At 71.1% G+C, this 46,683-nt stretch carries 40 protein-coding genes and 1 pseudogene; 25 read left to right on the top strand and 16 right to left on the bottom strand.

Annotated features, from left to right (window positions below; genetic code table 11):
* Positions 1–794 (top strand): hypothetical protein (locus HNP84_RS49730; RefSeq protein ID WP_221337744.1); only part of this gene is annotated, 794 nt, incomplete at its 5' end.
* 73 nt (positions 795–867) lie between these two features.
* Here HNP84_RS49730 and HNP84_RS49735 read toward each other — a convergent pair.
* The 3 genes from HNP84_RS49735 to HNP84_RS49745 all read right to left on the bottom strand — a co-directional run bounded on the left by HNP84_RS49735 (position 868) and on the right by HNP84_RS49745 (position 3,922).
* Positions 868–1,737, bottom strand: a complete 870-nt coding sequence (locus HNP84_RS49735) for a radical SAM protein (RefSeq protein ID WP_185057170.1) — start codon at positions 1,735–1,737, stop codon at positions 868–870.
* Between the two features lie 897 nt (positions 1,738–2,634).
* Positions 2,635–3,084, bottom strand: a complete 450-nt coding sequence (locus HNP84_RS49740) for a nucleoside deaminase (RefSeq protein ID WP_185057171.1) — start codon at positions 3,082–3,084, stop codon at positions 2,635–2,637.
* Positions 3,085–3,106: 22 nt separating this feature from the next.
* Entirely contained in the window at positions 3,107–3,922 is an 816-nt protein-coding gene (locus tag HNP84_RS49745) for a hypothetical protein (protein ID WP_185057172.1), read from the bottom strand.
* Between the two features lie 520 nt (positions 3,923–4,442).
* Here HNP84_RS49745 and HNP84_RS49750 point away from each other — a divergent pair.
* Positions 4,443–4,793, top strand: coding sequence for a hypothetical protein (locus HNP84_RS49750; RefSeq protein WP_185057173.1), 351 nt, complete (start codon positions 4,443–4,445; stop codon positions 4,791–4,793).
* Between the two features lie 202 nt (positions 4,794–4,995).
* On the opposite strand, the gene HNP84_RS49755 is transcribed toward HNP84_RS49750, so the two are convergent.
* The gene (locus HNP84_RS49755; protein ID WP_185057174.1) at positions 4,996–6,267 is read right to left on the bottom strand and encodes an FAD-binding oxidoreductase; all 1,272 of its coding nucleotides are present in this window, start codon (positions 6,265–6,267) and stop codon (positions 4,996–4,998) included.
* Complete coding sequence (locus HNP84_RS49760) at positions 6,264–7,163, bottom strand: LLM class flavin-dependent oxidoreductase (protein WP_185057175.1); 900 nt, start codon at positions 7,161–7,163, stop codon at positions 6,264–6,266. The genes HNP84_RS49755 and HNP84_RS49760 overlap by 4 nt, the downstream gene beginning before the upstream one ends.
* 64 nt (positions 7,164–7,227) lie before the next feature.
* On the opposite strand from HNP84_RS49760, the gene HNP84_RS49765 reads away from it, so the two are divergent.
* Positions 7,228–7,608, top strand: coding sequence for a winged helix-turn-helix transcriptional regulator (locus tag HNP84_RS49765; RefSeq protein ID WP_312927448.1), 381 nt, complete (start codon positions 7,228–7,230; stop codon positions 7,606–7,608).
* 57 nt (positions 7,609–7,665) lie between these two features.
* Complete coding sequence (locus HNP84_RS49770) at positions 7,666–9,069, top strand: hypothetical protein (RefSeq protein WP_185057176.1); 1,404 nt, start codon at positions 7,666–7,668, stop codon at positions 9,067–9,069.
* Here the strand turns inward: HNP84_RS49770 and HNP84_RS49775 are convergent.
* Positions 9,031–11,028, bottom strand: a complete 1,998-nt coding sequence (locus HNP84_RS49775; protein WP_246519629.1) for an amino acid adenylation domain-containing protein — start codon at positions 11,026–11,028, stop codon at positions 9,031–9,033. The two genes, HNP84_RS49770 and HNP84_RS49775, sit on opposite strands and share 39 nt — an antisense overlap.
* A gap of 221 nt (positions 11,029–11,249) precedes the next feature.
* Here HNP84_RS49775 and HNP84_RS49780 point away from each other — a divergent pair, with 221 nt between their 5' ends.
* From HNP84_RS49780 to HNP84_RS49790, 3 genes are read left to right on the top strand one after another with little or no spacing between them, the layout of a single operon-like run.
* Positions 11,250–11,714 carry a hypothetical protein gene (locus HNP84_RS49780; protein WP_185057177.1) on the top strand — a complete coding sequence of 155 codons (465 nt, stop codon included), beginning with the start codon at positions 11,250–11,252 and terminating at the stop codon, positions 11,712–11,714.
* A 17-nt stretch (positions 11,715–11,731) separates the two neighbouring features.
* Positions 11,732–13,804: a serine/threonine protein kinase gene (locus HNP84_RS49785; protein ID WP_185057178.1), complete on the top strand. Its 2,073-nt coding sequence runs from the start codon at positions 11,732–11,734 to the stop codon at positions 13,802–13,804.
* A gap of 15 nt (positions 13,805–13,819) precedes the next feature.
* Entirely contained in the window at positions 13,820–14,230 is a 411-nt protein-coding gene (locus tag HNP84_RS49790; protein WP_185057179.1) for a RidA family protein, read from the top strand.
* A 206-nt stretch (positions 14,231–14,436) separates the two neighbouring features.
* On the opposite strand, the gene HNP84_RS49795 is transcribed toward HNP84_RS49790, so the two are convergent.
* The 4 genes from HNP84_RS49795 to HNP84_RS49810 are packed head-to-tail and all read right to left on the bottom strand — an operon-like array spanning position 14,437 to position 18,009.
* Positions 14,437–15,654: an ABC transporter permease gene (locus HNP84_RS49795; protein ID WP_246519630.1), complete on the bottom strand. Its 1,218-nt coding sequence runs from the start codon at positions 15,652–15,654 to the stop codon at positions 14,437–14,439.
* A complete protein-coding gene (locus HNP84_RS49800) occupies positions 15,651–16,358 on the bottom strand; it encodes an ABC transporter ATP-binding protein (protein ID WP_281396533.1) in 708 nt (235 codons plus the stop codon). The genes HNP84_RS49795 and HNP84_RS49800 overlap by 4 nt, the downstream gene beginning before the upstream one ends.
* Positions 16,355–17,482: a peptidoglycan-binding protein gene (locus HNP84_RS49805; RefSeq protein WP_185057180.1), complete on the bottom strand. Its 1,128-nt coding sequence runs from the start codon at positions 17,480–17,482 to the stop codon at positions 16,355–16,357. Before HNP84_RS49805 ends, HNP84_RS49800 begins: the two co-directional genes overlap by 4 nt.
* Positions 17,482–18,009, bottom strand: coding sequence for a hypothetical protein (locus HNP84_RS49810; RefSeq protein WP_185057181.1), 528 nt, complete (start codon positions 18,007–18,009; stop codon positions 17,482–17,484). Before HNP84_RS49810 ends, HNP84_RS49805 begins: the two co-directional genes overlap by 1 nt.
* Before the next feature lie 189 nt (positions 18,010–18,198).
* On the opposite strand from HNP84_RS49810, the gene HNP84_RS49815 reads away from it, so the two are divergent.
* The 11 genes from HNP84_RS49815 (at position 18,199) to HNP84_RS49865 (ending at position 30,288) form a co-directional block, all read left to right on the top strand.
* Complete coding sequence (locus HNP84_RS49815) at positions 18,199–18,855, top strand: response regulator transcription factor (protein WP_185057182.1); 657 nt, start codon at positions 18,199–18,201, stop codon at positions 18,853–18,855.
* Complete coding sequence (locus tag HNP84_RS49820) at positions 18,852–20,030, top strand: sensor histidine kinase (RefSeq protein WP_185057183.1); 1,179 nt, start codon at positions 18,852–18,854, stop codon at positions 20,028–20,030. The genes HNP84_RS49815 and HNP84_RS49820 overlap by 4 nt, the downstream gene beginning before the upstream one ends.
* A gap of 115 nt (positions 20,031–20,145) precedes the next feature.
* A complete protein-coding gene (locus HNP84_RS49825) occupies positions 20,146–21,345 on the top strand; it encodes an ROK family transcriptional regulator (RefSeq protein ID WP_185057184.1) in 1,200 nt (399 codons plus the stop codon).
* Positions 21,342–22,154, top strand: coding sequence for an ABC transporter permease (locus HNP84_RS49830; protein WP_185057185.1), 813 nt, complete (start codon positions 21,342–21,344; stop codon positions 22,152–22,154). The genes HNP84_RS49825 and HNP84_RS49830 overlap by 4 nt, the downstream gene beginning before the upstream one ends.
* Positions 22,151–22,924: an ABC transporter ATP-binding protein gene (locus HNP84_RS49835; protein ID WP_185057186.1), complete on the top strand. Its 774-nt coding sequence runs from the start codon at positions 22,151–22,153 to the stop codon at positions 22,922–22,924. Before HNP84_RS49830 ends, HNP84_RS49835 begins: the two co-directional genes overlap by 4 nt.
* Before the next feature lie 29 nt (positions 22,925–22,953).
* Entirely contained in the window at positions 22,954–23,925 is a 972-nt protein-coding gene (locus tag HNP84_RS49840; protein WP_185057187.1) for an aliphatic sulfonate ABC transporter substrate-binding protein, read from the top strand.
* Positions 23,922–25,388, top strand: coding sequence for a sulfatase family protein (locus HNP84_RS49845; protein WP_185057188.1), 1,467 nt, complete (start codon positions 23,922–23,924; stop codon positions 25,386–25,388). Before HNP84_RS49840 ends, HNP84_RS49845 begins: the two co-directional genes overlap by 4 nt.
* Positions 25,389–25,420: 32 nt before the next feature.
* The gene (locus HNP84_RS49850) at positions 25,421–27,715 is read left to right on the top strand and encodes a glycoside hydrolase family 43 protein (protein ID WP_221337745.1); all 2,295 of its coding nucleotides are present in this window, start codon (positions 25,421–25,423) and stop codon (positions 27,713–27,715) included.
* A 134-nt stretch (positions 27,716–27,849) separates the two neighbouring features.
* Positions 27,850–28,434, top strand: a complete 585-nt coding sequence (locus tag HNP84_RS49855) for an NADPH-dependent FMN reductase (protein WP_312927453.1) — start codon at positions 27,850–27,852, stop codon at positions 28,432–28,434.
* A 19-nt stretch (positions 28,435–28,453) separates the two neighbouring features.
* Positions 28,454–29,446 (top strand): ATP-binding cassette domain-containing protein, encoded by a 993-nt coding sequence (locus tag HNP84_RS49860; RefSeq protein WP_185057190.1) that lies wholly within the window; start codon positions 28,454–28,456, stop codon positions 29,444–29,446.
* Positions 29,443–30,288, top strand: coding sequence for an ABC transporter permease (locus HNP84_RS49865; protein ID WP_185057191.1), 846 nt, complete (start codon positions 29,443–29,445; stop codon positions 30,286–30,288). Before HNP84_RS49860 ends, HNP84_RS49865 begins: the two co-directional genes overlap by 4 nt.
* A 206-nt stretch (positions 30,289–30,494) precedes the next feature.
* Here HNP84_RS49865 and HNP84_RS49870 read toward each other — a convergent pair whose 3' ends face one another.
* From HNP84_RS49870 to HNP84_RS55750, 3 genes and pseudogenes are all read right to left on the bottom strand, one after another.
* Positions 30,495–33,404 carry an ATP-binding protein gene (locus HNP84_RS49870; RefSeq protein ID WP_345600098.1) on the bottom strand — a complete coding sequence of 970 codons (2,910 nt, stop codon included), beginning with the start codon at positions 33,402–33,404 and terminating at the stop codon, positions 30,495–30,497.
* An 804-nt stretch (positions 33,405–34,208) separates the two neighbouring features.
* Positions 34,209–34,556 (bottom strand): annotated as a pseudogene (locus tag HNP84_RS57015) (AAA family ATPase); the annotation flags it as partial.
* A gap of 298 nt (positions 34,557–34,854) precedes the next feature.
* Complete coding sequence (locus HNP84_RS55750; RefSeq protein WP_185057192.1) at positions 34,855–35,412, bottom strand: pyridoxamine 5'-phosphate oxidase family protein; 558 nt, start codon at positions 35,410–35,412, stop codon at positions 34,855–34,857.
* Positions 35,413–35,533: 121 nt separating this feature from the next.
* On the opposite strand from HNP84_RS55750, the gene HNP84_RS49885 reads away from it, so the two are divergent.
* The 5 genes from HNP84_RS49885 (at position 35,534) to HNP84_RS49905 (ending at position 40,049) form a co-directional block, all read left to right on the top strand.
* Positions 35,534–36,157 carry an ArsR/SmtB family transcription factor gene (locus HNP84_RS49885; protein WP_185057193.1) on the top strand — a complete coding sequence of 208 codons (624 nt, stop codon included), beginning with the start codon at positions 35,534–35,536 and terminating at the stop codon, positions 36,155–36,157.
* A gap of 1 nt (position 36,158) precedes the next feature.
* Positions 36,159–36,908: an SRPBCC family protein gene (locus HNP84_RS49890; RefSeq protein WP_185057194.1), complete on the top strand. Its 750-nt coding sequence runs from the start codon at positions 36,159–36,161 to the stop codon at positions 36,906–36,908.
* Positions 36,909–37,156: 248 nt separating this feature from the next.
* On the top strand, positions 37,157–39,343 hold the full coding sequence (locus tag HNP84_RS49895; RefSeq protein WP_185057195.1) for an NACHT domain-containing protein: 2,187 nt from the start codon (positions 37,157–37,159) through the stop codon (positions 39,341–39,343).
* 41 nt (positions 39,344–39,384) lie between these two features.
* A complete protein-coding gene (locus tag HNP84_RS49900) occupies positions 39,385–39,777 on the top strand; it encodes an ArsR/SmtB family transcription factor (RefSeq protein ID WP_185057196.1) in 393 nt (130 codons plus the stop codon).
* A gap of 5 nt (positions 39,778–39,782) precedes the next feature.
* A complete protein-coding gene (locus tag HNP84_RS49905) occupies positions 39,783–40,049 on the top strand; it encodes a hypothetical protein (RefSeq protein WP_185057197.1) in 267 nt (88 codons plus the stop codon).
* 21 nt (positions 40,050–40,070) lie between these two features.
* Here the strand turns inward: HNP84_RS49905 and paaI are convergent, their stop codons facing one another.
* Entirely contained in the window at positions 40,071–40,439 is a 369-nt protein-coding gene (paaI, locus tag HNP84_RS49910; RefSeq protein WP_221337750.1) for a hydroxyphenylacetyl-CoA thioesterase PaaI, read from the bottom strand.
* Between the two features lie 124 nt (positions 40,440–40,563).
* Between paaI and paaZ the strand changes: the two genes are divergently transcribed.
* A complete protein-coding gene (gene paaZ / locus HNP84_RS49915) occupies positions 40,564–42,606 on the top strand; it encodes a phenylacetic acid degradation bifunctional protein PaaZ (protein WP_185057199.1) in 2,043 nt (680 codons plus the stop codon).
* On the opposite strand, the gene HNP84_RS49920 is transcribed toward paaZ, so the two are convergent.
* A complete protein-coding gene (locus tag HNP84_RS49920) occupies positions 42,607–44,028 on the bottom strand; it encodes a dihydrolipoyl dehydrogenase family protein (RefSeq protein WP_185057200.1) in 1,422 nt (473 codons plus the stop codon).
* A gap of 96 nt (positions 44,029–44,124) precedes the next feature.
* Positions 44,125–45,027, bottom strand: a complete 903-nt coding sequence (locus HNP84_RS49925) for an amidohydrolase family protein (protein ID WP_185057208.1) — start codon at positions 45,025–45,027, stop codon at positions 44,125–44,127.
* A gap of 129 nt (positions 45,028–45,156) precedes the next feature.
* Between HNP84_RS49925 and HNP84_RS49930 the strand changes: the two genes are divergently transcribed.
* A complete protein-coding gene (locus HNP84_RS49930; protein WP_185057201.1) occupies positions 45,157–45,999 on the top strand; it encodes an SRPBCC family protein in 843 nt (280 codons plus the stop codon).
* Positions 46,000–46,683: the final 684 nt, after the last annotated feature.

Raw genomic sequence — 46,683 nt, forward strand, 5'->3', positions numbered from 1 at the left:
GACGCGGCAACGTCGGCCTATCTCGAAACCATGATCAGATGATTCGGGAAAGGTACACCCCTTCCCGTCAGATCCACAGATTTCGATCATTGCTCGACCAGGACCGGCTTGTCAGGGCGCACATCATCGAGAAGGCCACGACCACTGAACCCGTCGCGTCGCTGGGGATCGCGGTCCAGGGCGAGGACGTCGTCATCGTCGCCAACGGGGCGGACGGGATCGTGGTGTGGGACGCCTCGGGCGCCTGGGCTCGGCTGGGGTTGACCATGGCCGGGTTCAACGCCGCGAGTGCGGTGTCACTTGCAGCGCCTGGGCGATACCCCGACGACGTTCCTCAGGCGGCGGTGTTGGCGGCCGTCGCGGCAGGGCTCGTGGCGCTCGGATGCGGGGTGCGCAAGCTCCGCTTCATCCTCGCTGCGGCCTTGGTGTGGCTGGGGGTCCGGTCGTACTACCAAGGGGTGAACACACCGATCCTGTTCGACCCGTACGCTCTACTGCTCGCCTTGGTCCTGGTGTTCGCGGGGGTGAGCATCATGATCGCAAGCGCCATCTTGGGCGAGGTCAAGCTGCGGGTGTCCGGTATAGCCCTGGCCACCGCCATCGCCGTCTATTACTCGGTCATGACGCCGTTCTACGCGTGGAGCGCGGGCCACCTGGACTACTACTCGGTGGCCACGGAGCTGGCCATCGGCTTGGGCGCGGTCACGGCCTTGGCAGGGTCGGCCGTGGTGATCACAACGTCCATATCGCCGAGAAGATCCTTTCCGGGGCGTACTGCTTCCACAGCCGACTGACCCGCTCCCCGTTCCTCGCCGAGGTGAACTCGGCCGGTGCAGGCCGGCCGGCGAGACGGTTGCGAGCAACAGATTATGAAAGATCCACGATCGCATCCGTCTCGTAACGTCGTTTCCAGATCGTTTCGAGTGCCGACCTCGCCGAAGTACGCACCTCGGGTTCGACCTGGAGCACGTCGTCGGTCACCCGGCCCATGATGAAATCCGGCTCCGTCGCACTCGATGGAAGGGTGAGCCGCCCCAAGTCATCGAGCACGATGTACCAATGCCGCTGAGAGTAATCATGAGCCTTCATTCCTCCCGGCAGGCGATTGGCGTAGCCGGACACTGCGTCTCTCAAACCCGCAATCACTTGCTTCGTATCGTGAAGCGCGAACCTGCTGTCGACATGCGTACGTCGGTTGTAGATATAGGTTTGAAACAGTACGTCGTTGAAGCCGATCACGGCCATGTCGGCTAGGAACTCCCGGACATGATGCACAGATTCCGTTGACAGCATGTAGTTGGCGCCGACCGTGACATTGTGGGCACTGATGAGCCGGCCGGCCAACGATAGCTGCTGATCGTAGTTCCCTCTTCCCATCAAGCGGTCGTGCACGGGACGTGGTCCATAGAACGAGAGTTTGATGTATTCGAACGACTTGACCCAGTCGGGGACGCCTGTGGACAGCCTATCCCCGTTGGTTGTGACGAGCTGGAGCATGCCGAGTCCGCTGACATGGCTCACCAGACGGGAGAAGAGTGGATACTCGAAGGGCTCGCCACCAGAGTAGGAGATCTTTTCCACTCCTAGCTCAAGCAAACGATTCGCCACCATGAACGGATCGTGTCCCGGATGCTTGATACGCGGACCGCTGGTGGACAGACAGAATGGACATGCTCGATTGCAGTAGCGAGAGAGGCGCCAGCAAACGATACGGTGGGTGCTGAAGTGGCGTGCCATGAGCGACCACAACCCCTACACGTCAAGGGACAGCTGGGACACCCAAGGGCTCAGCCAGACATCAGAAGGACCCCGTACTAGAACATTCCGCAGCGTCACCCTGGATCCAGCCATTCGTTCAAGCCCGCATAATATCCAGGAGACGTGATGAAGGTTGACTATCCGCATGGTGGAGGTACGTATACGTACCCTGCGAGGCATACGGAAGCTCGACCCGAGACTAGGTTCGATCACACCCGCACAATCGGTCAGAGGGAAACGATCCAGCCGTATGTCCGGAATTCTCGTTCCGGTGCCGGCGAGGAAGAAGTCGACCACTGCCCCATCGATACTCAGCGCGCACCAGCTTCTACCGAGTATCTGAAGAACATCCTCCCTACTGACCGAGCCGATCGTGTTGACCTCATACGAATCGGCGATACTAGAGATCTCCCGCGATCCTAGAAAGGTTCCGGGACGGGCCTGGCAGCCTTTCAGCAGTTCGGCGAGGTCACCCTGATGATCGACGATGAAGTCCCAGTCAGAGCCGGCCGACCGCCACCCGAGCAGACGCGACCCGTAGAGGTAGACGCCGGCCCCTCGGGACCGCAACTCGGACATCAAGCCGCGTAGAGCAGCAGGATGGTCGGACCTAGATGTGCTCACTGAGTGGCACCTCCATGAGGCCACAAGCGTCACCTCTTCCTCTCGTACCAGTGCACAATCTCGGTCGAGCAGAAGATGCCTGCGCCCAGGTAGAGCCGCTGCTGTAGGTGGTGTCAACTTGGTCCATCTGTCGCCGGAACGCCGGTAGATGGGCCGAAAAGCTATGTCTCCGCTTTCCGTATAGGCTCGGAACGATCCCAGTATGCCGCCCGAGGTCACAACGTAGTCATATGGCTCGTACATCGGAACGGGCTAGGGGGAGACCAAGTTGAGGCATTCTTCGCGCATGAATTCTTCATGAAGCCTGAGCGTGGGCGTGCCACGGGCCACCACGTAGGACGCTTTTACGTTGATCTGTCGCCACGAGAAACCCGGACCGGACCTACGCGCGAAGTCGGCGGCATCCTCTAGGGTTGCCCCGTAAACGATGCCTTCGAGCTTTGCCCATATAGCGGCGGATGTGCACATGGGGCATGGTTCCAAGGTGGTGTACAGAAAGCAATCGGGCAAGTATCTGCTGTTCACGCCGGCGCAGGCACGCCGAAGGGCGAGTATTTCGGCGTGTGCGGTCGGATCGGGCTGTGAGTGCAGTTCAGTAAAGGCCGATCCGATGACCTCCATTCGACTGTCCAAAATTATGGCACCGATTCGATAGTTCCCCGACGACTCCGCCCGTTCGGCGATTTTTATCGCCTCGGTCATCGCCCATGCGCTCGGATGTATGTCATACACGCCCGGTCGCCCTTTCTTCTTCCTCCTCTATCGCCTTGAGACGGACGATGACGTCCGTCACACCTACCGCCAAGCTCTGAAAGCTCCTACGAACAGCCGCGTCCGCCAGCACCCGCTTGTTGCCGAAAGCGCACAGAACTCCCACCGGCGCATCATTCTCACGATGCATTGGAATGGCAAGAACCCACGTGATCTGTGGGTCCACCTTGTTCTTGATTCTGGCGTTATAACGCTCGGGGTGCGTCGCCGGAAGCTCTTCATAGACGATCTCATCACTCCTGAAGGATTCGCATATGACCAGCTCGTCAGTGTCCGGGTCCGCTACATCGAGAGAATAATTATGTGGAAGATCCTCGCACTCGTAATATACTTGGCGATCTTTGCGTAGCACCCTTCGACCATCAAGAACGTCGGCGTAGAAGAGATGCACGTTGACATTACCCCGTCGCGGACTCCTGCCGATCATTTGTAAGAGCGACGAGATGATCTGCCTGTTGTTCTCCTTGAGCCGCTTCAGGGACTCCAAATGGGCATTGCGCTCGGCGGCGGCGGCCGCGCGCTGGGTCAAAATATCGTTCATGAGGTCGAAGATGAGCAAGCCAACCCCTAAAGGCAGTAGGAGATTCCACCAGCCCAGACGACCGGGCACCGATGCTAGTTTTTGCCCGTCGGAGACCGTATTCGCCACCAAGTTGGCAAAGAATCCCAATGTCGCCGGTACGGACAGTTTTATCAGAATGTGCAGTGCGACCGAATCTCTACGGCCATGCCGGCGGGGTGAAGCACCAGAAGCTCTTAGTGCGATCATTACCCGGAACAACCTTTCGCGTCGGCTTCCGGAACAGCGCTAGAAACGTACGAGGCGAACACAGGTACAAGTATTCACCATGACTTGTACCACGCTCACCAGCCATCTTCCAGGGACGGGCGAGACTGATCACAGTGACTCTTTCCCGGGGATCTCCAGGACTCGCATTTAGGAGATCTCCGAAGTCTGTATTGGTATGGCCGAAACGAGACAGACTTTCGTTGAAAAGGCTTATTTTTGATGTTACGAGTGGGTGAGCGCTTCCAATCTGAAGCTGCAGGTCGCTCGCATGACCTGCGGAAGGGTCTGATTGCCGGATGAGGAGCTCGGGTCGAAGGGGGTTGACCAAGATCAACCGTTAGGCTAGCGGCTTCGAGTTCCTGCTTCGCATCTGGATGCGGTTGTCACCTGCGGTCGGGCCCGCCCACTGGACCGCAGGCGACGTCCCACGATGTTCCTCGCGCTGCGCGATGTTCTGGAGTGGCGCCGCGGGCACCTCTTGAGACGGGACAATCGAGGCGTGAGGAAACTGGTCGCCTGCGTCGCACTGGCATTGTCAACGTCCTGCGGGCACAGCGAGGATCAACGCATCGTGCGCTCCTTCGCCGAGATGGAGCAGGTGGCCCGGACGGCCGGATCGGACGACGGCGCAACGACTCGGCCGCAGGAGGTCGGGGAGGTCGAGTTTCAGGCGATCTATCGAGAGGGCGACCGGGTCTATTTCAAGGTGGGCGAGAATGGGCCCGGCGTGGACCCCTACGGCTACGTCTGGAGCCCTGAGCACGTGCCGGTCGATGACTCGAACCCGTCGGTGGCTTCGTCGTTTGAGCACATCCAGGGTCCTTGGTATCGCTGGAGCGACAGCTACTGAATCCTCCATCCCGATGGTCCGGTCATCAAGAGAGTGAGGGTTGCGCGGGCTCCCGGCCAGGTAAGCGTTGTACGTTCGGGCGCCAGCGGGGAGCCACGAGGGGCTTGCCCCTCGTGCTTGGGGTTCGGGGCGGGAGCCCCGATGAACACAGCCCCGAACCCATCGCGCGAAGCGCGCTCTTGTGAGGGACCATGCCTGATGGTCAGGGCGTCCACATGGGTGAGAAGATCCCCTCCGGGTCGTACTGCTTCCATAGCCGACTGACCCGGTCCCCCGTCTCGCCGGGGTAGATGCGGGTGAACGCGTCGGCGTCCGGGCGGCTTTCGAAGTTGACGTATGCCCCGTCCACCCGCCCCGCGAGTTCGCGCCAAGCCTTGTCGAGCCTCTCGGCTCTCCTCGGTGGGAAGACCGAGGCGATGACCAGGGTGCCCTGGTGCCGGTGCGCGTACGCCGTCTCGGATGCCGGCACGTCGTTGACCGCCCCGCCCAGCGAGCGCATCTGGACCAGGACCGGCCCGTTGGCCATCGCCGCGATGGCGGCGGCGTCGGTGGCGGTCATGGTCGTGAGCAGGCCGTTCGTTGTCGTGTTGGGCTGCTGGCCGATGTTGGGGTGCAGGTGCGCGGTGGAGACCAGGGCGGGGTACGGGACGATCTGCGCGTGGCTGTCGAGCACGCCGTTCCCGAGACCCAGCAGTGGTTCGATCGCGGCCCGTATCCGGCGCTCGCTGTCGTCGGCGACCACGGCTGTGATCGACGCCGCCGGCGATGACCCGTACGGCATCAAGGTCACGGCCGTGGACAGTTCGCGTGGCGCGGTGGCCATGTAGTCGGCCCATTGGCGCAGCGCGTCGCCGTCACGGTCGAGCTGGACGGCGATCTGCGCGTAGCCGACATCGCGCAGTTCGATCGCCTCGATCTCGAACGCCACCACGATGCCGGCCCCGGCCCCGGCGCCTCGGATCAGCCACAGCAAGGAGGGGTCGGCGCGTACGACGGTCCCGTCTGCCAGGACGACGTCGGCGGCTCGGATGTGGTCGATGGTGAGCCCGTAGTGGCGGACCAGCCAGCCGACGCCGCCGCCGGTGGCCAGGCCGCCGACGCCGACGTTGCCGTGGTCGCCGGAGCTGATGGCCAGGCCGTGCGGGGCGAGGGCCTGGGCGACCTGGGCCCAGCGGGCGCCGGCCTCGACCCGGACGAGACGGGCCTGGCGGTCGAGCACCTCGACCTTGTTCATGGCGGACAGGTCGATGACCACGCCGCCGTTGTTGGTCGAGCGTCCGGACAGGCCGTGCCCGCCGCTGCGGACGGATAACGGCAGGCCCTGCTCGCGGGCGTAGCGCAGTGCGGCCACCACCTCGGCGGTGTCGCGGGGCAGTATGACGGCCGCGGGCTTGCCCACGGTGGTGTAGGTGGACCTCAGCAGGCGGTACCGCTGGTCCTCTGGAGTGACGATCTGTGCCGTCAAGGTGGTCATCGCTGCCCTCTGATCTCGCTGACGCGCTCGCGTACGGCCGGGACGACTTCGGCGGCGAAGACGTCCAGTTGCGCTTGATGCGCGGTGACCGGCCAGAAGATGAATGTGTCGAAGCCCAGCTCGACCGCCCACGAGGTGAGCGTGTCGGTCCACACGCGCACGTCGCCGGCCAGACCCGGGCCGCCGCGTACGTTCCCGATCGTGCCGATCACGTTGTAGATCCGGCGGATCGACGCCGGGTCGCGCCCGGCCGAGCGGGCGGCGTCGTCGATGAGTTTCTGCTTGCCCGGGACCTCGTCCGGGCGGACGTAGATGTTGAGCGGGGAGATCCAGCCGTCGCCGGCGCGGCCGGTGACGGCGAGCATGCGCGGGCCCTGGCTGCCGAGCCACAGCGGGATCGGGGACGGCGGCACGGGGCCGGCGGCGTACCCCTCGATCCGGTGCCGGTCGCTGAGCAGCCGTACGGGGCCGCCGGACAGGGCGGCACGCATGACGTGCAGCGCCTCCTCGGTGAAGGCGACCATCGCGGGGCCGTCGCGCCGGACGCCGCCCATGCCGGCGATGGCGTCGGCGAAGGCCCCGCCGCCGAGCCCGAGCACGATCCGGCCGCCGGTGAGCACGCCGAGGGACGCGGCGGCCTTGGCCAGCATGGTCGGCGGGCGTAGTTGCAGGTCGGCGACGTCGGTGAGGAAGGAGATGCGCTCGGTCTCCGCGGCGAGATGGGTGATCAGGGTCCAGGCGTCCAGGTGGCCGGGCTGGTAGGCGTGGTCCTGGACGGCGAGATGGTCCAGGCCGTGGTCAGAGGCGGCCTGTGCCAGCCGCCTGGTCTCGGCGAGCCGGTCCACGTCGGGATCGAGGCTCAGGCCGAAGGTGATGGGGTGTCCGTAATCAGTCACGGATTCAGCCTCCGCATGTGCGCGGGTTTTGGCAAACGCCGGATTAGTTACTAATCTCGGGTAAGTGAGCACCAGAGCACAGCCCCGCATTCCCGCACCTGATCGCCTGACCATCCACGAGCCGAGCTGCCGCAGCTTCCAGGGCGCGCTCGAACTCGTCGGCCGCCGGTGGACGGGGGCGATCCTGCTCGCCGGCATGCGCGGCGCCCGCCGGTTCGGCGAGTACCGGCTCTCGGTGCCCGGGATCTCCGACCGGCTGCTCGCCCAGCGCCTGCGGGAGCTGGAGGCAGAAGGGCTGATCTCGCGCACCGTGATCCCCAGCACGCCGGTGCAGATCCGATACGCGCTCTCCCCCGAGGGCGAGGAGCTGATGTCCGTCCTGCAACCGCTGGTGGACTGGAGCTACCGCCGCTTCAGCGGACGTGGAGACGCGGCGGCCGGTTAGGCGGCGGATCGGTCACGAACGTGGATCACGCGCCACGCCGGCCCCATCATGTCTGGCATGAGGCATTCGGCCCTGGCGTGGCTCGGGCATCCCCTCACCATCGGCGCCGCGCTGGTCCTGCTGCTCAACGACCATCTGCTCAAGTGGCTGTGGCCGGGCGTGGTGACCGGCAAGCTCAGCGACGTCGCCGGCATGATCGTCGCCCCGCCCCTGCTCGGCCTGCTGGTACGCCGCCCGGCCGCGTCCATCCTGCTGGTCGGCGTGGTGTTCACGCTGGTCAAGACCACCGCCACCGGTGCCACGATTGCCTCCCACGCCTGGACGCTCGTCTGGGGGCCGTCGCAGGTCCTGGCCGACCCCACCGACCTCATCGCCCTGCCCGCCCTGTACGCCGCCTGGTGGACCTGGCGGCATCCCGCCCCTCGGGCCGAGCGGCTGGCGCGGGTCGCGGTGGTGATCCCGGTCACGGTGGTCGCCGTCGCGGCGACCGCCCCGGGCTACCACATACCGCAGAGCGCCTATGCCGTGGACGTGATCGACGGTGAGTTCGTCGTGGCCGTGCGGCAAGGCGGACTTCTGATGAGCCACACCTCGGCCGACGCGGGGAAGTCCTGGTCGCGCAGGTCCGAGCGGACGCCCGCCACGGCGAAGCGGTCGGCCTGCGTGCCCGGCCACTGCTACCGGATCGTGCCCGGGAGGCTCGCGGTCGAGGAGTCGCGGAACGGCCGGTGGGTGACGGCGTGGGAGGTCTCCCTCGCTGCTCAGGACCGGCTGGCCAGAGCCCACGCCGCCGATCGCGAGCAGGACGCCCAGCCCGTCGAGTCGCTGGGGATCGCGGTGCGGGAGATCTCCGGCGGGCACATCGTGGTCGTGGCCAACGGCGCGGACGGCATCGCCGTACGAGACATCGCGGGCTCCTGGCAGCGGCTCGGTGTGAACGGGGCCGGGTTCGAGGCCGCGAGCGCGGTGTCGCTGACGGCGCCCGGCGTGTACCCGGACTACGTGCCCAGGGCGGCGGTGCTGGGCGCCCTGGCGGCGGCGCTGCTGGCGGTGGGATGCGGCGTGCGCAGGCGGACCTTCTTCATCGGGTCGGTGCTGGCGTGGACGGCGGTCTGGTCGTTCTACGAGATCAGGAACGAACTCTTCATCCCGTTCAACCCGTTCGCCCTGGGCCTCGGCCTGGTGCTGGTGCCCGTCGCCGGATTCTTCATGATCCATGGTGCGACACTCGGCCGGGCCCGGTTCCGCACCTGGGCCGTCGGCCTGGCCACGGGAGTCCTCTGCTTCTACTCGATCATGACGCCGTTCTACGCCTGGAGCGCCCACCTTCTGGACTACTACGCGCTGGCCTCGGGCCTGGCCATCGGGCTGGGCATCGCGACGGCCTCGGCGGGTGCGTTCGCCGTGATCGAACTGGACGCTTCAGGGTCGCCTTCGCCGTCCGCTCCGGCGGCCCCGTGAGCCGGCGCTCATGTGGCGGAAGCGGTGCGGACGGGCCCGCAGGCGCTCGGCCACGAGTCTGCGCAGCTCCGCCATGCTCACCTCAGCCGGATGGCCGGACTCCAGCATCGCCTCGACGATCTGCGGCGCGTTGGGCCCCGCCGTCGTGGTGATCTGCGAGATGACCTCCTCCGGACCGGCCAGTTCCAGCAGGCCGAGCAGACCTTCGGTCATCACCAGCACCTGTTCCTCGGCGGTCAGGTCGTCCTGCTGGAGTTCTTCTGCGTTCAACAGCGCGATCAGGGCCAGGGGCCCCAGCACGCGGTCACCGCGCAGGTCCCGGAGCAGGGACAGGGCCTCGCCGGGCCGCGCCTCCGTCAGGACGCCGAGCATGGCGCTCGCGCGGGTGCGGAACGGGCAGGCGCGTACGGCGTCCAGCAGCGGCCCGGCGTCGCCGCCGTGGGCGGCCAGCCAGCCGTCGAGCTCGGCCGCCGCCTCGTCCTCCGGATAGTGCTGGGCGAGCACGCCGAGCAGCTCGGCCGGGGCGGCGTCGGCCAGTTCGCCGACGAGCGGAGCGTCGCGGCCGTCGGCGAGCATGCGGTCGCGTACGGCGCGCATGCCCAGCGGCGTCAGCCGGACGAGCAGGCCCGGCTCGGCGAGGCGTTCGAGGAGACGGGCGCGCGCCTCGTAGGGCAGCGGCTGCTCGTCCGGGTCGAGGTCGCCGAGGTCGCTCGAATACAGCGCGTCGGCGACGCCGTGGCTCAGCTCCACCGCGCCGAGTTCGGCCAGCACCTCCAGCGCGGCGACGAGGTCCTCGTCCGCCTGCTCCCGGTCGCTGTGGTCCATGCCGGCCCCGATGCGGAAGTACTCCTGGCAGGCGAGCCAGACCGACTCCTGCAACCGGACCACCGGCACCCAGCCCGGCAGGCCGTACGCGCTGTTGAGCACGTCCGGCATCACCTCGTCGAACAGCTCGACCAGGACGGACTGGACATCCCACCCCGAAGCGGGCGCTCCGATCGCGGCGCCCAGGTCGAAGAAGACCTCGAACGCCCGAATCCACAGGCGTTCCGGATCGCGCAGGAGCGGGGCGGCCTTCGCCACCCGGAGCAGCCGGCCCTTGCTCACCCGGACAAGCCGCGCGTTCTTCGCCCACGTGACCATGAGGTTCACCCGGCGCATCTCCGCCGCGCTGCGCACCTTCAGGTCCTGCTCACCGGTGCCGAGCAGCTCGGCCAGCTCGCGGGCGTCGGCCAGGCGCAGGTTCCCGGTGCCGGTGAGCGCCCGCCCGTCGGCACCCGCCCACTCGGCCAGGGCCACGAGCCGCCGTACGATCTCGCTCCGCCCCGCCGCTTCGGCGAGCTCGGCCGCGGGCGGCAAGGTGATGGGCGGCTGCGGATACGCCCGCTCCTCATCCGGCCCCGCGCCGACGAACCGGGCCTCCACCACCGCGTCAAGCGCGTCGGCGTCGTACGCCACCCGCCCCGCGTCCAGGTCGCGCTGGAACCGGGCCAGCTCCTTGGGCCTGGTGAGATCGACCCCGCTGTCCAGCGCCGTCTGCGCCCAGAACTTCGCGATGCCCTGCCGAGCCGGATCGTCCAGCGCCGCCGGATACTCCGCCACGGTCTCGCCCACGACCGCCGACAGTTCCTCCACGCTGGCGCCGCGGGGATCGCGCAGCCCCGTCGCGGCGAGATAGCGCAGCAGCGTCACCAGGCTCCGCGGCGCGGCATCGAGCACGTCCCGGGGCGCGACGACGTACTGCGGGATCCACTCCAGCAGGAACCGCCGCACCTGCTCGGCGTTCCAGAAGGCCAGCCGCCCGTCACGACTGCGATGACGCGAGTCCAGCGCCGCCGCCAGCACCAGCCCGTCGGCGGGCAGACCGCGCTCACCGGCCCAGTCCAGACACCGCCGGACCAGCAGATCCTTGGCCGCCTCGAACTCCTCGTCCTCGTCCGGCTCGAAATAGGTCCGCAACAACCGCTCCATTTCGTGTTCGTACGGTGGTACGGCGCCGCTCAATCATCCACCCACACGACCGCCCGGCGCGGCCTTATGCCATCGGTCTGCCGCTGCATCCTTCGCGGCACCGGCCGGTGGGGCGGGATGCGGGGGCGGCAGCGGCACAGTGGATCGCGGGGTTCGATCGGTGAGGTCCGGCGCGGGTTAGGGTGATTGCCGGCGACGGGAGGAGTGCGATGGAGCCTGAGGAGGAGGCGCGCGACTGGCGGGCGGGGTTGGGGGATGTCGTCGGGGAGTTCGTGTCCTTCTGGTTGTTCGGGCTGGGGGGTTACGAGGGCGAGGCGACCTCGCGGGGGTACGGGCCGGTCAAGCTGGTGGTGTGGACGGTGGCCGCGATCGGGGTGGCGGCGCTGGTGTCGGCGGTGCGGATCGCGGTGTTCGGGGAGCCAAGGACGGGGTGGGCCATCGCGTTGTTCCCGCTGATTCTGCCGATGGTGGCGGCCGTGGCGCACCGGCCGCGGCGGTGGCGGGGTGGGCTGGGCCTCGGGGTGGTGGCCGGGGTGCTGGTGGCGGCGGGGATCGGGATCGATCTCGGCGGGTCGCTGGGGTCGTTCTGGAGCGGGCTGGCGGCGATCTCGGCGGGGTTCCTGGCGTGCTCGGTGGTGTTCGCGGCCGTCACCTGGCCCCCGGCCCGGGAGTAAGAGGCAGAATCTTCACCATGCCGACTTACGCCGAGTTGAGGCAGGGGGACCCCTTACGTCTGGGCGGTTATGAGTTGCGCGGGCGGCTGGGGCACGGGGGACAGGGGGTCGTCTACCTGGGCGCCGGCGCGGACGGGGAGTTGGTGGCGGTCAAGTGGCTGCGGCCCGACCTGTCCGGGGATCAGGTCGTGATGGAGCGCTTCCTGCGCGAGGCGGCCACCGCGCAGCGGGTCGCGGCGTTCTGCACGGCGCGGGTGCTGGCCATGGGGATCGAGCAGGATCGGCCGTACATCGTGAGCGAGTACGTCGACGGGCCCTCGTTGCAGGCGGTGGTGGCGGAGGAGGGGCCGCGCGACGGGGTGGCGCTGCACCGGCTGGCCATCGGCACCGCGACGGCGCTGGCGGCGATCCACCAGGCGGGGATCGTGCATCGGGACTTCAAGCCGGCCAACGTGCTGCTCGCCCGCGACGGGCCGCGGGTGATCGACTTCGGCATCAGCCGGGCGCTGGACGCGACCTCCACGCTGAGCTCGGCGCCGGTGGGCACTCCGGCGTACATGGCGCCGGAGCAGTTCCTCGGGCAGAAGGCCGGGCCCGCGGCCGACATGTTCGCCTGGGCCGGGACCATGATCTACGCCGCCACCGGCAAGGCGGCGTTCGGCAGCGACTCGCTGCCCGCGGTGCTGAACCGGGTGCTCAACGGCGAGCCGGAGCACCTGTCGCGGCTCGACGGACGGCTGCGCGAGCTGGTCGAGGCGTGCCTGGCCAAGGACCCGGACGAGCGGCCCACGGCGGAGGAGGTGATCCTCGGGCTGCTGCGGCACGAGGTGCCGGGGCCGAGGGTGCTGCTGGAGGGCGCCGCCGCGGCGGGGACCTCCTCACGGGTGGGGGAAGACCACACGTCGGCGGACGACGGCGGGCCTGCCGGTGGGGGGGACCTGGCGGGGGAGGTCACGGCCGATGTCCGGTCGGTGGCCTCCGTCCCTGGGGATGCCGGTGCGGGTCGTGGCAGGCGGCGTGTGGTGCCGCTGGCCGGGGGTGGGGTGCTGGCGGCCGTGCTGGCGGTGGTCCTGGTCGTGGCGCTGGTGAACCGGGGGGACGGCGGGGGTGCTCGGGCCGGTGCCGACGCGACGCCCAGCGCCGTGGCCGCGGTGCCGACCGGGGGGCTGACCATGCGGCCGCTGGCCGGCGAGGGCGACGTCGTGCTCTACGAGCACCCGGGCGATCCGATCATCCTCACCGCGTACCGGGTGTGGGACTCCGGCGAGAAGGAGCTGGTGCCGTACGCGCGCACCGGCCTGTACGACGGCGGCTTCGAGAAGCACGCGAGCTACCTGGACGCCGTCACCTCGCCGTCGGGCGACCTGCTGGCCAGGGTGCCGAAGAACTACGACAAGGACGGCTACGACGGCGTCGAGATCGTGGACCGGGATGTCTACGGCGACAAGGTCACCACGATCAAGACGGTGCGCAAGCCGCTGGTCTCGGAGATCGAGGGCTGGTCGCGCGACAGTTCCCGGTTGCTGCTGAGCATCAGCGAGGAGATCAGCGAGGGCAACTGGGTGAACCGCGGGTACGCCATCGTCACCGTGGGCGACACCGACGCCCGGGTGGTGCGGATCGACGAGAGCCGGGTCCGCTTCACCGGCTACAACTGGGGCGGCCGGGCCACCGGCGCCGACCAGGTGGTCACCACGCTGGAATCGGTGGAGGGCGGCACGCTGCGGTTCTACTCCCCCAGCGGGGAGCTGGTGCGCGATCTCCCCGGCGTCGGGGACATCGAGCTCGACACCGACCCGTTCTCGCCCTCAGGGTCGAGGTTCGTCACGACGTGCCCCGACGGGCCGCCGTACCTGCTGTGCCTGTGGGACTCCCGCAGCGGGGCGCAGGTGCGGCGGGTGCAGACCGACTGCGCGCACATCCTGGGCTGGTACGACGAGAACCACCTGTATTGCTGGGCGGCCACGAAGGAGGACGGCATGAGCGTGGTGCAGGTGGTCGATCTGTCGGGCCGCAACGTACGCCGGCTGCTGACGGCCGACGACCGCACCAGCGTGGAGCCCGTCTTCTCGCGGAAACCCTCTTACTAGCCTAAAGTGCCCAGCGTGAGTGAGCGGCGTGCGATTTTGAGCGGGTCCGTCTTCGAGGAGCAGATCGGGTACGCCCGAGCGGTGGTGGACGGCGACTGGGTGCACGTCTCGGGGACGACCGGGTTCGACTACGCGACGATGACGATCTCCGACGACGTGGTGGAGCAGGCCGAGCAGTGCCTGCGCAACGTGGCGGCGGCGCTGGCGGAGGCGGGGTGCTCGCTGGCCGACATCGTACGGGTGCGCTACCTGCTGCCCGACCGGGAGGACTTCGAGCCGTGCTGGCCCACGCTGCGTCGCCACTTCGGGGAGGTCCGGCCGGCGGCGACCATGATGGTGTGCGGGCTCGCCGACCCCCGGATGAAGATCGAGATCGAGGCGTACGCGCGCAGGCCCCGCCGGGCTTCGTCAGATTCCCCGAGGTAGCGCGTCGATGTGCGGGCGGGAGAGGCGCCGGACCTGGTAGCGGTCGCCCGGTTCCTCGGCCGGCAGGGGGATGTCGTACCGCATCGCGTACACGGCACGTCCCAAGGGCCGGGTGAGCACGACCCACGGTACCGAGCCCCCGAGGGCGGCCGCTCTCGGGGGGCCGGCACCGCGGCCGGGCGGGCGCGGCGGGCCGGGTCGGGGCGTCACGGGGTGGCCAGGGCCTCCGTCGGCGACAGGCGGCTGGCCCGGATCGCCGGGTACAGGCCCGCGACCGCGCCGATGACCAGCGTGGCGAGCAGGCCGCCGGCCACCGCCCAGCCGGGGATGACCGGGGGCAGGTCCTGGGCCAGGGCGTAGCCGACGGTGACGCCGCTGCCGATCAGGACGCCGCCCGCGCCGCCCATGGCCGACAGCAGCAGCGACTCGGCCAGGAACTGGGTGCGGATCTGGCCGCGGGTGGCGCCCAGGGAGCGGCGCAGGCCGATCTCGGGGCGGCGTTCCAGGACCGAGATGACCATGGTGTTCGCCACGCCGACGCCGCCCACGATCAGGGCGACGCCGCCGACGCCGAGCAGCAGGCCGGTGAACGCCTGGCTGGTGGCCTGCTTGGCGGTCAGCACGTCGGAGGGGCGGGAGACGTCCACCTCGTTGGGGGCCTGCGGGTTGGCGGTGCCGGCCAGCACCGAGCGTACGGACTCCAGGCGGGGTTCCTCGGCGCGGGTGTAGAGCACGGTGGGGTGGCCGTCGAAGTCCAGGCGCGACTGCGCGACCGGCCAGCCGACCAGCGCGCCGCTGTCCAGTTCCTCGGCCAGCGGCACCGGGTTCAGGATGCCGACCACGGTGAACCGGACGCCGCCGATGACGACCTGGGCGTCCGGGGACGCGGCCCCGATGCCGAGCCGCCGGGCCGCCGTCGCGCCGAGCACGACGGCGGGGTAGTTCTCGGTGGCGGCGTTCAGCCAGGCGCCGCTGCGTACGGTGGCGCCGACGACGGGCAGCAGGTCCAGGCGGGCGGCGTACGTGGTCATGCCCCCGGTCTGCTGCTCGGGGATCTGCTCCGACCGGTACACCTTGGCGGCGGCGACCTTGGCCACCGCCGAGACGGCCTCGACCGGCCCGATGCGCTCGATCATCGACTCGGCCTCGAAGGGCATCTTCGCCTCCTCCCCCAGCAGCGTGGTTCCGGCGGAGACGGTGAGCAGGTTGGTGCCCAGTGCCGAGAGCGTACGGTCCAGGCCGGCGCTGGAGGAGGACGAGATGCCGACCACCGCGACCATGGCGGCGATGCCGATGGCGATGCCGAGCGCCGACAGGAAGGCGCGCAGCGGACGCGTGCGCAGGCCGACGCCGCCGACCGACACGACGTCGGTGAAGTGCATCCGGGCGGCGGCCAGGCGGGGCAGGGCGTCGTGCGCGCTCATCTCGCCGCCTCCGAGGCCAGTTCCCGCGGCGCGGCGCTGTCGGCGGTGATGCGGCCGTCGCGCATGTGCACCTGGCGGGGCAGGCCGGCCGCGATCTCCCGGTCGTGCGTGATGATCACGATGGTGGTGCCGGCGGCGTTCAGCTCCCGCAGCAGTTCCATCACCCCGGCGCCCGACGCCGAGTCCAGCGCGCCCGTGGGCTCGTCGGCCAGCACCAGCGGCGGCTCGCCGGCCACGGCGCGGGCGATGGCCACGCGCTGCCGCTCGCCGCCCGACAGCTCGTGCGGCTCGTGGTCCAGGCGGTGGCCGAGCCCGACCCGCTTGAGCGCGGCTGCGGCCCGGCGGCGGCGTTCGGCCTTGCGCATGCCGGTGTAGAGCAGGCCGTCGGCCACGTTGTCCACGGCCGGGACCTTGGCGGCGAGATGGAAGTGCTGGAAGACGAACCCGATCCGGGTGGCGCGCAGCGCCGAGAGCTGGCTGTCGGACAGCTCGGCCACGTCGTAGCCGTCGATGCGCACGGTGCCGCCGGTCGGGCGGTCCAGCGTCCCGATCGTGTTGAGCATGGTGGACTTGCCCGAGCCGGAGGGGCCGACGATCGCGACCAGCTCGCCGTGGGCGATGTCGAGCGACACCCCGGCCAGGGCGGTGACCCCGCCGGGGTAGGTGCGGCTGACGTTCCGCAGCGAGATCATCGGGTGCGTCATTGCGGCATCCCCACGGTCATGCCCTCGCTCAGGCCCTCGCCCGAGACCTCGACCCGGCCCTCGGTGAACAGGCCGGTCTCCACCGCGACGTACCTGGTGGCGGAGCCCTCGACGACCTGGAGGCCGAAGCCGCCCTCGCGCAGCGCCACCAGCGCGGCGATCGGGACCGTGAGCACGTCCTTGCGCTGGGAGGCGGTGAAGGTGACGTCCACGGCCGCCTGGTCCAGGCCCCGGGTCTCCTTGCCGGCGCCGGACAGCTCGATCAGCGACTCCACCTTGGTCTCGGGCTCGGCGTTCTGGCCGTCGCCGGGCACGATGACGGTGGCGGTCTCGGTGACCTCGCCCTTGACGTCCTTCCCGTCGGGCAGCGTGACCGTGACCTTGGCGCCCTCGCGGGCCATCCGCTGGTCCTCGGAGTCGAGCTGCACGGTGACCACCTTCTCGGTGCCGGTGTAGGTGAGCACCTTCTGCCCCGGCGCGGTCGGCTGCCCGACCTCGGTCTCCAGCGTCTCCACCCTGACCTTGTCCGGGGCGAAGACCACCTGGCCCAGCTCGACGACGCCGGTCTCCGGCAGGTTGCGGTCGTCCTGCCAGTCCAGCACCGCGTCCGCGGTGCCGTCGGTGTACTCGTCGTCCACGGTGAAGCCGTCGTAGCCGAGCGCCTTGAGGTTGCGTTCGAGCTGCTCGACGTCGCGGCCCTCCATGCCGGGGGCGAGCCTGCGGTACGCCGGCGTGGTGCCGTACATGAGCGTGACCGGCCTGGCGTCGATCCGGTACAGGGACTCGCCCCGGGAGACCTGCTGCCCGCTGTCGGGCAGCCAGGTCACCGTGCCCTGCTGCCTGCTGGCGGCCGTGGTGGTGGGGCCGTAGCCGAGCGTGCCGTCCTCCTCCCTGGTGTCGCGCAGCGTCTCCCGCTTGATCTGCGCGGTCGCGGGCGGCAGGGCGCTGGCGGTCTGCTGCGGGGCGCCGTCGTCGAAGGTCCCCGTGGCGTACACGGCCGCGGCGGCGGCGACCGCCGCCACCGCCACCACGACGGCGACCGTACGGCCCCGTCCCCCGCCGCGCCGCCGCGGGGGCGCGGCGGCCACGTCGTCGAGGGTGTCTCGGGCGGGGGCTGCTCCCATCAGGAGCCTCCCTGGCCCGCCTGGGGCAGGTACTGCTCGGCGCACTTCTGCTGCGCGGCCTCGAAGTCGGGGTCCTCGCCGACCTCCGGCGTGATGCGGATGCCCGCCCCCTCGGGGTCGGGGAACGCCTCGACGCCGTTGTCGCGCATGCACTGGGCGAACTTGCGCATGTTCTCGGCCTGCTGCGGGTTCGCGTTCTGGCCGATCCCGGCCCCCTCCGCGAACTCCTTGCACGCCTCCTGAGCCTTCTCCATGGTGCCCTGGGGCAGGTTCCTCGCCATGATCCTGACGCCCTGGCCCGGCTGGGGGTCGTCCACCTGGACGCCGTTCTCGCGCATGCACTGGGCGAACTTCAGCGCCATCTCGTGCTTGGCGTCGGCGTTGGGGGCGGCGCTGGCGGACGTGCTCGCCGTGCCGGCGCCGTTGACGGACGCGACGTCGCCGCCCCCCTCGGCCTCACCTCCGCAGCCGGCGAGCGCCAGCGTGAGCACCGCCGCGGCCACCACGCCCACAACTCGTCCCCGCATGATCGTCTCCTCGATCCGTGGCCGGGTCCCACGCCCGGCCGTCCAGGGGACGATGCAACCGGGTGGGCCGTTTCCCCCCTGTTTCCGCCTGTCCCCCCTGTTTCCGCCGGGCGGCGGGGGACGCTAACAGCGAGTCAACACGGCTCTTGGCACCATCTGCCTGAGCGGAAGAACGGAAGGGCTGGTGCCATGCGGGTGCTGGTGGTGGAGGACGAGCACATGCTCGCCGACGCGATCGCCGAGTGGCTGCGTGAGGAGACCCACGCGGTGGACGTCGCGCTCGACGGGGAGGCGGCGCTGGAGCGCATCGCGGTCAACGACTACGACGTGATCGTGCTCGACCGGGATCTGCCGCTGGTGCACGGCGACGACGTGTGCCGGGAGCTGGTGGAGTCGGACTCGACGGCCCGGGTGCTGATGCTGACCGCCGCCGCGCAGATCGACGACCGGGTGACCGGGCTGTCGCTGGGGGCCGACGACTATCTGACCAAGCCGTTCGCGTTCGCCGAGCTGGCCGCGCGGGTGCACGCGCTGGGCCGCCGCGCCCGCCCGGCCACGCCGCCGGTGCTGCGCAGGGCGGGGATCACGCTGGACCCGGCGCGCCGCGAGGTGTACCGCGACGGCCGGTACGTGCCGCTGTCGAAGAAGGAGTTCGCGGTGCTGGCCGAGCTGATGCGGGCCGACGGCGCCGTGGTCTCCTCCGAGGCCCTGCTGGAGAAGGCGTGGGACGAGAACGCCGACCCGTTCACCGGCGTGGTGCGCCTGACCATACTCAAGCTGCGCCGCAAGCTCGGCGACCCGCCGGTCGTGGAGACGGTGCCGGGCGTGGGGTACCGGATCGGATGAACCTGCCCACGCCGGCGGGCCCGCGCCCGCGCTCCGGGCTCCAGGTCCGGCTCACCCTCGTGTACGGCGGGCTGTTCCTGCTCGCCGGGGTGCTCCTGCTCGCGGTCACGTACCTGCTGGTCCGGGCGCAGCTCGGCGGGCGCAAGGTGCTGATGACGGTGACCGGCGGCCCGATGAACGCCGATGTCGTGCGCCGGCAGGCCGAGGAGCAGAGCGACATGCTGCGCGACGCGGCCACGACCTCGCTGCTGACCCAGGGGGCCATCGCGCTGGTGGTGGTCGGCGCGCTCGCGATCGGGTTGGGCTGGCTGGTCGCGGGCCGGATGCTCGCCCCGCTGCGGCTGGTGACCGCGACCGCGCGCCGGATCGCCGCCGCCCCGGCCGCCGACCAGGGCCTGCACGAGCGGATCGCGCTGCGGGGGCCGGACGACGAGGTCAAGGAGCTGGCCGACACCTTCGACATCATGCTGGAACGGCTGGACCACTCCTTCGACGGGCAGCGGCGGTTCGTGGCCAACGCCTCGCACGAGCTGCGGACGCCGCTGACGCTGAACCGGGCGCTGGTCGAGCTGGCGATGCACCGCAAGTCGGCCTCGCCGGACGTCAAGCAGCTCGGCGAGAACCTGTTGCAGATCAACGACCGGCACGAGCGGCTCATCTCGGGGCTGCTGCTGCTCGCCCGCACCGAGCACGAGATCGCCAACCGGGCGCTGGTCGATCTGGCCGACGTGGTCACGCACGTCGTCGCGCAGACGGCCTGGGAGGCCGAGAAGGCCAAGGTCACGGTGTACGAGACGACGGGCCCGGCGCCGACCGCCGGCGACGCGATGCTGCTGGAACGGCTGGTGCAGAACCTGGTGGAGAACGGCATCCGGTACAACGTGGACGACGGCGGCGGGTGGGTGCGCGTCGTCAGCCGCGCCGGGCAGCCCGGGTACGTCGAGGTGGAGGTCAGCAACTCCGGGCCGGTGGTGCCGCCGTACGAGGTGCCGGTGCTGTTCGAGCCGTTCCGGCGGCTGGGCGCCAAGCGTACGGTCACCGGCGAGAGCGCGGGCCTGGGCCTGTCGATCGTACGGTCGGTGGCCCGCGCGCACGGGGGCGCGATCAAGGCGCACCCGCGCGAGGGCGGCGGCCTGGTCGTGACCGCCGTGCTCCCCCGGGCCCCCTGGACCTGAGCCGGGCATACGGCGGTCCTTCCGGCGATGGCGCGCACGGGCCGGGACGTCCCGCCGTGAGATATTTTTTCCGGGTTATTGACGAAAAACCCGTGACGTCGGCACACTCTCCGTTATGCAGCCATCCGGTAGCCCCCTGGCGCAGCTCCGCCGCGGGCACGAAGACCTCGTGCTCGACCTGCTGCGCAAGCACGGCCCGCTCAGCCGGGGCGAGCTGGGCAAACGATGCGGCCTGTCCCGTACCACGCTCTACGACATCATCGCAGGGCTGATGGCCAGCGGCGCGGTCGTGACCGCGGCCCAGGAGGACGCGGCGCCGCGCGGGCGCGGCCGGCCGGCCGAGACGCTCACCCTCAACCCGGACGCCGGGCAGGCGATCGGCATCGACTTCGCCCGGCGCGCGGTGCACGTCGCCGCGGTCAACGTCGCGCACGAGATCGTCGGCTCGGCCAGCGAGGCGCACGCCGCCGACCTCCCCTGGGAGGACCGGGTGGAGCTGGCCGAGCGGCTGGTCGGCACGCTCACCGGCGGCTCGCTGCGGCTCGGCGCGCTGTCGGCGATCGGGGTCGGCGTGGTCGGCCCGGTGGGCGAGCCGGAGGGCGAGGAGGACGGCCGCCATCTGGACGCGCTGCCCGAGCTGCTCGTCAAGCGGTTCGGCGTGCCGGTGCTGGTGGACAACAACACCCGGCTCGCGGCGCTGGCCGAGTCCATCTGGGGCGCGGCGGCGGGCGGGCAGGACGTGCTGTACCTACGGCTGTCCCACGGCGTCGGCGGCGGGCTGGTGGTGAACGGCTCGCTGCACCGCGGCGCGTACGGGCTGTCGGGCGAGTTCGGGCACATCACCGTCGAGCCCGGCGGCGCGCCCTGCGACTGCGGCGGCGCCGGATGCCTGGAGACCGTGGCCTCGATAAGGGGCCTGCTCGACTCCTACCGCGCCGCCGGCGGCCGGGCCGACGACGTGTCCGCCCTCCTCGCCGCGGCCGGCGCCGGCGAGGAGGCCGCGCTCGGCGTACTGGCCAAGGCCGGCGCCCAGGTCGGCGCGGTGCTCGCCGCGCTGTGCAACGCCATCGGGCCCAGCGTGATCGTGATCGGCGGCGAGCTGGCCGAGGCCGGCCCGGCCCTGTTCGGCCCGATCGAGCGGACCCTGACCGCGCACATCCTGCCGATCTCGCGACACCGGATCAGCCTGCGCCGCGGCACCCTCGGCGACGTCGCCGGCGCCCTCGGGGGCATCGCCCTGGTCCTGCACGAGTCACCGCTGCTGTCCAGGTATCCGCAGATCCCCGACCACATCGATCAGTTGAGGCAGCCATGACCGTGGTCACCGCATCACCCCAGAAGACCTCCGCGCGGCCCGACGGGCGCCGCGCCGCCCGCAAACCCCGCCGTACCATCGCGCTCAACCTGCTCGCGGTCGCGATCGGCCTGGGCCTGTGGACGCTGCTGGCCTCGGTCGGCGTGCAGGGCCTGCCGGGGCCGCTGACGGTCGCGGCCCGCGGCGGCGAGCTGATCGCCGACGGCACCCTGCTGGGCGACGTGCTGGCCAGCCTGCGCCGGGTGTTCGTCGGCTTCGCGCTGGGCACGCTGCTGGCCATCCCGGTCGGCTTCCTGATGGGCTGGTACGCCACCGCGCGCGGCCTGCTGGAACCGTACATCCAGTTCTTCCGCACGATCCCGCCGCTGGCGATCATCCCGCTGGCGATCGTGCTGATGGGCATCGGCGAGGTGCCCAAGGTGTTCGTGATCTTCCTGGCGGCGTTCCTGTCCAGCGTCGTGTCCACCTTCCAGGGCGTGGTGGACGTGGACAAGACGCTGATCAACGCCGCCCGGGTGCTCGGCGCGTCCGACCGGACCATCTTCCTGAAGGTGGTGGTCCCGGCGTCCACCCCGTTCATCCTGGTCGGGATGCGGATCGGGCTCGGCTCGGCCTGGGGGACCCTCGTCGCCGCCGAGCTGATCGCCGCCCAGGAGGGGCTCGGCTTCCGGATGCAGCAGGCCCAGCTCTACTACGACCTCTCCACGATCTTCGTGGGGCTGATCGCGATCGGCGTGCTCGGCCTGGTCATGGACCGGCTGCTGCTGCTCGCCGAGCGACGCCTCACCGGCTGGCAGGAGCGCCGATGACCACCGCCAAGATCTCTTTCCGCGAGATCAGCAAGACCTACCCGCTCAAGGACACCGTCTTCACCGCGCTCGACCGCGTCTCGCTGGACATCGCGGACGAGGAGTTCGTCACCGTCGTCGGCCCGTCGGGCTGCGGCAAGAGCACGCTGATGAGCATGGCGGCCGGGCTCGTCGAGCCCACCGGCGGCGAGGTGCTGGTGGACGGCGCCCCGGTCACCGGCCCCGGCCCCGACCGCGGCGTGATCTTCCAGCAGTACGCCCTGTTCCCGTGGCTGACCGTGCGCAAGAACGTCGAGTTCGGGCTGCGGCTGGCCGGGCTCGCGCCCGAGGAGCGCAGGGCGCGGGCGGAGCGCGCGATCGAGCTGGTCGGGCTCGCCGACTTCGCCGACGCGCTGCCCAAGATGCTCTCGGGCGGCATGAAGCAGCGCTGCGCCATCGCGCGGGCGTACGCGGTGAACCCGCGGGTCCTGCTCATGGACGAACCGTTCGGGGCGCTGGACGCGTTGACCCGCGTGCAGTTGCAGGACCAGTTGCTGCACACCTGGAGCCAGGAGCGGCGCACGGTCATGTTCATCACCCACGACGTGGACGAGGCCGTCTACCTGGCCAGGCGCGTGGTGGTGATGGCGGCGAGGCCCGGCCGCATCCACAAGATCGTGGACGTGGACCTGCCCTACCCGCGCACCGAGGAGATGCGGCTCTCGCCCGAGTTCAGCGGCATCCGGGCCGAGGTCTGGCACTCCGTGTACCACCAGGCGCCCGCCGCCTGACCCCTCTTTCGCGAAAGGACGTCTCCGCCATGCGTGTGATTCGTCGCGCCCTCATGGCCGCCTCCGCGGTCACCATGCTCACACTGTCCGTGACCGCGTGCAGCGGCGACGACAGCACGACCGTCCGCTTCGGCTACATCAGCGACTACAACGGCGCGAGCCTGCTCGCCATCGCCGACAAGCAGGGGCTGTGGGAGAAGCAGGGGCTCACCCCCGAGGTGAAGGTGTTCACCAACGGCCCGCTGCAGATCCAGGCGCTCGGCGCGGGCGACCTCGACTTCGGCTACATCGGCCCCGGCGCGTTCTGGCTGCCCGCCTCCGGCAAGGCCAAGATCATCGCGATCAACACGCTCGCGTACGCCGACCGCGTCATCGCCCAGCCCGGCATCACCTCGATCCAGGGCCTGAAGGGCAAGAAGGTCGGCGTGCCCGAGGGCACCTCCGGCGACATGGTGCTCAACCTGGCGCTCAAGCAGGCCGGGATGACCGCCGACGACATCGAGAAGGTGCCGATGGACCCGGCCACGGTGGTGTCGGCGTTCGTGGCCGGGCAGATCGACGGCGCCGGCATCTGGTACCCATTGATCGACAACATCAAGGCCAAGGTGCCCGGCCTGGTGGAGATCGCCAGCACCAGGCAGTTCCCCGACAGCTCCTTCCCCACCGCGTTCGTCGGCGGCAACGAGGTGGACCCCGAGCTGACCAACAAGGTGATCAAGGTGCTGCAGGAGGCCAACGACTGGCGGGCCGCGCACCCCGACGAGGCCATCGCCGAGGCCGCGACCCTGCTCAAGCTGGACAAGGCCAAGGTCGCCGCCGACGCCGCGAACGTGCAGATCATGACGACCAAGGACCTGGTCGACAAGACCAAGGACGGCACCGTCGCCAAGTGGCTCAACAGCCTCGGCGACTTCTTCGTCGGGACCGGCCAGCTCAAGTCGCGCCCCGACCCCGCCACGTACTACACCGGCGACCTCTACACGAAGGCATTTGCTGGATGAACCTGCTGTTCCTGATGACCGACCAGCACCGCGTCGACACGCTCGGGTGCTACGGCAACCCGCACGTGGCCACGCCCAACCTGGACAGGCTGGCGGCCACGGGCACCCGCTTCGACCGGTTCTACACGCCGACGGCCATCTGCACCCCGGCGCGGGCCAGCCTGCTCACCGGCATGGCCCCGTTCCGGCACCGGCTGCTGGCCAACTACGAGCGGAACGTCGGCTATCTGGAGGATCTGCGGGAGGACGCGTTCACCTTCCCCCAGGCGCTGCGCGAGCGCGGCTACCAGCTCGGGCTGATCGGCAAGTGGCACGGCGGCACCCACCGCAACGCCGCCTCCTACGGGTTCGACGGGCCCGACCTGCCGGGCTGGCACAACCCGGTGGACCACCCCGACTACCTGGCCTACCTAAAGGAGCGCGGGCTGCCGCCGTACCGGATCTCCGACCTGATCCGGGGCACCACACCGAACGGCAACCCGGGCAACCTGCTGGCCGCGCGGCTGCACCAGCCGGTGGAGGCGACCTTCGAGCACTACCTCGCCACCCGGGCCATCGAGCACCTGGAGCGGTACGCCGCCGACGGCCGCCCGTTCTTCCTGGCCACCCACTTCTTCGGGCCGCACCTGCCGTACCTGCTGCCCGATGAGTACTTCGACCGCTACGACCCCGACCTGGTGGAGCTGCCGCCCTCGATCGCGGAGACCTTCGAGGGCAAGCCGCCGGTGCAGCGCAACTACAGCGCCCACTGGACCTTCGACACGATCCCCATCGAGGTCACCCGCAAGCTGATCGCGGTCTACTGGGGCTACGTGACGCTGATCGACGAGCAGATCGGCCGCATCCTGGCCAAGCTCGACGAGCTGGGGCTCACCGGCGAGACCTCGGTGTTCTTCACCGCCGACCACGGCGAGTTCACCGGGGCGCACCGCCTGCACGACAAGGGCCCGGCCATGTACGAGGACATCTACCGCATCCCCGGCATCGTCCGCATCCCAGGCGCGTCCCCGCAGGTCAGGCACGAGTTCGTCACCCTCACCGACTGCACGGCCACGATCCTGGACCTGGCCGGCTGCGACACCGCCCCCGCCGTGGACAGCCGCAGCCTGGTCCCGCTCGTGCGCGGCGAGCACCCCGAGTGGCCCGCGGAGCTGCTGGCGGAGTTCCACGGCCACCACTTCCCCTACCCGCAGCGGATGATCCGCGACGAGCGCTACAAGCTCGTGGTCAACCCCGAGTCGGTCAACGAGCTGTACGACCTGTTCGACGACCCGCACGAGCTGCACAACCGCTACCAGCACCCCGAGCTGCGCCCGGTGCGGCAGCGCCTCATGCGCCGCCTGTACGACCTGCTGCGCGAGCGCGGCGACAACTTCTACCACTGGATGACGCCCATGTACGACATCGGCGTCTCCGACTACGACCCCACCCTCAGCTCCTTCGAAACCGTGGAGGCGGAGTGACACGAACATCCCGAGTGACACGAACATCCGGAGTGACACGACCATTACGTCTGCTCGGCGCGGGCGCGCTGCTGCTCGGCGCGCTCGCGGCGGCCCCGCCCGCCGTGGCGGACGGCGGCGGCACGTACGCCAACCCCGTCACGGCCGGGGTGGTGGACACCTTCCCCGACCCGGTGACCATCCGCGGCAAGGACGGCTACTGGTACTCCTACGGCACCCAGAACCCGGTGTTCCAGTCCAAGGGCGAGGACGGTGAGCGCTGGCTGCCGATCCTGCGCTCGGCCGACCTGGTGACCTGGGAGTACGCGGGCGAGGTGTTCACCCCGGCCAACAAGCCGGCCTGGCACAACGGCTCGCGGCTGTGGGCCCCCGACGTGCGCTACTTCAACGACCGCTACTACGTCTACTACTCGGTTCCGGGCCGTGACACCGTCGGCCTGGCCACCGCGCCCACCCCGACCGGGCCGTGGACCGACGAGGGCGAGGTGCTGCCCCGGCCGAGCGGCTGCAACAGCGGCAACATCGACCAGGCCCAGTTCACCGACACCGACGGCACGCCCTACATGTACTGGGGCAGCTACGACGTGATCTGCGTCGCCAAGATGAACGCCGACCTGACCCGCATCCAGGGCCCCGTCACCGAGGTCGCCCGCGGGCGCCGGATGGAGGGCGGCTTCGTCGTCAAGCGCGACGGCTACTACTACCTGTTCTACTCCGACGCCGGCTGCTGCGACGGCGCGTACAGCGGCTACCAGGTCAAGGTGGGCCGGTCCACCAGCCCGCTCGGCCCGTTCACCGACGACGAGGGCGTGGACCTGATGGCGCTGACCAGCAAGGGCGCCATCGTCGCCGGGGCCACCGGCAACCGCTGGATCGGCCCTGGCCACAACGGGTTCGTCACCGACCTGTCCGGCCAGGACTGGCTGGTCTACCACGGCATCGCCTCCGACGACCCGGACCTCAAGCCGGCCTCGAACGGCACCCTCAGGCTGACCAAGCGGCCCATGCTGATCGACCGGCTCGACTGGATCGACGGCTGGCCGGTGCTGCGCGCCGGAGCCGGGCCGTCCGAGGGCGAGCAGCCCGCGCCGGTCACCACCCTGGCGGCGGGCGGCGCCTTCAACGACGGAACCCTCGGGCGCTGGCACGCCGAGGGCTCCGCGCGCGGCGGCTGGAGGCTCGCCGAGGACCAGACCACCCGCGGCCACGTGACCCACCCGGGCGGCGGCGGCACGGCGTACCTGGTGTCGGAGGGCAGGGCGCCGGCCGGCGTGCGGGCCGAGGCCGACCTGAAGGTGACCGCCGGCGCGGCCGGGCTCACCTTCGCCCACGTCAACGCGAACAACCACATCGTGGCCTGGCTGGACCGGGCGCGCGGCGCGCTGGTGACCGACGTGGTGATCGGCGGGAGGAGCCGCGGCGAGCAGGCCACCCCGCTGCCCGCCGGGTTCCGGTACGACACCTGGCACAACGTGACCGCCGAACTGCGCGGCACGCGCCTGTCGGTGCAGGTCAGCACGGACCGGATGCGTGACGCGGTGGCGATGCAGGAGCGCGAGGTGCCTCGGGCCGCGGCCCGGCGCGGCGCGGTCGGTGTGGCCGCCCGCGGCGGCGCGGTGGCCGCCGACAACGTAGGGGCCGCCGCCCTGTACACGCCGGTGACCGAGCGGGTGCCCGAGCCGACGGTCGGCCCGCTGCTGCCGGCGTACAGCGACGAGTTCGACGGCACCGGGCAGCCGGGCGCGCCCTGGACGTGGGTACGCGGCCCGGCCGCCGGCGCCACGCTGGCGGACGGCGCGCTGACCTGGCCCACCCAGAACGCCGAGCTCCACCTCGGCAACAACACGGCGTCGGTGCTGCTGCGCGACGCGCCGCCAGGCGACTTCACCGTCGAGACGAAGATCCACTTCGCGCCGACGCAGGGCAACCAGCAGGCCGGAATCCTGCTGTACGAGAACGACGACCGCTACTTCAAGATGGCGCACTCGGTGCTGCCGCTCTCGCGCGGCAACGGCGCGGTGCTCCAGATGAGCGAGTTCGGCAAGGAGGGCGAGCGGCCCACCACCACCCCGCCGACCGCGGTCGCCAACGCCCCCATGTTCGGCGGCCCGACCGCCGACACGATGTGGCTGCGCCTGTCGTACCACAAGGACGCCGCGAACAACGAGAACGAGGTCCGCGCCGCCACCAGCCGCGACGGCGAGCACTGGGTGCACAACGGCGTGTGGACCCTCCCCGCCAAGGGCCCGCTCAGGATCGGCCTCATCTCGATGAACCGGGCCGGCGCCGTGGCGAAGTTCGACTACGTCCGCACCTACCAGGACTGATCCCCGTCCCCGCGTGCCCCGTGCCGGATGTTCCCCGGCGCGGGGCACGCTTTTTCATGCCCGCTAGATCCGATCTAGCGGGCGCCCGCGCCGATCTCGCGCCTGTCGGGTGAGCGAGACGGGAGGAGGGCGACGTGGACGACCTGAACGGCACGCCTCCGCTGCGTGTGGCAGTGATCATGGGCAGCACCCGCGAAGGGCGCGTCTGCGACGCCGTCACCGGGTGGTTCGCCGAGGTCGCGCGGCGCCGGCGCGAGCTGGACGTCAGCGTGCTCGACCTCGCCGGATACGACTTCCCGGCCAGGTATCCGCGGCGGGTCACCGACGCCATGTGCGCCTTCACCGCCCAGATCGGGCGGGCGGAGGCGTTCGTGATCGTCTGTCCCGAGTACAACCGCAGCTTCCCCGCCCCGCTCAAGCAGGCGATCGACTACGGCTACGACGAGTGGCAGGCCAAGCCGGTCGGGTTCGTGGCCTACGGCGGCCGGTCGCGGGGCGTCTACGCGGTCGAGCAGCTCAGAAGCGTCTTCACCGAGCTGCACGCGATGACCGTACGCGACTTCGTCGGCCTCGACCTGTTCAACGGCGAGACCGACGACGCCTGCCGGCCGTGCGGCACCGACGACCAGATGCGCGCCGCCGCCGCCATGCTCGACCAGCTCACCTGGTGGGGGCTGGCCCTGCGCGCGGCCCGCTCCGCCCGGCCGTACGCCTCGTGACCCAGTTCAAGGAGCACACATGCGCAAGCGATCAACCGACCTGGCGATAGAGACATCGGGCCTGGTCAAGACCTTCGGCGACAACCGCGCCGTGGACGGGCTGGACCTGTCGGTCCCGGCCGGCACCGTGTACGGCGTGCTGGGCCCGAACGGCGCGGGCAAGACGACGGCCGTGCGGATGCTGGCCACACTGCTGCGCCCCGACGGCGGCGAGGCCCGGGTGTTCGGGCACGACGTGGTGCGCGAGGCCGACACCGTACGCGGGCTGGTCAGCCTGACCGGGCAGTACGCCTCGGTGGACGAGGACATGACCGGCATGGAGAACCTGATCCTGCTCGGCCGGCTGCTCGGGCACGCCAAACCGGCCGCGCGCGACCGGGCCGCCCAGTTGCTGGAGGCGTTCGGGCTCACCGAGGCCGCCGACCGGCAGGTGAAGAACTACTCCGGCGGCATGCGGCGGCGCATCGACATCGCCGCCAGCATCCTGAACACCCCCGAGCTGCTGTTCCTGGACGAGCCCACCACCGGCCTCGATCCGCGCAGCCGCAGCCAGGTGTGGGACATCGTCCGGATCGTGGTGGCCCACGGCACCACGGTGCTGCTCACCACGCAGTACCTCGACGAGGCCGACCGGCTCGCCGGGCGGATCGCGGTCATCGACCACGGGCGGCTCATCGCCGAGGGCACCCCCGGCGAGCTGAAGTCCTCGGTCGGCGCGGGCTCGGTGCACGTACGGCTGCGCGACCCGGCGCAGCGCCCCGAGGCCGAGCGCGTCCTGGCCAGGGAACTTCGCGCGCAGGTCTACCTGGAGGCCGACCCGGTCGCGCTGACCGTCCGCGTCAACGGCGAGGAGAGCGACCGGGCGGCGGCCGAGCAGGCGGCGCGCGCCCTGTCCGAGCTGGCCGCCTCCGGCATCGTCGTGGACGACTTCTCCCTCGGCCAGCCCAGCCTGGACGAGGTCTTCCTCGCCCTCACCGACCGTCCCGCGACCACCGAGGAGGCAGCGGCATGAGCAGCACCGCGACCGAGACCGGCACCACCTTCGCCCCCGCCGCCGACACGCTGGGCGCCGTGCTCATGCCCGGCGCCCGCCCGCCCCGGCCGAGCGCGTGGTCCGCGTCGGTGACGTTCGGCTGGCGGGCGATGTTGAAGATCAAGCACGTGCCCGATCAGCTCTTCGACGTCACCGCGTTTCCGATCATGATGACGCTGATGTTCACCTACCTGTTCGGCGGCGCACTGGCGGGCTCCACGACGGAGTACCTGCAGTTCCTGCTGCCCGGCATCATGGTGATGAGCGTCGTGCAGATCACCATGTACACCGGCGTGGCGGTGAAGACCGACATCGAGAAGGGGGTCTTCGACCGGTTCCGCACCCTGCCCATCTGGCGCCCCGCGCCCATGGTCGGCTACCTGCTGGGCGACCTGTTCCGCTACGCGATGGCCTCGGTGGTCATCCTGATCGTCGGCCTGGTGCTCGGCTTCCGCCCCGGCGGCGGCCCGGTGGGCGTGCTGGCCGGGATGGCGCTGCTGGTGGGCTTCTCGTTCGCGCTGTCGTGGGTCTGGACCATGTTCGGCCTGCTGCTGCGCTCGGAGAAGTCGGTGATGGGGATCAGCATGCTGGTGCTGTTCCCGCTCACCTTCCTCAGCAGCGTGTTCGTCGATCCGAGGACGATGCCGGGCTGGCTGGAGGCGTTCGTCAACGTCAACCCGATCACCCAGCTCGTCGACGCGGTGCGCGCCCTGATGGCCGGCACCACCGCCACCGGCGAGATCGCCTGGGTCCTCGCCTCCGGCGCGGTCTTCATCGTGGTCTTCGGCACCCTCACCATGCGCCTGTACAACCGCAAGTAGTACGCGGCAGTGGCCCGCGCCCGCCTCGCCGGGCGCGGGCCACTCGCGCGTTCCCGCGGGGCCGCGGCGGTGGCGCGGCCCCTTCGCGCGTTCCCGCGGGGCCGCAGCGGTGGCGCGGCCTCTTCGCGCGTTCCCGCAGGGCCGCGGCGGTGGCGCGGCCCCCTCGCGCGTTCACAGCCCGGGGCCGCGCGAACAGGCGCCCGCGGTCACAGCCGCCAGGGGATCGTCCGGTCGGGGTGGTAGGCGCAGGTGGAGCCGGTGGAGACCGTGGCGCGCAGGTGGGCGGCCAGGGCGGGGTGGACCTTGTCGAGCTTGCGCAGCGTGTCGCGGATGCGGGCGGTGACGGTCTTGCGGGCCCGTTCGGCCTCGTCGCCCAGCCGGCGGGCCCGGCCGCCCAGGCCCGCCGCGGCGCGCAGCTCGGCCAGCAGCGCTTCCCGCTCGCGGTCGTACGCCGCCGCGCGCGCGTCGTCGCCCAGTGCGGCGGCGCGGTCGATCTCCTCGTCCAGGCGGGCCAGATGGGCGCGGTAGCGGGCCTTGGCCTCCTCGTCGAGCACGTCGTCGCCCCCCATGCGCCGGGCGGCGACGACCACCTCGCCGCCCTCGGGGTCGAGCAGGCGCACGGCGGGCAGCTCGGTCGCCGGGCTGCCCAGCAGGGTGTGCAGGTCGCGCAGGCCCTTGGCGTCGGGCAGGTGGGCGGTGCGGCCGGCGTAGGTCAGCCGCCACACCGGGCCCTCACGGCGGAACTCCGGGGTGCTCGGCGCGGCGGGCTCGTGCGGGGCGGGCTCGTGCGGGGCGGCGGGCTCGTGCGGGGCCGGCGGGCGTACGCGGTCGCGGGCGCGGGCGGCGGCCTCGGGGATGTGCCGCATGCCCAGCTCGGCCGCCTCGCTCACGGCGCCGTCGAGGAGCGCGGCGGCGGCCTCGGCGTCGCCCGGCGCGGCGCGGGCGATCCGGGCCTGGGCGAGCAGGACCCGGGCCTCGACCGACCAGGGGCGCGAACGGAGCCGGTCGGCGGAGCGCCGGGCGGCGGTGGCGTGCTCGATCGCGGAATCCCAGCGCTCCTGGGCCGCCTCGACGACCCCCATCCAGTACGCCGCCGGCCCGCTGACGTCCCAGCCGTACATGGACACCAGCCAGTGACCGTTCTCCGCGAACGGCGCCAGGTCCGCGCGGGCCCGCTCGCACAGCCCGGGATCGGCGGTGGCCGCGGCGACCTCGGCCTGGAAGCGCAGCCACAGCGGGCGCAGCGAGGGGTCGCCGGGCACGCCCCGAACGGCCGCCTCGTCGAGCTGACTCAACGCGGGATCGGAGTCGCCGCGGCGCAGCGCCGTCAGCGCGGCCAGCACCGCCGGGCACGGGTGCTTGCTGCGCGACAGCCTGTCGAGCAGGTCGCCCGTCTCGTCGTGGCGGCCCTGGAGCATCAGCAGCGACCAGCGGTGGTGGTCGAGCATGTGGCCGAAGTGCTCGTGCTCCGGCGCGTGCTCGTCGCTCATCGCGACGACCTCGGTGAGCAGCTCCTCGGCGCGGGCGAAGTCGCCCTCGACACCGCAGATGATGCTCCCGTCGATGGCCGAGGACATGCCGATCCGCAGCAGGTCGCTGCGCTCGCCCAGCACGAGGTAGTCGCGGTACTGGTCCAGGTAGTGCGGGTCGCCCTGCTCCAGCAGCGCCACCCAGCGCAGCGCGGCGGCGAAGTACTCCAGCTCGGCGTCCGAGCCGCGCCGCGCGACCTCCATCAGCTCGCTGGTCAGCTCGGTCCGCTCGGCGGCGGTGCCGGGGCCGTAGATGCTGTCGTGGTAGGCCCACAGCCCGAACATCAGCGCCTCGTCGTCGCCCGAGCGCCGGGCCAGCTTGACGGCGTGCAGGGCGAGGTCGCGGACCAGGGTCTCGATGCTCGCCTCCCCGGGTTCGCCGGCCCCGATCAGCCGGGCGTGCGCCTCGCGCAGCAGCGCCTCGCCCTCGGCGCCGAAGGCGTAGCCGCCGTGCAGCGCCAGGGCGACCCGGGCCAGCAGCTCGGGGTCGTCGCGCTCGCGCGCCACCGTCATCGCCTCGCGAAGGTACCGCCGCCCCTCGGCGTGCTGCCCCATGTGATACAGGGACGTGCCCAGATCCAGGGCGATCACCACGCGCTTGCGCGGGTCGCCGGAGACGAGCGCGAGCGCCCGGCGCCGGTGCTCGGCGGCCTCGTCCATGGCCAGCCTCCCGGTGGCGTCGCGAGCGGCGGCCAGCAGCAGCTCGACGGCGCGGGCCGGCTCGACCCGATCGCCGGCGAGGTGGGCGTGCCCGGCGATATCCGCCGGGCGCATGTGCCGCTCGGCCAGATCGGGGGCGGCGTCCATCGCGTGCACGACCGCCGCGTGCCGGGCGCACAGCTCGGCGGCGTCGGCGGCCAGCGCGGAGTACAGGGTCTCGCGGACCAGATCGTGGGCGAACGCGAACACGCCCCCGCCCCCGGCCGTGACCAGCCGGGCCGCGACCGCCTGCTCCAGCAGCCGATCGACGTGCGCGACGGGCTCGGCGGCCACCGCCCCGAGCACCTGCCGATGGAACTCGCGACCGAGCACGGCGGCCGTGGTGAGCAGCTCGGCCACCGGCCGGGGCAGCAACGACAGCCGCCGGGCCAGCGTGTCGCGCACCCCCGGCGCGATGGCGGTCACCGGCCCGCCGCTACGCCACAGCCGCACCATCTCTTCCACGAAGAACGGATTGCCACCGGTACGCCGGTGCACCTCCGCCACCAGCTCCCCCGGCGGCTCCTGCCCCGCCGTACGCGCCATGAGCGCCCCGACCTCGTCACGGCCCAGCCCGGTGAGCGTGATCGTGGTCGCCCGCGCCACCAGCGGCAGCAGCAACGGCCGGAGCGGATGACCGGCCGGCTCGACCTCCGCGTCCCGATAGGTGCCCACCAGCAGCAGCCGCTCGAACCAGGTGTGCTGCGCGGCGAACTCCAGCAACCGCAACGAGGCCGGATCGGCCCAGTGCAGATCATCCAGCACGACCACCACCGGCCGCACCTGCGCCGCCGCCACCAACGCCCCGGTCACGGCGTCATAGAGCCGAAACGCCGCCGCCCCCGCCGCCTCCTCGGCCAGCGCTCCAGCCGAGGACACGGTGGGCACAGAGGACAGGGAGGGCGCAGAGGACGTGCTGGGCACGGAAGGCCCACCCGACCCGGAAGGCACAGGCGCAGACGACCCGACATATCCGGCAGTCCCGACCTGCGCGGACGGCACGGCCTGCGCGGACGGCACGGCCTGCGCGGACGGCACGGCCTGCGCAGATGGCGCGGCCTGCGCAGATGGCGCGGCCTGCGCAGATGGCGCGGCCTGCGCAGATGGCGCGGATAGAGGTGCTGTTGCTGAGGAAGCGGCCCCATCAGCGGACCCGGCCGACTCGGCGGGCGCACTCTCAGGGAGCGCGGGATTCGCGGGGAAGGCGGCGCTCCCGGAGAGGGCGGGGTTTGCAGAGAGGCCGGGGTTTCCGGGGACGGCGGGGTTACCGGGAAGCGCGGCGTTCCCGGGGAGCGCGGCGTTCCCGGGGAGCGCGGCCTGCCCGGAGGACGTAGCCGCCCCGGGGAGTGCGGCGGAGCCGGGGAGCTCGGCGTTTCCGGAAAATACGGCGTTTTCGGGGAGCCAGGCCAGTCCGGAGGACGTGGCCGTGCCGGGGAGCGTGGCGGAGCCGGGGAGCTCGGCGTTTCCAGAGAACGCAGCGTTTTCGGGGAGCCCGGCCAGCCCGGAGGACGTGGCCGTGCCGGGGAGCGTGGCGGAGCCGGGGAGCGTGGCGGAGCCAGGAAGGGGGGCGGAGCCAGGAAGGGGGGCGGAGCCAGGAAGGGGGGCGGAGCCAGGAAGGGGGGCGGAGCCAGGAAGGGGGGCGGAGCCGGGGAGCGCGGCGGAGCCGGGAAGGGGGGCGGGGGCGGGGCCGAAGGAGGCGGCCTCGCCGAGAAGGGCGCGCAGGCTGGAGCCGGCGGCGGTCTCGATCTCGGCCCACTCCTCGGCCGGCAGCGCGCGGCGCAGGGCCCGCACGACCTGCACCCAGGGCCAGTAGCCGGGCGCGCTGCCGGAATCCCAGCAGGTGCCGCTGAGCACCAGCGCCCCCAGCCGCCGGGCCTCGGCCACGGCGCTGCCGACCAGCGTGGTCTTGCCGATGCCTGCCTCGCCGGTGACCAGTACCAGGCCACCGTGGCTGGTGACGGCACGCTCGATCTCGGCACGCAGCATCGCGGCAGGGTGCTCCCTGCCGATCAGCCCGGTGCCGTTCCCGCTCGCAAGCATCGCGCCTACGACGGTACCGGGCGCCCCCGACAAATCCACACCCCAGCGGATCCGACCACCGACCCCCGGTACGCGCGCCGGGCAAGCAGCGCGCCGCGCGCGTACCGCTGCGGCCCGGCAGCCCAGGGAACCCAGCCCCGCTCGGCGAGCCGGCCGTCCTCCTCGGCCGCGATCGCGAGTCCGCCGCTCACCTCGTCCAGGCCGCCACCACCGCCGACCGGTGGGACGCCGCCCCCGCTGGGCCGCCGAGGTCCGGTCGCGGGCGACCACCTGGCCTTCCTCGTCGCCGGCGGACGGGTCAGAAGCGCCAGCGGGTTTGGCCGTATGCGCCGCCCTCCGGGCCGCCCTTGGCGAAGCCGAAGGCGGTGGTGGGGGTGACCTCGAACACCAGGGCCTCGGTGTCGTCCGGGCCGGTGAAGGTGCCGGTGCCGGTGCCGGTGCCGGTGACGGTGACGGTGACGGTGACGGTGAAGTGCCATTCGGGGCCGTACTTGGCCTCCCACTCCTGGGCTAGGGCCTGGAGCAGGCCGGTGTCGGTGACGCGGGTGGCGCGGCCCTCCACGACGATGTCCAGGCCGCGGTGCAGCGCGTTGACGCCGGTGGTGAGGGCGACGTTGGAGTTGTCGCGCAGGTTGAGCTCCTTGCGCTCGCCCCGGCCGGTGCAGAAGTAGAGCGCCTCGCCGTGCCACACGGCCAGCAGCGGGGTCACGTGCGGGCGGCCGTCGGGGCGTACGGTCGTGAGCCAGAACACCTCCGCACGCCGCAGCGCCTCGCGCGCCTCGGCCCAGTCGGTGGCGGTGGCGTGTGTGTCGCTGTACGCCGGGTTGAGCGTGGTCTCCGGTTGCTTGACTGCCATGTCGTCATCCTTTCCGGCTCGGTCCCTCGGTCACCGGAAGGTCGAAGCGGATCGCGGGTTCTCGACATCCGCCGAACCGACAATTCTTTTTGTCTTGACAGCCTCCTGGCATGGTTGAGCCATGTTCGAAGTGGCGGTGATCGAAGACCCGGCCGCGGCCGGTGTCTCGCTGGATCCGGTACGGGCCCGGCTGCTGGCCGAGCTCGCCGACCCGGCTTCGGCGACCACGCTGGCCGCCAAGCTCGGCCTTCCGCGGCAGAAGGTGAACCATCACCTCAAGACGCTGGAGCGGCACGGCCTGGTGGGGCTGGTCGAGGAGCGCAGGAAGGGCAACGTCACCGAGCGGGTGATGCGGGCACGCGCCGCCTCCTACGTCATCTCCCCCGTCGCGCTGGCGGCCGTGCAGCCCGACCCGGGGCGCGCGCCCGACCAGCTCTCGGCGCACTGGCTGCTCGCCCTGGCCGCGCGGCTGGTCCGCGAGGTGGGGCAGCTCGTGGCCGGCGCGGCGCACGAGCGCAAGCGGGTGGCGACGTTCGCGATCGACGTGGACGTACGGTTCGCGTCGGCCGCCGACCGGGCGGACTTCGCCCGGGAACTGGCGGCCACGGTCACCCGGCTCGTGGCGCGCTACCACGACGAGAACGCCCCCGGCGGGCGCCCGCACCGCGTCCTCGTCGCGATGCACCCGGGCGTCACCGGCAAAGACAGCACTGAAGACAACGACAACGACTCCAAGGAGCAGTGAAATGGCGCACGAGTTCGACCTCAGCTTCGAGACCACCGTCACCGCCACCCCCGAGCAGGTGTGGGACGCCATCGCCACCGGGCCGGGCGTGGACTCCTGGTTCATGGGCCGCTCTCAGTTCGAGCCTCGGGAGGGCGGCGTGACCCGGCAGGAGTTCATGGGCGAGACCAGCGAGGCCACGATCACCGCGTGGGAGCCGGGCAGGCGGCTGGCGTACCAGAGCGAGAAGAACCCCGACGGCACGTTCATGGCCTTCGAGTACCTCATCGAGGGGCGCGGCGGCGGCAGCACCGTGATCCGGCTGGTGCACAGCGGCGCCCTCGGCGACGACTGGGAGGCGGAGTACCACGCGCTGCGCGAGGGCGACGCGATGTACCTGCGCAAGCTGGCGGCGTACGTCACGCACTTCTCCGGCCGCAGCTCGCAGTACAACATCTTCCTGGTCGGCCCGCAGGTGCACGACCAGCCGCGGGCGTGGGGCGCGTTCGGCGCGGCGTTCGGCCTGACCGGCCCGGTCAGCGAGGGCGACAGGGCCCGCCTGTCGATCCCCGGCCTGCCCGAGACCGAGGGCGTGGTGGAGTTCGCGCTCAACGACAAGTTCCTCGGCGTACGCACGGCCGACGCGCTGCTCGTGTGCTTCCTCGGCTTCCAGGACACCGTGATCGTGCAGCAGCACAACTTCTCCGCCCAGCCGGAGGAGAAGGAGGCCGAGCAGGCCTGGCAGTCCTGGCTGGCCACCACCTTCGCCTGACGGCCGCCACGAGTACGCCGAGAGGGCCGGGCCCACCCCGGCCCTCTCGCTGCGCCCTTCCAGCCGGCGACAGGGCCATGGCGAGGCATGACGGGGGATGACGGGGCATGACGGGGCATGGCGGGCCATTGTGGGGCATGGCGCCGCTTGACCCTCGACTTGATCCCCGCCTGCATCTTTCCTGTTGATCAAGCTCGTTTTGGGGCGACCCGGTAACGGGCGGAGCGACACAGCCGCACGATGGTGTTATGGCAGGTCCGCGGAAGACCAGGTGGCGAAAGCGGCTCATGGCGGCGGGATGGCTGCTGTGGACCGCCGTGAACCTGGTGCTTCTGGCGAGTTTCTTCATCAAGGAGCTCGCCTGGGTCCAGGATTCGCTCCAGAAGATGACCATCGTCGCCAGTGTCAGCGGTCAGTGGCTGAGCTGGCAGTTGCGCAAACTGTGGCGGTCGTTGGGGCCCACCGTCGCTCCGTCACCCGACAAGGTCCGGCATGCCAAGGACGCCCTGGCCAGATCGGTCGCCGATCAGTGGCAGAACGAGGCGGCCATACGCGGCCTGAACGATCCCGAACCGGTTCCGATTCTCTGGCGAACGACCGGGCGCGGAGAACTGATGGACCATCCCTGCCTGATCGGGGACGGCGGGGAGCTCTCCGGCGGGAGCGATCAGATGGCGGACTTCATCGAGAGTTTCCGCGGGCTGCGCCGCTGCCGGTTGGTGATCCTGGGCGCACCGGGGACGGGGAAGTCCACCCTCGCCATACAGATGGTCCTGGAACTCCTGCGGACGCGCCGGGAGGACGACCCCGTCCCGGTGCTGGCGCCGGCGAGCCGCTGGGACGTTTGGGCTCACCCCCGGGTGCGGGACTGGCTGCCGGAGTTTCTCGCCACGGACTACCCAGGACTGCGCGAGGACGAGTTCGGCCCGGACATGCCCGACGCGCTGGCGGCCGGAGGCGAGGTGTTCCTCGTGCTCGACGGGCTGGACGAGCTTCCCGAGGACGCCCGCGGCCAGACCCTGGCGGCGCTGAACCGGTCGTTGGGCGAGCACGACAGGCTGATCCTCACCTGCCGCACCGCCGAGTTCGAGCAAGCCGTCCACGCCGCCGAAGACGTGCTCAGTGCGGCGACGGTCATCGAACCCCAGCCGATCACGCCCGAGACGGCGGTCCAGTATCTGCGCACCTGCCTGCCCCCGAGACCGCGGCACGACTGGACGGAGGTCTGGCTCGCCCTGTCCAAGAACACCGTCCCCTGCCTGACCGAACTCGTGTCCACACCACTGGGGCTCTGGCTGCTGCGCGCCGTCTACATCGCCGGCAAGCGCGATCCGGCCCCGCTGGTGCGCGACCCTCGGCTCCGGCAGATGGACGCGCTGCGGGCGCACCTGTACGAACGACTCATCCCGGCCGTCATCGAGACACGCCCGCCCGCGGACACCCCGGCCGGCCCCTTCCGGCCACACCGGGCATGGAATCCGGACGACGTACGGCGCTGGCTCTCCCATCTGGCCCTTCTCGCCCGCCGGTCCCGCGACCTCGCCTGGTGGCGGATCGCCGGCGCCTCCATCCGCCCGTGGCGGGTGCAGCTCGTGGTCGGGGCGGTCGCGGGCTCGCTGGGCTGGTTGCTGTTCCTCGCGGTGGTCTGGGGGCTGAGGGGCAACCTGCTATCGCAGAAGCTGCCTCCCATCGAAGCGGGCACCGCGGCCACGCTGCCCGTCGGGCTGACGATAGGGATCATGTCCGCCGTCCTCGCCAGAGACTGGCTGAAGGAACCGCCCGGCCGGGCCGAGTTCCGCCTTCGCCGGCGAACTCCCGCCGGCACTCAGCGCGTGCGACGCCAGATCAGGCAGGGTCTGCTGTTCGGCTTGCTGACGGGACTGGGCTTCGGGGTCATGGACATCCTGTTGCAGGAACTCCTGGCGGATTCCACCCCCGGCCGCTGGATCTGGACCCTCGCCTTGAACGGCTTCGTCTTCGCGATCTCCGGCGGGTTCGCCTTGGGGCTGATCGCGTGGACGGAACGCCCGGCGCCGACGAGAAGGGCCAGCAGTGCGATCTCCACCTACCGCGCCGACGAGAGACTCACCGTCGTCAAGGCGGGCGTCTGCGGACTCACGGCGGCGCTGGTGTTCGCCGTCATGATCGGGCTCATGGGGCTGGGGACCCCCTACCTCGGCCGGCTCGCCATCCTCGGGGCGGCGCAGGGTTTCGTCGTGGGGCTCATCGGCGGCCTCGTCACCGGCAGGCATCACGCCTGGCTGACCCTGGCGATCGCGGTCAACCTGCCGCCCGGAACCCGGCGGCTGCCGCGGCGGCTGATGCCCTTCCTGGAGGACGCCCACCGTCTCGGTCTGCTGCGTGCCGTCGGCCCGGTCTACCAGTTCCGCCACGCCGAGCTTCAGGACCACCTCGCGCTCTCCGGGCGCCGGTGACGCTATTTTAGATCCTGCTTATATAACTGTATCATGGTCACGTGCACGCCTTCGATGTCCTCGGTGATCCGGTGCGGCGCCGGATTCTGGAGTTGCTGGCCGACGGCGAACGGGCCGCCGGGGAGATCAGCGCGATCGTGCAGGAGGAGTTCGGGATCTCGCAGCCGGGGGTGTCGCAGCATCTGCGGGTGCTGCGCGACAACGGCTTCGCCACGGTGCGCGCGGTCGGCACGCGGCGGCTGTACGCCGTCGATCCCGCGCCGCTGCGCGAGGTGGACGCCTGGCTGGAGCGCTACCGGCACTTCTGGACGCAGCGGCTCGACGCGCTCGGCACCGAGATCGCGCGGGGCAGGCGCGAGCGGCGGCTGCGGCAGGAGCAAACCGCGACATCGGGCGAAGATGCGGACCGTCGTGGCCTGGGTACACGAGAATGACACCCTTGGCCGCCGACACGCATGAGGAGATCCCGGTGAGCGACGCGCACGACATCGACAATCTCGACCTCGCCGCCACCGCGCAGCAGATGGCCGACGACGCGCCCGCGGGGTCGCTCGACCAGGCCGCCGCCGCCTCGGTCGCGATCACCTGCGCCACGACCCGCGACATCGGCGACGCCCGTTCGGCGCTGGCCGGCATCACCCCGGACGACGTGCGCCAGAAGGCGATGGAGCTGTTCGAACGGCTCGCGAGCGGGGCCGGGGCGTAGCGTCCCGGTGCCGCCGAGCGGTCACGAGCCGATCGTCCGGCTGTGGCCGCGGAACTCCGCGACGACCTCGTCGCCGCGGCGTACGGTCACGTCGTAGACACCGCTGCGCCCGTACGTCGTACGCTCGGCCGCCTCGGCCACCAGCACGTCCCCCTCACGCACCGGCCGGACGAAGGTGATCTCGGCCCCGGCCGCCACGGTCACCGGCCCGCGGCTGTTGCACGCGCACGCGAACGTGGTGTCGGCCAGCAGGAACACGTAACCGCCGTGGCCGATCGCGTGGCCGTTGAGCATCGCCGCGGTGACCACCATGCGCGCGGCGGCGCGGCCGTCTCCGGCGTGCAGCAGCTCGATGCCGAGCGATCGGGACGCCACGTCGGCGTCGAACATCGCGTGGGCCGCGGTCGCCGCCTCCGTCACTTCGTCCTCCTGCCTCTGGACGCGTCCGCCGGATGGGAATATAACATAACTGAACGAATGGTTGGTAAGTAATTCCCATCGAGGAGGTCGCCTCATGACCCCGCTCAGCAGCTACGTCGGCGGTTCCTGGCACACCCCGCAAGACGAGGGCGCGCCGCTGCACGACGCGGTGACGGGTGAGGAGGTCGCGCGGATCTCCAGCACCGGGATCGACTTCGCCGCGGCCCTCGCCTACGGCCGCAGCACCGGCTCCCCCGCGCTGCGCGCGCTCTCCTTCCACCAGCGGGCCGCGCTGCTGAAGGCGCTCGCCTCCCACCTGCGCGAGCACCGCGAGGAGCTGTACGCCCTGTCGCTGCGCACCGGCGCCACGCTCGGCGACTCCAAGTTCGACGTGGACGGCGGCATCGGCGTGCTGTTCTCCTACGGCAGCAAGGGCCGCCGCGAGCTGCCCGGCGGCGCCGGCGCGGTCCTCCTCGACGGCCCGGCCGAGCCGCTGGGCAAGGGCGGCTCGTTCGCCGGCCGCCACCTGTACGCCCCGCTGCGCGGCGTCGCCGTGCAGATCAACGCCTTCAACTTCCCGGTGTGGGGCCCGCTGGAGAAGTTCGCGCCCGCGTTCCTGGCCGGGGTGCCCTCGCTGATCAAGCCGGCCAGCCAGACCGCGTACCTGACCGCGAAGCTGGTGGAGCTGATCATCGAGTCGGGCATCCTGCCCGAGGGCTCGCTGCAGTTCGTCTGCGGCGGCGTGGGCGACCTGTTCGAGCACCTGACCGAGCAGGACCTGGTGGCCTTCACCGGCTCCGCCTCCACCGCGCAGCGGCTGCGCACCCACCCGGTCGTCGCCGGGCGCTCGGTGCGGTTCAACGCCGAGGCCGACTCGCTGAACTGCTCGATCCTCGGCCCCGACGCGCAGCCCGGCAGCGCCGAGTTCGACCTGTTCGTCAAGCAGCTCGTCACCGAGATGACGGTCAAGGCCGGGCAGAAGTGCACCGCGATCCGGCGCGCGTTCGTACCGGAGGGGCTGCTCGGCGCGGTCGCGGAGGCCGCGGCCGAGCGGCTGGCCAAGGTCACCGTGGGCAACCCGGCCGACCCGTCGGTGCGGATGGGCGCGCTGGCCGGGCTCGCGCAGCGCGAGGAGGTCAGGCGCTCGCTGAAGGCCCTGCTGGCGGCGGGCACGCCGGTCTTCGGCGACCCCGACCGGGTCGAGGTGGTCGGCGCCGACGCCGAGCGCGGGGCGTTCATGTCGCCGATCCTGATCCGGGTGGACGACCCCGAGCGGGCCGAGCCGCACGAGGTCGAGGCGTTCGGGCCGGTCAGCACGCTGATGCCGTACTCGTCGGCGGAGCAGGTGATCGAGCTGGCCGCCCGCGGGCAGGGCAGCCTGGTCGGCTCCGTGGTGACCGGCGACCCGGCCTTCGCCCGCGAGGTCGTGCTCGGGGTCGCGCCCTGGCACGGGCGGCTGCTGGTGCTGGACGCCGAGGCGGCCAAGGAGTCCACCGGGCACGGCTCGCCGCTGCCGATGCTGGTGCACGGCGGTCCCGGGCGCGCCGGGGGCGGCGAGGAGCTGGGCGGCATCCGCAGCGTGACCCACTACATGCAGCGGACGGCCGTACAGGGGAGCCCCGACATGCTCACCGCGATCACCGGCCAGTGGACGCCCGGCGCCGCGCGCGACACCGGCGACGTGCACCCGTTCCGCAAGCACCTGGAGGACCTGCGGCCGGGCGACACCGTGGTGGCCGGGCCGCGCACGGTCACGCTGGAGGACATCGAGCACTTCGCCGAGTTCACCGGCGACACCTTCTACGCCCACATGGACGAGGAGGCGGCCAAGGCCAACCCGTTCTTCGACGGCCGGGTGGCCCACGGCTACCTGGTGGTCTCGCTGGCGGCGGGCCTGTTCGTGCAGCCCGACCCGGGCCCGGTGCTGGCCAACTACGGCCTGGAGAACCTGCGCTTCCTCACGCCGGTCTACCCGGGCGACGAGCTGACCGTCACGCTCACGGCCAAGCACATCGACCCGCGCGACGCCGCCGCGTACGGCGAGGTCAGGTGGGACGCCGACGTGACCAAGCAGGACGGCTCGTCGGTGGCCAAGTACGACGTCCTCACCCTCGTCGCCAAGCGCGAGGCCGCCTGATCACAGCCCGTACGCCTCCAGCAGGCGCAGCCAGACCTCGCTGACCGTCGGGAACGACGGGACGGCGTGCCACAGGTCGTCCAGGGTGACCCCGGCGGTGACGGCGATGGTGGCCGCGTGCAGCAGCTCGGCGGTGCCGGGACCGACGAAGGTCACCCCGACCAGCACCCGCCGGTCCTGGTCCACCACCGCCTTGGCGCGGCCCTTGTAGCCGTCGCCGAGCAGGTAGGCGCCCGAGACGTTGCCGATCTCGTACTCCACCGCGCGGACGTTGATCCCGTCCGCGCGGGCCTGCGCCTCGGTGCGGCCCACGGCGCACACCTGCGGGTCGGTGAAGATCACCTGGGGCGCGCCGAGGGCGTCGGCCCGGTCGCGCATGGAGGGCAGGTCGTCCTGCTTGCCGCGGGCGCGGGCCGCGATCACGTCGCCGCACAGCCGGGCCTGGTACTTGCCCATGTGGGTGAGCAGCGCGCGGCCGTTGGCGTCGCCCACGGCGTACAGCCAGCCCTCGGGGACGGCGGTGGCGCGCATGCTGTCGTCCACCCGGATCGGGCCCGAGCCGTCCAGGCCGATCGTCTCCAGCCCGATATCGGCGGTCGTGGCGCGGCGTCCGGCCGCGACCAGGATCTCGTCGGCGACCAGGGTGGTGCCGTCGTCGAGGTGCACGGTGACCTCGCCGCCCGGCTCCGGGCGCTCGACGCGCTCGGCGTTGCGGCCCATCAGGATCGTCACGCCGCGCTCGCGCAGCGACTCGGCGACCATCTCGCCCGCGAACGGCTCGACCCGGCCGAGCAGGCCGCCGCCGCGCACCAGCATGGTCACCTCGCTCGCGCCGAGGCCGCGTACGGCCTGCGCCATCTCGCAGGCCACCACGCCGCCGCCGATGACCACGAGCCGGTCGGGCACCCGCTTCATCCCGGTGACCTCGCGGTTGGTCCATGGCTCGGCCTCGGCCAGGCCGGGGACCGGTGGGATCACCGGGACGCTGCCGGTGGCGACCACGACCGCGTGCTCGGCCCGCAGCGTACGCGTGCCGCCCCCGGGGGTGCTCACCTCGACCGTCCGCGGCCCGGCCAGGCGGCCGGTGCCGCGCACGAAGGTGGCCCCGGTCGAGTCGATCCAGCCGACCTGGCCGGAGTCGTCGTAGCCGGAGACCATGTAGTCGCGCCAGCCCAGCACGGCATCGGCGTCGATGGGCCCGGCGGTCAGGCCGGGCACCCGGCTCACCTCGCCCGCGAGGTCCACCGAGCGCAGCAGGGCCTTGCTCGGGACGCACGCCCAGTAGGAGCACTCGCCCCCCGCCAGCTCGCGCTCGACCACGGCCACGCTCAGGCCGCCGCGCTGGGCGCGATCGACCACGTTCTCCCCTACGGGACCGGCCCCGAGCACGATCACGTCGAACTGCTCTGGCGTCTCCGGCATCGCGGATCACCCTCCCCCTCGTCGCGGGCTGTCTCCGATGGCCAGCATGCCCGCTTCCCGAGCCCGCGGCCACCCTTCCCGGTACGCGGGGCGCGATCAGCCGAGCTGCAGCAGGCGGGCCGCGTTGTGCTTGAAGATCCCCGGCTTGACCTCGTCCCTGATCTCGGTCTTCTCCAGGTCGGCCATCCAGCGCTCCGGGGTGAGCATCGGGAAGTCGGTCCCGAAGAGCATCTTGTCCTTCAGCAGCGTGTTGGCGTACTGGACGAGCAGCGGCGGGAAGTACTTCGGCGACCAGCCGGACAGGTCGATGTAGACCTGCGGCTTGTGCAGGGCCACGGCCAGCGCCTCCTCCTGCCAGGGGAAGGAGGGGTGGGCCAGCACGATCGGCATGTCGGGGAAGTCCACGGCCACGTCGTCGAGGTACATCGGGTTGGAGTACTTCAGCCTGACTCCGCCGCCGCCCCGCAGCCCGGAGCCGACGCCGGTCTGACCGGTGTGGAACAGCGCGGGCACACCGTGCTCGGCCAGCACCTCGTACAGCGGGTACGCCGCCCGGTCGTTGGGGTAGAAGCCCTGGAGACTGGGGTGGAACTTGAACCCGGCGATCCCGTGCTCCTCGATCAGGCGCCGGGCCAGGTGCACGCCGGCCCGGCCGCGCGCGGGATCGACGCTGGCGAAGGGGATCACCACGTCGGCGTTGCGCGCCGCCACCTCCGCGATCTCCTCGCCGCTGGGCACCGGGTCATGCCCGGTGGCGGCGTAGGTGTCCACGGTGAAGACCACGGCCATCATCGAGCGCTCGCGGTAGTAGGCGGCGAGCTGCTCGACGTCGTACGCGCGGGCGTCGGCCTTGAAGTAGGAGGCCATCGCGGCCAGGTCCTCCGCGCCGCTGCCGGCGCCGGAGACCGAACGGTGGACGTGGGTGTGAAAGTCGATCGCGACGATCGCGTCGAGGTCGGCGCCCTGCGGGCCCGCCCCCCGTTCCTTGCTGGGCCCCATCGACACGCACGCGCTCCTCTCGCCTGATCCGGCACTCACGCTAGGCATCCGACTGTTGCGCGTCAATCACAAGCGTCCAGAGTCTACATACCGTTGCACGCATATACGGGAATGGTTATATTACCCGGTATGAAGGAAAGCCTCGGCATTGTAGACGGCCGCCCGGCGCTCCGGATGGAGCGCACGCTCAAGCACCCGCCCGAGAAGGTCTGGCGGGCCATCACCGAGCCCGCCGAGCTGAGCAGGTGGTACCCGCTCCAGGTCGCCGCGATGGACCTGCACGTCGGCGGCACGATCCGCTTCGACGACGGCCAGGGCACCATGGTGGACGCCGTCATCACCGAACTCGACCCGCCGCACGTCTTCGCCTTCAGCGAGCGCGCGCCGGAGTCGATGCAGCGCGAGAGCGAGGACCTGGTCCACTTCGAGCTCCGCCCCGACCCGGCCGGCTGCCTGCTCATCTTCACCCACGTCTTCGACGACCGGTACGGCGCGGCGAGCTACGGCAGCGGCTGGCACACCTGCCTGGCCGTACTGGAGGCGGCACTCGACGGCCGCGAGGCCGAACTGCCCGGCCCGCAGGAGACCTTCGACCTGCACGAGTCCTACATCAAGAAGTTCGCCCTGGACGAAGGCACGATCTCCGTCTCAGGGGAGACCCGGACGATCCGCTACGAACGCCAGATCATGATGCGCCCCGTGGACGCCGTGTGGACCGCGCTCACGGAGGGCGGCGCCTCGTACCTCCCCGAGGCCGTACCACCAGGCAAGGTGACGGAAGAACGGGCACCGGAGCTGCTGGCGTACGAGTGGCTGCACGACGGCGAACCGGCGGGCACGGTCCGCTGGGAACTGAGCAACGGCCCCGGCGGCGCCCGCATAGTGCTCACCCAAACCGTCCCGGCCTCCCTCCCCACCCCCCTGCCCACCTGGCGCAACCACATAGAAACCCTGGTCAGCACCCTCCGCTGACGCCGGCCCACCCAGGGGCGCGCGTCCCGCGCGCCAAAGGCCCTCGCTCCGCTCGGACGTCCTTTTCTAGGTCGGGCTGACGCCCGACGCTAGCGCCCACACCGCCCACCCGTTACCCGATCACCCAGTTGCCCGCCTGGCGCCCACCCATGGCGGGCGCCATGGGGGCCGACCCGGCGTACGGAGGAGCAGGAGTGGACCAAGAGCCGGGGAGGACGCCCTCCAGTACGCGGGAAACGGAAACGACAGACCGCCACACGCCCGAGTCGCCCTCAGGGCGCCTCTGGCGGCATGCCACCTTGGCCGCCCGTGGCTTTCTCCAGCCCCGGTGGAACAGGCGGACGCGCTCGCCAGCGGCGACAGTGACGGGTCCGGCGAGGGTGAGGGTCGGGACGGGTGCCGGTAAGCAGCCGCAAGCCCAGGCAACGCCGACGCATGACCATCTCCCTTCCCCTCCTCTCGCGCCCGGCCTCATCGCCGCCTCCGACGCGTCCTCCACAAGGTCCATGCCGCAAGACCAGCGAAAACCCCTACGGCAGTCATCAACATCGACGGCAACTCGTCGATCAGAAACGGCCACAAGCCCATGCGAGCAATTGTCAAATCCTGTGGATCATGGGTGGCTCAGGTCGAACGTAGCCATTCGTTGAGGATCGCGAAGTCTGCGTTGGTGAGTCCTCGGGA

Origin of the sequence: Thermocatellispora tengchongensis, assembly GCF_014202315.1 — a bacterium.
Lineage (GTDB): Bacteria > Actinomycetota > Actinomycetes > Streptosporangiales > Streptosporangiaceae > Thermocatellispora > Thermocatellispora tengchongensis.

Coding starts and splice junctions, on each gene's coding strand:
- HNP84_RS49800 (WP_281396533.1), bottom strand. CDS start 16,358: ATGACGCACCCGATGATCTCGCTGCGGAACGTCAGCCGCACCTACCCC.
- HNP84_RS49845 (WP_185057188.1), top strand. CDS start 23,922: ATGAACCTGCTGTTCCTGATGACCGACCAGCACCGCGTCGACACGCTC.
- HNP84_RS49895 (WP_185057195.1), top strand. CDS start 37,157: ATGGCAGGTCCGCGGAAGACCAGGTGGCGAAAGCGGCTCATGGCGGCG.
- HNP84_RS49835 (WP_185057186.1), top strand. CDS start 22,151: ATGACCACCGCCAAGATCTCTTTCCGCGAGATCAGCAAGACCTACCCG.
- HNP84_RS49860 (WP_185057190.1), top strand. CDS start 28,454: ATGCGCAAGCGATCAACCGACCTGGCGATAGAGACATCGGGCCTGGTC.
- HNP84_RS49890 (WP_185057194.1), top strand. CDS start 36,159: ATGGCGCACGAGTTCGACCTCAGCTTCGAGACCACCGTCACCGCCACC.
- HNP84_RS49810 (WP_185057181.1), bottom strand. CDS start 18,009: ATGCGGGGACGAGTTGTGGGCGTGGTGGCCGCGGCGGTGCTCACGCTG.
- HNP84_RS49840 (WP_185057187.1), top strand. CDS start 22,954: ATGCGTGTGATTCGTCGCGCCCTCATGGCCGCCTCCGCGGTCACCATG.
- HNP84_RS49885 (WP_185057193.1), top strand. CDS start 35,534: ATGTTCGAAGTGGCGGTGATCGAAGACCCGGCCGCGGCCGGTGTCTCG.
- paaZ (WP_185057199.1), top strand. CDS start 40,564: ATGACCCCGCTCAGCAGCTACGTCGGCGGTTCCTGGCACACCCCGCAA.
- HNP84_RS49820 (WP_185057183.1), top strand. CDS start 18,852: ATGAACCTGCCCACGCCGGCGGGCCCGCGCCCGCGCTCCGGGCTCCAG.
- HNP84_RS49865 (WP_185057191.1), top strand. CDS start 29,443: ATGAGCAGCACCGCGACCGAGACCGGCACCACCTTCGCCCCCGCCGCC.
- HNP84_RS49740 (WP_185057171.1), bottom strand. CDS start 3,084: ATGACCGAGGCGATAAAAATCGCCGAACGGGCGGAGTCGTCGGGGAAC.
- HNP84_RS49925 (WP_185057208.1), bottom strand. CDS start 45,027: ATGGGGCCCAGCAAGGAACGGGGGGCGGGCCCGCAGGGCGCCGACCTC.
- HNP84_RS49735 (WP_185057170.1), bottom strand. CDS start 1,737: ATGGCACGCCACTTCAGCACCCACCGTATCGTTTGCTGGCGCCTCTCT.
- paaI (WP_221337750.1), bottom strand. CDS start 40,439: ATGTTCGACGCCGACGTGGCGTCCCGATCGCTCGGCATCGAGCTGCTG.
- HNP84_RS55750 (WP_185057192.1), bottom strand. CDS start 35,412: ATGGCAGTCAAGCAACCGGAGACCACGCTCAACCCGGCGTACAGCGAC.
- HNP84_RS49755 (WP_185057174.1), bottom strand. CDS start 6,267: ATGACCACCTTGACGGCACAGATCGTCACTCCAGAGGACCAGCGGTAC.
- HNP84_RS49780 (WP_185057177.1), top strand. CDS start 11,250: ATGGAGCCTGAGGAGGAGGCGCGCGACTGGCGGGCGGGGTTGGGGGAT.
- HNP84_RS49825 (WP_185057184.1), top strand. CDS start 20,146: ATGCAGCCATCCGGTAGCCCCCTGGCGCAGCTCCGCCGCGGGCACGAA.
- HNP84_RS49795 (WP_246519630.1), bottom strand. CDS start 15,654: ATGAGCGCGCACGACGCCCTGCCCCGCCTGGCCGCCGCCCGGATGCAC.
- HNP84_RS49785 (WP_185057178.1), top strand. CDS start 11,732: ATGCCGACTTACGCCGAGTTGAGGCAGGGGGACCCCTTACGTCTGGGC.
- HNP84_RS49930 (WP_185057201.1), top strand. CDS start 45,157: ATGAAGGAAAGCCTCGGCATTGTAGACGGCCGCCCGGCGCTCCGGATG.
- HNP84_RS49745 (WP_185057172.1), bottom strand. CDS start 3,922: ATGATCGCACTAAGAGCTTCTGGTGCTTCACCCCGCCGGCATGGCCGT.
- HNP84_RS49830 (WP_185057185.1), top strand. CDS start 21,342: ATGACCGTGGTCACCGCATCACCCCAGAAGACCTCCGCGCGGCCCGAC.
- HNP84_RS49920 (WP_185057200.1), bottom strand. CDS start 44,028: ATGCCGGAGACGCCAGAGCAGTTCGACGTGATCGTGCTCGGGGCCGGT.
- HNP84_RS49805 (WP_185057180.1), bottom strand. CDS start 17,482: ATGGGAGCAGCCCCCGCCCGAGACACCCTCGACGACGTGGCCGCCGCG.
- HNP84_RS49770 (WP_185057176.1), top strand. CDS start 7,666: ATGAGGCATTCGGCCCTGGCGTGGCTCGGGCATCCCCTCACCATCGGC.
- HNP84_RS49815 (WP_185057182.1), top strand. CDS start 18,199: ATGCGGGTGCTGGTGGTGGAGGACGAGCACATGCTCGCCGACGCGATC.